Source organism: Flavonifractor porci (assembly GCF_037572415.1).
Classification (GTDB): domain Bacteria; phylum Bacillota; class Clostridia; order Oscillospirales; family Oscillospiraceae; genus Flavonifractor; species Flavonifractor porci.
The window spans coordinates 1-47,171 of the sequence record NZ_JBBHLB010000023.1; the positions used below are offsets into that span (position 1 = coordinate 1).

General features: G+C 61.0%; 48 protein-coding genes. 17 read left to right on the forward strand and 31 right to left on the reverse strand.

The genetic code is table 11. The features are described 5' to 3' along the window. Positions 1-235, forward strand: a 235-nt coding sequence (locus WHJ28_RS15110; protein WP_340042895.1) for a hypothetical protein, incomplete at its 5' end; no start/stop codon positions are given. On the opposite strand, the gene WHJ28_RS15115 is transcribed toward WHJ28_RS15110, so the two are convergent. The 10 genes from WHJ28_RS15115 to abc-f form a co-directional block, all read right to left on the reverse strand. Continuing rightward, positions 222-629, reverse strand: a complete 408-nt coding sequence (locus tag WHJ28_RS15115; RefSeq protein WP_340042896.1) for a GNAT family N-acetyltransferase — start codon at positions 627-629, stop codon at positions 222-224. The two genes, WHJ28_RS15110 and WHJ28_RS15115, sit on opposite strands and share 14 nt — an antisense overlap. Before the next feature lie 5 nt (positions 630-634). Continuing rightward, positions 635-3,322, reverse strand: coding sequence for an FtsK/SpoIIIE family DNA translocase (locus tag WHJ28_RS15120; RefSeq protein WP_340042897.1), 2,688 nt, complete (start codon positions 3,320-3,322; stop codon positions 635-637). A 57-nt stretch (positions 3,323-3,379) separates the two neighbouring features. Beyond that, positions 3,380-4,225 (reverse strand): undecaprenyl-diphosphate phosphatase, encoded by an 846-nt coding sequence (locus tag WHJ28_RS15125; protein ID WP_340042898.1) that lies wholly within the window; start codon positions 4,223-4,225, stop codon positions 3,380-3,382. A 262-nt stretch (positions 4,226-4,487) separates the two neighbouring features. Continuing rightward, a complete protein-coding gene (locus WHJ28_RS15130; RefSeq protein ID WP_340042899.1) occupies positions 4,488-5,897 on the reverse strand; it encodes an aminopeptidase in 1,410 nt (469 codons plus the stop codon). Between the two features lie 289 nt (positions 5,898-6,186). Next, positions 6,187-6,780 (reverse strand): dephospho-CoA kinase, encoded by a 594-nt coding sequence (coaE, locus tag WHJ28_RS15135; RefSeq protein ID WP_340042900.1) that lies wholly within the window; start codon positions 6,778-6,780, stop codon positions 6,187-6,189. A gap of 68 nt (positions 6,781-6,848) precedes the next feature. Beyond that, positions 6,849-7,886 (reverse strand): L-threonylcarbamoyladenylate synthase, encoded by a 1,038-nt coding sequence (locus WHJ28_RS15140; protein WP_340042901.1) that lies wholly within the window; start codon positions 7,884-7,886, stop codon positions 6,849-6,851. 147 nt (positions 7,887-8,033) lie between these two features. Then, positions 8,034-8,291, reverse strand: a complete 258-nt coding sequence (locus tag WHJ28_RS15145) for a hypothetical protein (RefSeq protein WP_340042902.1) — start codon at positions 8,289-8,291, stop codon at positions 8,034-8,036. Positions 8,292-8,331: 40 nt separating this feature from the next. Continuing rightward, a complete protein-coding gene (gene prfA / locus WHJ28_RS15150) occupies positions 8,332-9,396 on the reverse strand; it encodes a peptide chain release factor 1 (protein ID WP_340042903.1) in 1,065 nt (354 codons plus the stop codon). Positions 9,397-9,408: 12 nt separating this feature from the next. Then, the gene (locus tag WHJ28_RS15155) at positions 9,409-10,044 is read right to left on the reverse strand and encodes a YdcF family protein (RefSeq protein WP_340042904.1); all 636 of its coding nucleotides are present in this window, start codon (positions 10,042-10,044) and stop codon (positions 9,409-9,411) included. Beyond that, positions 10,041-11,942: a ribosomal protection-like ABC-F family protein gene (gene abc-f / locus WHJ28_RS15160; RefSeq protein WP_340042905.1), complete on the reverse strand. Its 1,902-nt coding sequence runs from the start codon at positions 11,940-11,942 to the stop codon at positions 10,041-10,043. Before abc-f ends, WHJ28_RS15155 begins: the two co-directional genes overlap by 4 nt. Before the next feature lie 88 nt (positions 11,943-12,030). Here abc-f and mtnA point away from each other — a divergent pair, with 88 nt between their 5' ends. Beyond that, complete coding sequence (mtnA, locus tag WHJ28_RS15165) at positions 12,031-13,020, forward strand: S-methyl-5-thioribose-1-phosphate isomerase (RefSeq protein WP_340042906.1); 990 nt, start codon at positions 12,031-12,033, stop codon at positions 13,018-13,020. Between the two features lie 58 nt (positions 13,021-13,078). Here mtnA and WHJ28_RS15170 read toward each other — a convergent pair whose 3' ends face one another. Beyond that, positions 13,079-14,470, reverse strand: a complete 1,392-nt coding sequence (locus WHJ28_RS15170; protein ID WP_340042907.1) for a UDP-N-acetylmuramoyl-tripeptide--D-alanyl-D-alanine ligase — start codon at positions 14,468-14,470, stop codon at positions 13,079-13,081. Positions 14,471-14,510: 40 nt separating this feature from the next. After that, complete coding sequence (locus tag WHJ28_RS15175; protein ID WP_340042908.1) at positions 14,511-15,560, reverse strand: D-alanine--D-alanine ligase; 1,050 nt, start codon at positions 15,558-15,560, stop codon at positions 14,511-14,513. A gap of 424 nt (positions 15,561-15,984) precedes the next feature. Between WHJ28_RS15175 and WHJ28_RS15180 the strand changes: the two genes are divergently transcribed. Then, the gene (locus tag WHJ28_RS15180; RefSeq protein ID WP_340042909.1) at positions 15,985-16,380 is read left to right on the forward strand and encodes a hypothetical protein; all 396 of its coding nucleotides are present in this window, start codon (positions 15,985-15,987) and stop codon (positions 16,378-16,380) included. Between the two features lie 43 nt (positions 16,381-16,423). Here WHJ28_RS15180 and WHJ28_RS15185 read toward each other — a convergent pair whose 3' ends face one another. After that, a complete protein-coding gene (locus WHJ28_RS15185; RefSeq protein WP_340042910.1) occupies positions 16,424-17,686 on the reverse strand; it encodes an Ig-like domain-containing protein in 1,263 nt (420 codons plus the stop codon). A gap of 210 nt (positions 17,687-17,896) precedes the next feature. On the opposite strand from WHJ28_RS15185, the gene ylxM reads away from it, so the two are divergent. The 9 genes from ylxM (at position 17,897) to WHJ28_RS15230 (ending at position 24,459) form a co-directional block, all read left to right on the forward strand. Beyond that, positions 17,897-18,265: a YlxM family DNA-binding protein gene (gene ylxM, locus WHJ28_RS15190; RefSeq protein WP_340042911.1), complete on the forward strand. Its 369-nt coding sequence runs from the start codon at positions 17,897-17,899 to the stop codon at positions 18,263-18,265. Between the two features lie 4 nt (positions 18,266-18,269). Beyond that, positions 18,270-19,628, forward strand: coding sequence for a signal recognition particle protein (gene ffh / locus WHJ28_RS15195; RefSeq protein WP_340042912.1), 1,359 nt, complete (start codon positions 18,270-18,272; stop codon positions 19,626-19,628). 68 nt (positions 19,629-19,696) lie between these two features. After that, the gene (gene rpsP, locus WHJ28_RS15200; protein WP_007489428.1) at positions 19,697-19,936 is read left to right on the forward strand and encodes a 30S ribosomal protein S16; all 240 of its coding nucleotides are present in this window, start codon (positions 19,697-19,699) and stop codon (positions 19,934-19,936) included. Positions 19,937-19,954: 18 nt separating this feature from the next. Then, positions 19,955-20,185 (forward strand): KH domain-containing protein, encoded by a 231-nt coding sequence (locus WHJ28_RS15205; RefSeq protein WP_087271545.1) that lies wholly within the window; start codon positions 19,955-19,957, stop codon positions 20,183-20,185. Positions 20,186-20,284: 99 nt separating this feature from the next. Continuing rightward, complete coding sequence (gene rimM, locus WHJ28_RS15210) at positions 20,285-20,785, forward strand: ribosome maturation factor RimM (RefSeq protein WP_340042914.1); 501 nt, start codon at positions 20,285-20,287, stop codon at positions 20,783-20,785. Beyond that, entirely contained in the window at positions 20,778-21,527 is a 750-nt protein-coding gene (gene trmD / locus WHJ28_RS15215) for a tRNA (guanosine(37)-N1)-methyltransferase TrmD (protein WP_340042915.1), read from the forward strand. The genes rimM and trmD overlap by 8 nt, the downstream gene beginning before the upstream one ends. A gap of 21 nt (positions 21,528-21,548) precedes the next feature. Beyond that, a complete protein-coding gene (locus WHJ28_RS15220) occupies positions 21,549-22,907 on the forward strand; it encodes an alpha-amylase family glycosyl hydrolase (protein ID WP_340042916.1) in 1,359 nt (452 codons plus the stop codon). A gap of 125 nt (positions 22,908-23,032) precedes the next feature. Next, the gene (locus tag WHJ28_RS15225; protein ID WP_340042917.1) at positions 23,033-23,869 is read left to right on the forward strand and encodes a DegV family protein; all 837 of its coding nucleotides are present in this window, start codon (positions 23,033-23,035) and stop codon (positions 23,867-23,869) included. 95 nt (positions 23,870-23,964) lie between these two features. Beyond that, on the forward strand, positions 23,965-24,459 hold the full coding sequence (locus WHJ28_RS15230) for a GNAT family N-acetyltransferase (protein WP_340042918.1): 495 nt from the start codon (positions 23,965-23,967) through the stop codon (positions 24,457-24,459). Between the two features lie 444 nt (positions 24,460-24,903). Here WHJ28_RS15230 and rbr read toward each other — a convergent pair whose 3' ends face one another. The 11 genes from rbr to WHJ28_RS15285 all read right to left on the reverse strand — a co-directional run bounded on the left by rbr (position 24,904) and on the right by WHJ28_RS15285 (position 35,576). After that, entirely contained in the window at positions 24,904-25,437 is a 534-nt protein-coding gene (gene rbr / locus WHJ28_RS15235) for a rubrerythrin (protein WP_087187094.1), read from the reverse strand. A 50-nt stretch (positions 25,438-25,487) separates the two neighbouring features. Beyond that, positions 25,488-25,874 carry a desulfoferrodoxin family protein gene (locus WHJ28_RS15240; protein WP_340042919.1) on the reverse strand — a complete coding sequence of 129 codons (387 nt, stop codon included), beginning with the start codon at positions 25,872-25,874 and terminating at the stop codon, positions 25,488-25,490. Between the two features lie 73 nt (positions 25,875-25,947). Then, positions 25,948-26,331, reverse strand: coding sequence for a Fur family transcriptional regulator (locus WHJ28_RS15245; RefSeq protein WP_340042920.1), 384 nt, complete (start codon positions 26,329-26,331; stop codon positions 25,948-25,950). A gap of 174 nt (positions 26,332-26,505) precedes the next feature. Beyond that, positions 26,506-28,053, reverse strand: coding sequence for a stalk domain-containing protein (locus WHJ28_RS15250; RefSeq protein ID WP_340042921.1), 1,548 nt, complete (start codon positions 28,051-28,053; stop codon positions 26,506-26,508). A 138-nt stretch (positions 28,054-28,191) separates the two neighbouring features. Next, on the reverse strand, positions 28,192-30,156 hold the full coding sequence (locus WHJ28_RS15255) for a YgiQ family radical SAM protein (RefSeq protein ID WP_340042922.1): 1,965 nt from the start codon (positions 30,154-30,156) through the stop codon (positions 28,192-28,194). A gap of 12 nt (positions 30,157-30,168) precedes the next feature. Further along, positions 30,169-31,329: a GNAT family N-acetyltransferase gene (locus WHJ28_RS15260; RefSeq protein ID WP_340042923.1), complete on the reverse strand. Its 1,161-nt coding sequence runs from the start codon at positions 31,327-31,329 to the stop codon at positions 30,169-30,171. Positions 31,330-31,360: 31 nt separating this feature from the next. Next, positions 31,361-32,278, reverse strand: a complete 918-nt coding sequence (locus WHJ28_RS15265) for a dihydroorotate dehydrogenase (RefSeq protein WP_340042924.1) — start codon at positions 32,276-32,278, stop codon at positions 31,361-31,363. Further along, a complete protein-coding gene (locus WHJ28_RS15270) occupies positions 32,271-33,050 on the reverse strand; it encodes a dihydroorotate dehydrogenase electron transfer subunit (protein WP_340042925.1) in 780 nt (259 codons plus the stop codon). Before WHJ28_RS15270 ends, WHJ28_RS15265 begins: the two co-directional genes overlap by 8 nt. 18 nt (positions 33,051-33,068) lie before the next feature. Then, positions 33,069-33,323: a hypothetical protein gene (locus WHJ28_RS15275; protein WP_340042926.1), complete on the reverse strand. Its 255-nt coding sequence runs from the start codon at positions 33,321-33,323 to the stop codon at positions 33,069-33,071. A gap of 12 nt (positions 33,324-33,335) precedes the next feature. Beyond that, a complete protein-coding gene (pyrF, locus tag WHJ28_RS15280; RefSeq protein ID WP_340042927.1) occupies positions 33,336-34,262 on the reverse strand; it encodes an orotidine-5'-phosphate decarboxylase in 927 nt (308 codons plus the stop codon). A gap of 30 nt (positions 34,263-34,292) precedes the next feature. After that, complete coding sequence (locus tag WHJ28_RS15285) at positions 34,293-35,576, reverse strand: dihydroorotase (RefSeq protein WP_340042928.1); 1,284 nt, start codon at positions 35,574-35,576, stop codon at positions 34,293-34,295. Between the two features lie 211 nt (positions 35,577-35,787). Between WHJ28_RS15285 and WHJ28_RS15290 the strand changes: the two genes are divergently transcribed. Continuing rightward, positions 35,788-35,964, forward strand: coding sequence for a hypothetical protein (locus WHJ28_RS15290; RefSeq protein ID WP_164475006.1), 177 nt, complete (start codon positions 35,788-35,790; stop codon positions 35,962-35,964). Between the two features lie 52 nt (positions 35,965-36,016). On the opposite strand, the gene WHJ28_RS15295 is transcribed toward WHJ28_RS15290, so the two are convergent. The 7 genes from WHJ28_RS15295 to WHJ28_RS15325 form a co-directional block, all read right to left on the reverse strand. After that, positions 36,017-36,595 (reverse strand): cytidylate kinase-like family protein, encoded by a 579-nt coding sequence (locus WHJ28_RS15295; protein ID WP_340042929.1) that lies wholly within the window; start codon positions 36,593-36,595, stop codon positions 36,017-36,019. A 17-nt stretch (positions 36,596-36,612) separates the two neighbouring features. Next, the gene (locus WHJ28_RS15300; protein WP_340042930.1) at positions 36,613-38,016 is read right to left on the reverse strand and encodes an MATE family efflux transporter; all 1,404 of its coding nucleotides are present in this window, start codon (positions 38,014-38,016) and stop codon (positions 36,613-36,615) included. A gap of 118 nt (positions 38,017-38,134) precedes the next feature. After that, positions 38,135-38,575, reverse strand: a complete 441-nt coding sequence (locus WHJ28_RS15305; protein WP_340042931.1) for a MarR family winged helix-turn-helix transcriptional regulator — start codon at positions 38,573-38,575, stop codon at positions 38,135-38,137. Positions 38,576-38,646: 71 nt separating this feature from the next. Then, the gene (gene sigE, locus WHJ28_RS15310) at positions 38,647-39,369 is read right to left on the reverse strand and encodes an RNA polymerase sporulation sigma factor SigE (protein ID WP_087187107.1); all 723 of its coding nucleotides are present in this window, start codon (positions 39,367-39,369) and stop codon (positions 38,647-38,649) included. Between the two features lie 12 nt (positions 39,370-39,381). Beyond that, a complete protein-coding gene (locus WHJ28_RS15315; protein ID WP_340042932.1) occupies positions 39,382-40,230 on the reverse strand; it encodes a sigma-E processing peptidase SpoIIGA in 849 nt (282 codons plus the stop codon). A 398-nt stretch (positions 40,231-40,628) separates the two neighbouring features. Beyond that, the gene (hisC, locus tag WHJ28_RS15320; protein ID WP_340042933.1) at positions 40,629-41,687 is read right to left on the reverse strand and encodes a histidinol-phosphate transaminase; all 1,059 of its coding nucleotides are present in this window, start codon (positions 41,685-41,687) and stop codon (positions 40,629-40,631) included. Beyond that, positions 41,684-41,878, reverse strand: coding sequence for a DUF951 domain-containing protein (locus tag WHJ28_RS15325; RefSeq protein ID WP_087266101.1), 195 nt, complete (start codon positions 41,876-41,878; stop codon positions 41,684-41,686). Before WHJ28_RS15325 ends, hisC begins: the two co-directional genes overlap by 4 nt. A gap of 135 nt (positions 41,879-42,013) precedes the next feature. On the opposite strand from WHJ28_RS15325, the gene WHJ28_RS15330 reads away from it, so the two are divergent. From WHJ28_RS15330 to WHJ28_RS15345, 4 genes are all read left to right on the forward strand, one after another. Next, positions 42,014-42,958: a S1 RNA-binding domain-containing protein gene (locus WHJ28_RS15330; protein WP_340042934.1), complete on the forward strand. Its 945-nt coding sequence runs from the start codon at positions 42,014-42,016 to the stop codon at positions 42,956-42,958. Positions 42,959-43,105: 147 nt separating this feature from the next. Continuing rightward, positions 43,106-43,804: a response regulator transcription factor gene (locus WHJ28_RS15335; protein WP_087187113.1), complete on the forward strand. Its 699-nt coding sequence runs from the start codon at positions 43,106-43,108 to the stop codon at positions 43,802-43,804. Continuing rightward, on the forward strand, positions 43,779-45,824 hold the full coding sequence (locus tag WHJ28_RS15340; RefSeq protein WP_340042935.1) for a sensor histidine kinase: 2,046 nt from the start codon (positions 43,779-43,781) through the stop codon (positions 45,822-45,824). Before WHJ28_RS15335 ends, WHJ28_RS15340 begins: the two co-directional genes overlap by 26 nt. Then, positions 45,821-46,981 carry a transglutaminase domain-containing protein gene (locus WHJ28_RS15345; protein WP_340042936.1) on the forward strand — a complete coding sequence of 387 codons (1,161 nt, stop codon included), beginning with the start codon at positions 45,821-45,823 and terminating at the stop codon, positions 46,979-46,981. Before WHJ28_RS15340 ends, WHJ28_RS15345 begins: the two co-directional genes overlap by 4 nt. Positions 46,982-47,171 lie beyond the last annotated feature (190 nt).

Consider the following 47,171-nt stretch of genomic DNA (forward strand, 5'->3'; position numbering starts at 1 on the left):
CGCCCGCAGGCGGCAAAACAGAGTCAGAATCTGTTTTTTCCAAGGACATGAGCCTTGGAAAAAACACTTCTCAGCCCGCAAGCGTGCGCGCTTTGCGCGTGCGACGCAGCGGGCTGCATCCCTTCTCAAAAATGCTTGCATTTTTGAGAAGCGTGTCGAGCTTTCTCGACACGCTGAAGCGGAGCGCAGTCAAACGACTGCGCTCCGCTTGTTTTATTTCATTACAGCTCTTTGACATAGAAATAGTGGCCGTAGCTTCCGGTCCCCTGCTCCACCGCGCCGAAGCGGCGGTAGCCCATCTTTTCATAGAAGTCAGGGGCCTGAAAACCGAAGGTATTCAGCTCCAGCCGTTTCGCGCCCTGCCGGGCGGCGTTCTCCTCCAGCTGTTCCAGAATACAGGCACCCAGACCTGCTCCCCGGTGCTCCTCAGACACCCACAGTACATCCAGCATGGCCAGCTCTCCCATTCGGAATGCGTCGCAGCCGCCGATGATCTGTCCGTCCTGATTGGTGACCACCAGGGACAGATCCGCCGTATCCGGCACAAATGTTCGGTTGTAGGCCCGCAGTCCGGCGTGGATGGCCTCGCCAGTCCCCTCGTCCCCGGGACGGATCACAAACGGTTCCATTCTCATCACTCCATATCAAAGGGGGGCATATCCCGGCTCTGGGGAATGGCGTCCCCCTCGAACTCCAGCTCGTCGGGCACCGGCTCCGGTGCGCCGCCAGCCATATTCTGCTTGAACTGCATCTCCTGCCACTGTTCCTTGGTGATGAGCACCTGGCGGGGCTTGGAGCCCTCAAAGGGTCCAACGACGCCCTTCTCCTCCATCTGGTCCACCAGACGGGCGGCCCGGGAGTAGCCCAGCTTGAGCCGCCGCTGGAGCATGGACACAGAAGCCATGCCGGTCTCCACCACCACTTCGATGGCGGCGGGCAGCAGCTCGTCGTAGTCGTCTCCCACATCCTCGGGTGCGGAGCCGCCCACGCCCTTGGAGCCCTTCTCCTTCTCGGCGGCGTGCTTTTCGATGTCGTGCATGATCTCCTGATCGTACTCGGCCCCGCCGCTGTTCTGCTTGATGAAGCCCACCACGGCGGCCACCTCCTCATCGGAAATGAGGCAGCCCTGGACACGCTGGGGCTTGCCGGAACCCAGGGGGAAGTACAGCATATCGCCCCGGCCCACCAGCTTTTCCGCGCCGGTGGTGTCCAGAATGATGCGGGATTCCAGGGAGGAGGCCACGGCGAAGGCGATACGGCTGGGGATGTTGGCCTTCATCAGACCGGTGATTACGTCGGCGGAGGGACGCTGGGTGGCGATAATCAGGTGCATACCAGCGGCACGGCCCATCTGGGCCACCCGGCAGATGGATTCCTCCACCTCCTTGGCGGCCACCAGCATCAGGTCGGCCAGCTCGTCGATGACCACCACGATCTGGGGCATCTTCTCCATGTCGTCGGTCTTGGAGGCATGGGCGTTGTAGGAGGCCAGATCCCGGACGCCGATCTCGGAAAAAGCTCGGTACCGCTTCATCATCTCCACCACCGCCCACTGGAGGGCGCCTGCCGCCTTCTTGGGGTCGGTGACCACCGGGATGAGCAGATGGGGGATGCCGTTGTAGATGCCCAGCTCCACCATCTTGGGATCCACCATGATGAGGCGGACCTCCTCAGGCGTGGCCTTATACAGCAGAGAGATGATGAGGGAGTTGGTACACACCGACTTACCGGAGCCGGTGGTACCGGCAATCAGCAGGTGGGGCAGCTTGGCAATATTGCCCACAATATTGTTGCCGCCAATGTCCTTGCCCACGGCGAAGGACACCTTGGAGGGGTTGTCCCTGAATTCCCGGGAGTCGATGACGTCATGGATGTACACCGGGGACACCAGGCGGTTGGGCACCTCAATACCCACCATGGAAATCTTGTTGGGGATGGGCGCGATCCGCACGCCGGTAGCGCCCAGGGCCAGAGCGATATCGTCGGCCAGATTGGTCAGCTTGTTGAGCCGCACGCCCTGGTCCAGCTCCAGTTCATATCGGGTCACCGAGGGGCCCCGTGTCACATTGGAGATGTTGGCGTCGATGCCGAAGGAGCGGATGGTATCGGACAGCCGGGCCTGATTGGCCCGCAGTTCTCCCGCCACATCGGAGCTGGATACCCCCTCCCCTTCCGTCAGCAGAGAAACGGGGGGATACTGGTAAGCCATAGGCTCCTCCTCCAGGCTGCGGGCGATGTCCTGGGCCACCTCGGCGGCAGCCTGGGCAGCCTCCTCCTTCTGGCGGGCCTTGGCAGAGGTGGGAGGCACGGCAGGTTCCCGCACGATCTCGGGCACAGGCATCGGCTGAGGCACAGGCTGAGGCTCCGGAGCGGGTTCGGGCTCTGGCTGGACCACAGGCTGGGACTGGACGACCTCATGCCGGATCTCCGCCGGGGCGGCAAAGGGCAGGGCCTCCTCCTCCGGTACCTCTGTCTCCTCGGTCTGGGACTGGGTGGTGCCGGTCAGCACCTGGTCGGGGGTGGGCACCGAAGGCTTGCGGTTAAAGAAGCGCTCCTTCTTCTCGATGGGCTTGGGCTCCCGGCGCTTACCCACCAGAGGTCCGTCATCCACCGGGATATCGATCTGAGGCTGCTGCTTGCGGCCTTCCCGGACAGGTTCCGGCTCCGTCTCTGCCTTCTTGCGGCGAGGCCGGGGCTCGGGGATCTCCTCCTCCTCGTACTCCGGACGGCTGCGGAGCCTGTCCACCACATCGGTGGGAGAAATATGGAAGCACACCATGACCAGGATCACAGTCAGCAGTACAAAGATGATGCCGGCTCCGATCTTACTGAATACAGCGGTAAGACCCAGGGCGGCCACACCGCTGATCACACCGCCGCTGGCCAGGGCCTCGCCCTGCTTCCAGAGCAGTTCAGGCAGCTTCATATCCCAGGCATAGGCGCCCTTGGCCAGAAGCAGGTGGAAGAACCCGCCGGCCAACACCGGCAGCAACAGGGCACACCACACCCGCAGCCGCACCGGGCGGCCCCGGTGGAAGGCAAGGATTCCGCTGGCCACCAACAGCATGGGAGGTAGCAGCAGATAGCCGTAGCCGATCAGGCCCTTCACCAATCCACAGAAAAAGTCGATGAAGATGGCCTGGATGTGGAAGTAGCCCAGCGCGGCAAAGATGGCCAGCAGCAGGCACACCACAGCCCCCACCTCCCGCCGGACCGGGCGGGGGGCGGGCTTTTTCCGGCTGGTTGTGGTGCGGGAAGAGGAGGACCGGCTGGAAGAGGCGGTCCGCTTCCCTCCGGCACTTTTCTTCTTTGCGGTGGCCATGGTATCATCAAGTCCTTTCAGGGTCGGGTTTCCCGCCCACAGGCGGGCGGTGCTCAATTACATCATTACGGTTTTTACAATACCGGCGATCAGGCTGCCGAGGCCAACCGCCCAGCAATAATAGGCGAACTTACCGAACTTGCCCTTGTCGGACAGGCTCTTGACCAGTCGGATGGCAAAGTAGCCCACCACGGCGGCCACAGCCACGCCCACCAGATACATGGGCAGCTCAGTCATGTTAAAGCCGCTGCTCACCGCGTCCTTCAGTTCCAGGATGTTGGCGCCCACGATGGCGGGCAGGGACATGAGGAAGGAAAAGCGGACGGCAAAGGAGCGGTCGAAGCCCCGCATCATGCCCACGGAGATGGTGGTACCGGAGCGGGACAGGCCGGGGATCACCGCCAGCGCCTGGCCGCAGCCTACGATCAGGGCGTCCACCACGGTGGCATTTTTGGCGGTCTTGCGGCCATGAGCCAGCCGGTCGGAGAAGAACAGGATGCAGCCGGTGACCAGCAGCGCGATGGATACCATAATAGAGCTGGCAAACAGGGCGTTCACCGCGTCCTGAAGCAGTACCATGACAAACAGGGGCAGGGTGGCAATGATGATGAGCATCACCATCCGCCGGGCCGGAGGCGGCGGAGTGCCGGTATCCTTCCCCGCCAGGGCGGCGATACCCAGGAAGAACTCCCGGATCATCTCCACCACATCCCGCCAATAGACGATCAGCACCGAGATCAGGGTGCCGAAGTGGAGCATCACCGTAAACATCATGTACTTTTCTTCCACGTTCTCCATACCGAAGAACTGCTGGAACAGGGCCAGGTGGCCGGAGCTGGAGATGGGCAGAAACTCCGCCACACCCTGAATGATCCCCATGAGGATGGCCATCAAATAGCTCAAAACGACTTCCTCCATTCACGATTTTTGGGGAACGAAACCTGTTTGAAAGCAAGGTCATCCCCGATACAGCACCCCTACACAATTCAAGCTGCGTCAGGGCGGTTAGTTTTTATCATATCATATCCGGCGGGATTTTTCCATCCTTTTTCCTGACCCTTAAAAAATCTCTGCTCATAACAAGCCGCCTGCAAACCATTCATTTGATGCAAAAAGAGAGTCCGGCGGATCACCCGGACTCTCTTTTGCTGAAGTCAGATCAAAATCACTGAGCCTCGTAGACCGCCTTCATGCCCTTGTAGGTCATATAGCAGTCCAGCTTGGACACGGTCTCGAAGGGGGCGTGCATGGACAGAACAGGCACGCCGGCGTCGATGGTATCGATGTCACGCTCAGCCATATAGCAGGCCACGGTGCCGCCGCCGCCGGCGTCCACCTTGCCCAGCTCGGCCATCTGCCACACCACACCGTTCTGGTCCAGCACACGGCGGACATAGGCCACCAGCTCGGCGGAGGCATCGGAGGCCCCCGCCTTGCCACGGGCGCCGGTGTACTTGCACAGGCCCATGCCGTAGTTGACCCGGGCGCTGTTGCGCTTCTCGTACACGTCGGCAAAGTTGGGGTCGAAGGCGGCGGTCACGTCGGCAGACAGGCAGAAGGACTTCTCATAGCAGGCCTTCAAAGTCACCCGCTGAGCGTCGCACAGATCGCTCATGAAGGTATCGAAGGCGGCGGACTGCATACCGGACACGCCCTCGGAGCCAATCTCCTCTTTGTCTGCCAGCATGCACACGGCAGTGCGGGCGGGGGTGCCCAGGGTGAACAGAGCGGCCAGGGCGGCAAAGCCGCACACCCGGTCGTCATGGCCGTAGGCGCCGATGAGGGAGCGGTCAAAGCCGATGTCCATAGCCCTGAAAGCGGGCACGGCGGACAGCTCCGCGGAGATGAAGTCCTCCTCCGTAATGCCGTACTTCTGGTTGAGCAGGTCCATAATGGCCAGCTTCACCCGATCAGCGCCCTCGTCGCCGGCAAAGGGACGGCTGCCAATGAGCAGGTTCAGGCTCTCGCCGGGGATGGCCTCGCCCAGCGGCTTCTTGGACTGCTCCACACCCAGGTGGGGCAGCAGGTCGTCAATGGTGAAGCGGGGCTCGCCCTCAGAGGAGCCGATGGACACCTTCACAGCGGAGCCGTCCTTCAGGGCGATGACGCCGTGGAGTTCCAGAGGAATGGTGACCCACTGATACTTGCGAATGCCTCCGTAGTAGTGGGTCTTGAAGAAGGCCAGCTCAGCGTCCTCATAGAGGGGGTTGGGCTTCAGGTCCAGACGTGGGGAGTCGATGTGAGCGGCGCCGATGTTGACGCCCTCGCTGAGGGGCTTGCTGCCGATAACGGCCAGCATCACCGCCTTGCCCCGGTTCACCCGGTACAGCTTGTCGCCGGGATTAAGGGCCATGCCGCGGACAAAGGGCTTGAAGCCGTGATACTCGGCCAGGCGGACGGTCTCGTCCACGCACTCCCGCTCGGTCTTGCCGGCGTCCAGAAACTTCTTGTAATCCTCACAATATGCGTTCAGATCCGCCTCCTCCGCGGGATTCAGGCGGTCATAGCCGTTCTTGGGCTGATAGAGCAGGGCTTCCCGCCGCAGCTCACCGGGGGTTTTCTGTTTCTCTTCCATGTGAGAGTCCTCCTTTATGATAATATCTGCTGAATAAACCGAAAATCGGTTTATTCACGCGGCGGTAGCCGCGCAATTCCACAAAAACGGCTCAAAGGAGCCGCTTTTATGGAATTCAGCCATTGTTACAATGGGTATTTCCACTGGCGCGTTGAAACGCGCCAGTGGAAGGTGCAAGGCTTTTTGGACGAAATCGTCCCAAAACCTTGCACTTGAACAAAGCCATTTGACCTTGAAAGCCTTGGTTTTCAAGGCTTGTGGCTTTGTTCAGTACACATTATGATAAACGTTATGGGATCAGCGTCTGAAACAGAGCCAGTGCCTTTTGGGCGAATTCCTCCGCCGTGCCCTGATTCTCCAGAATGTGGGTACAGTGGGTACGGAAAAAGCCGTCCCTCTGCTGGGCGTCCACCCGCTTGCGGGCGTAGTCCTCCGAAATGCCCTCCCGGGCCATGATGCGGCGGATACGGACCTCCCTGGGGGCCAGAATGCCCACCACCGCATCGCAGGTCTCCCCTACGCCGCTTTCGATGAGGGCGATGGCGTCGATGGCTGCCGCCGGTCGCCCCTCGGCCTCTGCCTGAGCGGCCTGCCGATCGATCTCTTCGATGATAAATCGATGGGTAATGGCATTCAGTTCGGACAAAGCCGTGGGATCGGCGAAGACCACACTGCCCAGCGCCTTCCGGTCCACCTGTCCCGTCTTATCCAGGATGGAAGAACCGAAACGGGCTGTCAGGGCTTCCCGCATGGGTTCGCTGTGGGCCAGCAGGTCATGGTAAACCTGATCGGCGTCAATGATATGGGCCCCCAGGCCGATCAATACGTTGAGGGCGGTGGTCTTGCCCGCCCCGGTGGGGCCGGTGATGCCGATGCGTTTCATGTCCTTCGCCTCCAGCAGTTAGTATACCACACTGCGGCCGCCGTGTGTGAGCGATTTGTAAATTGTCTTCAGGCCGACGGCGGCGGCCCATCCTCCACCCGGATAATGTGGAATCCGGCCGCCTTGTTGAGCCGGTTGGCCACCGCCAGACCGATGCCAGTGGCATCGGGGCACTGAGCCCAGATATGAGTGACGCTGGTACCGTCAAACCACCGCAGGGCGTCAAACACCCGCCGGGCCTGCTCGGGCACGTCGGTGCTGGGGCCCAGCTGCTCCAGGGGGTGGTCCTCAAACAGGTGGGTATACTCATCAAAGCAGATCACCCCGTCGCCGGGGTCCATATGGGTCTGGATGTACCGGGCCGCCGTCTCGGGCGCACCCTGGACCACGGTGACCGGGGCCTTGGGGGCGTAGTGGCGATACTTCATACCGGGAGCCTTGGGCTGCTCCCCGGCACCCATGAGCCGGGTCACCGCCGGGTCCACCGTCACCTCACCCAGCACGCTTTCCAGCTGTTCCAGGGTAATGCCGCCGGGCCGCAGCAGCCGGGGCGGCTGTTCCGTCAGATCGATGATGGTGGACTCCACCCCCACGGAGCAGGGACCGCCATCCACAATGCCGTCGATCTTGCCGTCCATATCCTCCAGCATATCCGCCATATTGGTGGGGCTGGGCCGGCCGGAGGTATTGCCCGACGGGGCAGCCACCGGCACATCCGCGGCGGCGATGATGGCCCGGCACACCGAATGGGCCGGGCAGCGCATCCCCACCGTGTCCAGTCCGGCGGTGACGGCGGCGGGCACAATGGACTTGTGCTTTAAAATCATGGTCAGGGGTCCCGGCCAGAATTTGTCGGCAAGGGCGTAGGCACTCTCCGGAATGTCCTCACAGTACCGCTCCAGCCAGTCGGCGGAGGGGATGTGGAGGATCAGGGGGTTATCCTGGGGGCGGCCCTTGGCCTCAAAGATGCGGCCCACCGCCTCGCTGTTCAGCCCGTTGGCTCCCAGGCCGTACACCGTCTCGGTGGGGATGCCCAGCAGGCCGCCCCGGCGGAGGATGTCCGCCGCCTCCCCGATCTGCTTATCATTCAAACGCAGGGTATGCATCCTTCCTCACCGCTTTCTCAAAACCGATGACGACGGCGGCGACGGCGGTCCCTCTGTACCACCGTCAGGATACCTGCCGCCATCAGGGCGGCGCCGGACAGGATGTGCAGGATACCAATGGCCTTTTTCATACCCAAGTCTCCTTTGTTATTCGTAGATGCCCACCGGCGTGCCCGCCAGTTCGATGGTGGTATCGGGAGCGAACTTGGCCTTTTGCAGATAGCCCTTCACGGTGAGGATACCGTATTTTGGATTCACCTTCTCGTCCTCCAGCTCCAGCTCCAGATAGTTGGCTCCAGAGCCGGTGAGCCAGCCGTCGTCCTCCAGCAGGCCCGCCAGATCGTCCCGTACCAGATCCAGGGTCAGCCCCTCGGGCAGAGTATTAAAATGAATGATCAGTTCCATGGTTAATGCTCCTTTTCTAGGATTCCGGGATACCTCCCGTTTATTCCTCCTGGCTGTGTCTCAGCTTTTCCGCTTGATCTGCGGTGATCAGCCCGTCGATGATCTCGTCCAGATCGCCGTTCATCACATTTTCCAGCTTGTACAGGGTCAGGCCGATGCGGTGATCGGTGAGCCGGCCCTGGGGGAAGTTGTAGGTACGGATACGCTCGTTGCGCATACCGGTGCCCACCTGGCTGCGGCGCTCGTCAGTGAGGGCCTGTTCCTGCTCCCGTACCTTCTCTTCATACAGCCGGGAGCGCAGGATCTGCATGGCCTTGTCCCGGTTCTGGAACTGGCTGCGCTCCTGCTGGCACTCCACCACCGTACCGGTGGGCTTGTGGATGAGCCGCACGGCGGAGGAGGTTTTGTTGACGTGCTGTCCGCCGGCGCCGGAGGAGCGGAACACCTGCATCTCAATGTCGGCGGGGTTGAGCTCAAAGTCCACCTCGTCCACCTCGGGCAGCACCGCCACCGTAGCGGTGGAGGTGTGGATGCGCCCGCCCGACTCGGTCTCGGGCACCCGCTGGACCCGGTGGACCCCGCTTTCAAATTTCAGGCGGGAGTAGGCCCCGTCTCCCTCAATCGTAAAGCAGATCTCCTTGACACCTCCCAGCTCGGTCTCGCTGAGGGAGTCCACCTCCACCTTCCAGCGGCGGGCGTCGGCGTACATGGAGTACATCCGGTACAGAGAGTGGGCGAACAGGGCCGCCTCCTCCCCGCCCACACCGGCCCGGATCTCCACGATGACGTTCTTGTCGTCGTTGGGGTCCCGGGGCAGCAGCAAGATACGGATCTCATCCTCCAGCTTGGCAATGTCCTCCTTGGCCTGCTGGTACTCCTCCTGGGCCAGCTCCTTCATGTCGGGGTCGCCCATCAACTCCTCCGCGTCCTTCAGGTCCTGCTGGCGGCGGGTATAGGCCCGCCAGGCGGACACCACCGGCTCCAGCTCCCGCTGCTCCTTGTTGAGCCTGGCCACCAGGGCCGGGTCGTTGTAGGTCTCCCCCGCCCCCAGCTGGGCCTCGATGCTGGCAAAACGCAGATCCAGGGCGCTTAATTTTTGCTGCATATCCAAATCATATCACCTGTCAAAGAAATAGGACTTGACCAGAGCCAGCGGCTCCCGGATGTACATCTTCAGCCGGGAAGGAATGTGGGAGCTGGGGGCGGCCAGGGTGGACAGGGTGTAGTCCCCCTCCCATGCTCTGTCCCACAGCATCCGCACCCGGGTCAGGTGGAAGCCGTTGGATACCACCAGCATCTCGCTGGTGTCCATCCCCTCCTGCTCCAGCAGCGCCTGGGTGAAGCGGATGTTTTCCCAGGTGTTGTGGGACTGGTCCTCCAGCAGGATCTGATCTCCATCCACCCCGTGGTCGGTCAGATAATCGTACATACACTGGGCCTCGCTCTGGTGCTCGTCGGGGCCCTGTCCGCCGGAGGCCACGATGGTCAGGTCCGGGTGTTCCTCCAGGTAGTCCAGGGCTTTATCCAGCCGGTCCTGGAGCAGGATGGACGGTCCCCAGGACTCTACCTTGCAGCCCAGGATCACCATGACCTTGGGTTCGCCGGTCATACTGTCGTGGGCGCCAGACAGCACCACGCCCAGCAGCACCGCGAAGCTCAGCAGAGCGGCCAGCACCGCCGTCAGCAGAGCCAGCAGCCACACCGGCTTTCTGCGCCCTCCGTAGGGACGGTAATACTGTTTTTTACGTCTCATCCTCTGGCCTCTTCCAACTCCGCAGCCAGGGTCTCCCACTTGGTGTACAGGGCGGCGATCTCATCCTCCAGCGCCTTCTGCTCCTCGTAGACTTTCTGGAGCTCCAGGTAGTTGGAGGCCACCTCCTCAGCTTTCAGGGACAGCTCATACTGCCGCTCCTCCGCCTTGGCCACCGCCCGCTCCGCCGCGACCACCTGCTTCTCCAGCTCCTTGGTGCCGCCGGGGCGCTTGGGCTTCTCCTTTTTAGGCTTCTCCGGCTCCGCCTTCACCGGGGCCGCAGCCTGGGCCTTGGCCCGCTCCCGGGCGGCCCGGAACTCCTCAAAGGTGCCCCGGAAGTCGGTGATGTGCCCGTCCTCCAGCATCCAAATGCGGGTGGCAAACTGCTTGATGAAGTAGCGGTCATGGGATACGAAGAGCAGGTTGCCCTCGTAGTCGGCCACCGCCTCCTCGATCCACTCCCGGCTGGCGATGTCCAGGTGGTTGGTGGGCTCGTCCAGGATGAGCAGATTGATCTGCTCATCCATCAGCATACACAGCCGCAGTCGGCTCTGCTCGCCGCCAGACAGGGCGGACACCGGCTTGAACACGTCCTCTCCCCGGAAATTGAAGGCGGCCAGCCGGTTACGGGCGGTCTGCGTGGAGCAGTCCTGATCGTAGATCATGGTGTCCACCAGGTTGCGCTCCGGGTGGGAGAAACGGATGATCTGGGGCAGGTAACCTACCTTTACAGTCGGTCCCATCTTCAGCTTTCCGGAGTCGGGCTCCTCCTCCTTCAGCAAAATCTTCAGCAGGGTGGATTTGCCGGTGCCGTTGTCTCCCAGCAGGGCGATGCGCTCGCCCCCCACCACCTCCAGATTGACGTGGTCGAAGAGGGTGCGCCCGTCAAAGGACTTCTTCAGTTCCTTGATGGTGAGCACCTCGTCCCCCCGGAACTCCCGCTCCCCGAACTTGATGTCCAGGCGGCGCTCCTTGGTGGGCTTGTCGGTGGTGCGCAGGCGCTCGATCCGCTTCTCCATGGACTGGGCCCGCTTGAAGGTCTTGTCGTTGCCCGAGTAAGCCCAGATCCGCAGCTGCTGGGAAGCCTTCTCCAGCTGCTCGATCTTGGCCTGTTCCTTCTCGTACTGCTTCAGCTTCTCCTGATAGCGGTGCTCTTTCTCCACCACATAGAAGGAGTAGTTGCCCTCGTAAAACTCCGCCTTGCCGTCCTGGATCTCGATGACCCGCTTGACCACCCGGTCCAGGAACCAGCGGTCATGGGAGATGGCAAGGACAGTACCTTTATAGCGGTCCAGATACTCCTCCAGCCACTCGGTAGCCCGCAGATCCAGGTGGTTGGTGGGCTCGTCCAGCAGGAGGATGTCAGTGTCCTCCAGAATAAGCCGGGCCAGATTGACCCGGGTCTTTTCGCCGCCGGACAGGGAGGAAAAAAGCTGATTTCTCATATCCTGGGAAATTTCCAGGCCGTTGCATACCTTATTCAGGGGGGTAATGGTATCATAGCCGCCCCCCGCCTCAAAGGCGGCAGTGAGGGCATCATACCGCCGCAGCAGAGCCGGGTCGCTGTCCTGGCCCATACGGACGGTAAGCTCCTCCATCTCCCGCTCCATGTCGTGAAGCCGCTGGAAAGCGGTCTGGAGCACGTCCTCCACCGTGTACTCCGGCGGATAGACGGGGATCTGGGAGATGAGCCCCACTCCCTTGCCGGGGGCGATGTGGACCTCGCCGTCGTCCCAGTCCAGCTCGCCGGTGAGGATTTTGAACACCGTGGTCTTGCCTGCGCCGTTTTTGCCCAGCAGGCCCACTCGCTCCCCCTGGTCGATCTGGAAGGTGAGGCCATCCAATATTTTTTTGCCTACCTCGAACTCTTTGGACAGGTTCGAGACGGAGATATCGATCATTGCTTGCCTCCAAATGGTGTGTGTGATACAATCGTTAGGAACAAAACGCCCCGGTTTTCCAGGGCCGCATCACAAGGAGGAGTTCTCTATGGACGCGATCCGTTGGGAAGGAAATACCCTTTACTTACTTGACCAGACAAAGCTTCCGGTGGAAGAGACCTGGCTCCCCTACACCGATTACCGTCCGGTGGCTGATGCCATCCGCACCATGGTGGTGCGGGGTGCGCCCGCCATCGGCGTCACCGCCGCCTACGCCTACTGTCTGGCCGCTCTGGCCGGGGAGGACCTGACCGAGGCCAAGTCCGTTCTGTCCGCCAGCCGCCCTACGGCGGTCAATCTCTTCTGGGCCCTGGACCGGATGGCCCGCAAGGCGAAAGCCTGCGGCGGAGACCCGGAAACTCTCATTGCCGAGGCCGTGGCTGTCCATCAGGAGGACGTGGCTATGTGTAAGGTCATAGGCCTTTACGGCGCCTCTGTGGTGCCCGACCACGCCCACATCCTCACCCACTGCAACGCCGGAGCCCTGGCCACCGGCGGCTACGGTACCGCTCTGGGAGTCATTCGGGCCGCCCATGAACAGGGTAAAGTGGATATGGTTTACGCCGATGAGACCCGTCCCCTGCTTCAGGGCGCCCGGCTCACCGCTTACGAACTGGTCACCGACCACATTCCCGCCACCCTCATTGCCGACAACATGGCTGCCAGCCTGATGGCCAAGGGCAAGATCGATATGGTGGTGGTGGGCTGCGACCGGATGGCGGCCAACGGAGACTTCGCCAACAAGATCGGCACCTACTCGGTGGCGGTGAACGCCCACCATCATGGGGTGCCCTTCTATGTGGCCCTCCCCTGCTCCACCATTGATCTCACCATTCCCGATGGCTCCGGTATCCCCATCGAGGAGCGGGACAAGAACGAGGTACGTACCCTGTACGGGGTCCAGACCGCGCCGGCCACGGTGGAGGTGTACAACCCAGCCTTTGACGTGACCCCTCACAGCCTGGTCACCGGCATCATCACCGAGAAGGGCGTCATCTATCCGCCCTTCAAGGAGAATCTGCAGAAGCTGTTCGGATAACAGCGGGCGCGCACTGCGCGCCCCTACGGACCGCCGGGCATTTGCCCGGCGGTCTTTTTTATCCCTCGTTGGTGATGGTGAGCAGGTACTCCACCAGCTCCTCCAGGGCCATGCCACGGGAGGCCTTCACCAGAATGGTGGCGTGGGGGCGCACTACGCTGTCCAGCACCGGCTTGGCCTGCTCCTTATCGGTGCAGTGCCAGCACACCGGCACGCCCGCCGCTTTGGCGGCATCATAGATATGCTGGGACAGCTCGCCCACCGCCACCAGACAGTGGATGCCCGCCTTGGCCAGGTACTCGCCGATCCCGGCGTGGAGGGCGGGAGCCAGGGGGCCCAGCTCAAACATATCGCCCAGCACCGCAACCTTGTACTCCCCCTTGGCGTTGGCCAGCACCTCCACCGCCGCCCGCATGGACTGGGGATTGGCGTTGTAGGTATCGTTGAGGATGGTGATATCATCCCCACGGGTGAGGATGTTCATCCGCATCTTGGTGGGGGCGAAGTGGAGCACCCCGTCTGCGATCTCCTGAGCGGTCAGGCCGAAGTGCTGGCCTACCGCCGCCGCCATCAGGGTGGGATAGATCATATGGTCTCCCAGAGCCGGGATCTCCACCGGAAAATCGCCGTCAGGCGTTTCCACCTTACAGCTGATCCGGCTCTTGCCGTCGCTGGCCAGATCCACCGCCCGGTAGTCCAGGCACTGGGCGGAGCCCACCCGGATAAAGGGGTGGTCCAGCTTGCCGGGCAGGGTGTTCAGCAGCGGGTCGTCACCGTTGATGACGGCGGGCGCGTGGGGCTTGGCGTGGTGGAAAATCTCGCTCTTGGCCTCCAGGATCTTCTCCCGGGAGCCGAAATGCTCGATGTGGGAGTCGCCGATGTTGGTCATGAGGATCATGTCGGGCTCCACAATGGCGGAGAGATAGTCGATCTCCCCTGCGTGGTTCATACCCAGCTCCAGCACGGCGATCTGGTGCTCCGGCTTGAGCCGCAGCAGGGTCATGGGCACCCCGATGTCGTTGTTCAGGTTGCCCTCGGTCTTGAGGACGCTGTACTTCTCCCCCAGCACCGCCGCCACCATGTCCTTGGTGGTGGTCTTGCCCACCGAGCCGGTAATGGCTACCACAGGGATGGCAAATTTCTGCTTGTAATACTTGGCCAGATCCCGGAGGGCCCGGTGGGTGGACTTCACCTTAATGTAGAACTTGCCGGGCAGATAGCTGTCCCGCTCCCGCTGGGTGAAACACCCGGCAGCGCCCCCCTCCAGGGCGGCGTTGATGTAGGCATGACCGTCAAAGCGCTCTCCCACCAGGGGGATGAACAGAGAACCGGGATGGATGGTACGGCTGTCGGTCTCCACCCGGCTCACCGCCCGGTTCAGATCTCCGAACTCACCCAGCAGGCTGCCGCCCACCGCTTCCATGATCTCTCGTATGGTCATCGGCTCCATGTTGTTGTCTCCTTCAATCTCTCTCGTTCCGGATGCCGGTTTACCGGCCCTGTCTTCTGGCCTCCAGGGAGGCCTCCACAATGCGCTGGCACAGGCTGTTGTAATCGATGCCCACCGCGGCGGCCTCCTGGGGCAGCAGGCTGGTGGGGGTCATGCCGGGCAGGGTGTTGATCTCCAGGAACCAGGGCTGGCCGTCGCTGGTGACAATGAAGTCGGCCCGGGAATAGACGGACAGGCCCAGGGTCTCATACACCCGCAGGGCGGCGGCGCGGAGCTTCTCCTCCCACTCCGCCGGGATCTCCGAGGGGCACACCTCCAGAGCCGCGCCGGGCTGATACTTGTTGGCGTAGTCGTAGAAGCCCTCCTTGGGGATGATCTCGATGGAGGGCAGGGCCTTGCCGTCCAGGATGCCCACCTGGATCTCACGGCCCTTCACATACTCCTCCAGCACGGTGCGCCCTCCCAGGGTCAGGCCGTCGGTGAGGGCTTTGCGCAGCTCGTCGGCGGTATAGGCGATGGACACGCCGATGGAGGACCCGCTGGCCACCGGCTTCACCACCAGAGGCAGCCGGGCAGAGCTGACCAGGCCGTCAATATCCTCCGCCTTATACTCCACGGTCTTCCAGCCGGGGGTATTCACCACGTCGGCCACCATCCGCTTGGTCAGGTCCTTGTCCATGGCGATGGCGCTGGACAGGTAACCCGCCCCGGTGTAGGGGATGCCCATCAGGTCAAAGGCGGCCTGGACCTTGCCGTCCTCGCCGCAGGTGCCGTGGAGGGCAAGGAACACCAGATCGGCCATCTGGCACAGCTCCAGCACACCGGGGCCAAACACGCTCTTGCTGTCGCCGGGACGGCTGGCCTTGATCTGCTCCAGGTCAGGGGCCTCCCGGCTGATCTTTTTAAAGGATTCGGGCACCGGCGCATCAAAGAAAGACTCGTCTGCCCGGCCCTCCTCCAGGCCGAAAAACATATCGATGAGTCCCGCCCGATGGCCCAGAGCCCGCAGGGCCTCGGTCACCATGGTGCCGGTGGAAAGGGACACGTTCCGCTCCGGGGAGAGTCCCCCGGCCAAAACTACGATCTTCATAATACACCTCAGTTGCCAGTTTGATACAATATGATACGCGCTAATGGTATATTATAGCACGCTTTACCGCTATACTCAACTCCCTTTCCACCTTCTGTGCATGAAATCTTTCTTTTTCTCTGTTCCTTGACATTCCTCCGCCATTCTGCTACATTGAACCTGAAACTTCCTTGGCGCCGCCGCCCTGTGCGCCCTGGGGCTCACCGAGGTAAAGACCCCCGCCCCCTTCTCTCCCCGGCTGACCCTGGATATCCTGCGCCAGACGCTGACCAATGGACGGCTGCTCCTCTTTCTCCTGTCGGCGGCCCTTCTCTCCGAGGCCCACCAGACCATCACCACCTTTTTAAATCAGCTGCAATATGCCCGCGCCAGCCTTCCCGATTGGGCCATTGGTGTCCTCTATATCGCCGCCACGGTGCTGGGCATGGCGGGAATCTGGTCCGCCCGGCTCACCCGCCGGACGGGCATCGTGGGAACGGCGGTGCTGCTCTACGGCGGTGGGGTGCTGGCCTGTGCTGCCCTTGCCCTGACCGCTGCCCCTCTCCCCTCCATCTGGGCCATTCTCACCCTGCGGCTGTGCAATACCTTGTGCCAGCCCTTCCTGATGGAGCTGCAAAACAAGCAGGTGACCACACCCCACCGGGCCACCGCCCTCAGCGTCCACGCCATGTTCATAGATGGGGTGGGGGTTGGTACCAACCTGGCGTTCGGTGCTCTGGCGGAAATCAATCTGGCCAGGTCCTTCTGGCTGGGCGGCGGAATCTGCCTTACTGGGTTACTTCTTTTTATCATATGGTATAAACTGCGTCCCCGTGCATAAAGGGAAACGGCCGCCGATGGCGGCCGTTTTTCTCATATTTCCCTTAAAACCACCCGGTGTCCCGGCTGTCCAGCAGATCCAGGGCGGCGCACAGCAGCTGTGCCGCCTCTCCACGGGTCAGCGTTTCCGTGAGGCCGGCCTCTGCCGGCAGTACCCCGCAGGTGGACAGGTTGGCCGCCGACTGGGCCGCCCAGGCGGGAGCGTCGGCGGCAAAGGTCTGGGCGTCCACGTCGGTGACGGAGAGCACCCGATCCAGCAGCACCGCCGCCTCGGCGGTAGTGATAGAGTCATCGGCCCGGAACACCACCCGGCCCTCCTGGTCGGTGGTCCCCTGGACCAGACCGCACTTCAGGGCGGAGGACACATAGGGCTTGGCCCAGGTGGGAATGCTCTCATCGTCGGCGAAGCCGGTGCGGGACACCCCCTCCAGAGACTCCACCCCGGCGGCATTCATGGCCATGGCTACAAACTCGCTGCGGGTGACAGCGGCGTCAGGCTGGAAGAAGTATTCCCCTCCCATGCACTCACCCACAAAGACACCCTTCTCCGCCAGGCGGATGGCCGCCTTGTGGGCCGGGTGGCCGCTGAGGTCGGCGTAGGTCACTTTGGTGTCCGGCTTTTCGATCTTTACCTTAACGGTAGCCGGGTCGGAGGCATTGCCCACTGTGTCCATGGCAATATAGGTGAAGGAGTCCTTGCCGGTCTTGTTTTCATAGGGGGTATAGACGAACTGGCCGTCCTCCCCCATGGTCACCGCGCCCCGGGCGGGCTTCTTCACCAGCCGGTAGGTCAGCAGGTCGCCCTCCGGGTCCACGGCGGAAAAGCGGTCGGTGACCGCCACATTTTTATAGGTGGACAGCTCCAGGTTCTCCGCCACCGGGGCGCCGTTGGCCTCGGTCAGCAGATGGACCTCCACCCCGGTCTCCTGTCCCGGCTCACCGCCGGCAAAGAGGGGCTGGAAGGTAAAGCTGGCCTCCAGGGCGATGGGGGCAACCGAGGGGGTGAAGCGCAGGCCGTCCACGGCAGTCATGGCGATCACGTCCCCCTCCCCCACCATCTGGCCCCCCACGGTGAGCACACCTTCCTGGGGCAGCTGGGTGATCACAATGGCGTCCAGAGCGCCCTCCCCCTCCACCACAAAGTCTGAGGACTGGAAGGCAATGGTCTCGGTGGTCATGCCGTTCTTCACCACGTCCAGCACCGTGGGGCTGGTCTCCTCCTGGTCCAGAAAGAGCGCCGAGGCAGGCAGGGCCGCCGTGAGCAGGGCGGCCGTCAGTGCCGCGGCCATCAGGATACGGGTTTTCACTGGTGTAACCTCCTTTTCTTCGATACATCTAGTCTTTACCGGCAAGGGAAAAATATGCGTCTGTCCCCGGCCCGGCCCGGGGCGAAAAAAAGAAAAGAATTCCCCCGTTCCCCCTTGACAAACGGAGGAAAATCGTGTATCATCACCTCTGTTGTAAAGCTTTGAAACTTTACTTCCTTTACAGAACGACTTCCTGAAGGAGGGTGTACCATGAAGAACCAGGCCTACCGCATGGCTCTGCTCTATGATTTCTATGGAGATATGCTCACCGACCGACAGAAGGAATTCTACGACCTCTACTACAATGAGGACCTCTCCCTGGCCGAGATCGCCGAGAACTACGGCATCACCCGCCAGGGCGTCCGGGACGTGATCGTCCGGGCCGAGGCCATCCTCACCGAGCTGGAGGACAAGACCGGCATCATCAAGCGCTTCCACAAGATGCACCAGCAGTTCCTGGAGGTGGAAGCGGCGGTGAACGCCATTGCCCAGCGCAACGACCAGCGCTGGCAGGACGACGAGGTTGAGATCCAGTGCAACCGCATCCGCGGCGTGCTGGATCAGCTGAAACAGGAGTGACCCCATGGCATTTGAAGGACTGACCGAAAAGCTGTCCGCCGCCTTTAAGCGGCTGCGGGGCAAGGGCCGTCTCACCGAGGCCGACGTAAAGGAGGCCATGAAGGAGATCCGGATGGCCCTGCTGGAGGCCGACGTAAACTTCAAGGTGGTCAAACAGTTTGTGGCCTCTGTCACCGAGCGGGCCGTGGGCTCCGATGTACTGGAGAGCCTGACCCCCGCCCAGATGATCGTCAAGATCGTCAATGAAGAACTGACCAATCTGATGGGCGGCGAGAGCACCAAGCTGACCATCTCCCCCAAGCCCCCCACGGTGGTGATGCTGTGCGGCCTCAACGGCGCCGGCAAGACCACCAACGGCGCCAAACTGGCGGGCTTTCTGAAAAAGCAGGGCAAGCGGCCCCTTCTGGTGGCCTGTGACACTTTCCGCCCCGCCGCCATCACTCAGTTGGAGGTTGTGGGTTCTCAGGTTGACGTGCCCGTGTTCCAGATGGGGCAGATCGATCCCATCGACATCGCCAAGGCGGGCATTGAGCACGCCAAGAAGCACGGCAACGACATCGTATTTATCGATACCGCCGGCCGTCTCCACGTGGACGAGGAGCTGATGGAACAGCTCAAGGACATGAAGGCGGCCATTGACCCCACCGAGATCCTGCTCATCGTGGACGCCATGATCGGTCAGGACGCGGTAAACGCCGCCAAGGCTTTTGACGAAGCCCTGGATATCACCGGCGTCATGCTTACCAAGCTGGACGGCGACGCCCGAGGCGGCGCGGCCCTCTCCATCAAGGCGGTTACCGGCAAGCCCATCAAGTTCGTGGGCCAGGGCGAGAAGCTGGACCAGGTGGACATCTTCTACCCCGACCGGATGGCCTCCCGTATCCTGGGCATGGGCGACGTGCTCTCCCTCATCGAGAAGGCCCAGCAGACCTTCGACGCCAAGAAGGCCGCCGAGCTGGAGCAGAAGCTGCGGAAAAACCGCTTTACTCTGGCTGATTTTTATGACCAGCTGGTGCAAATCAAGAGCATGGGCTCCCTGTCCGACATCGCCGGGATGCTCCCCGGCGTCAACGCCAAGGCCCTGGAAGGCGCCAACGTGGACGAGAAGTCCCTGGCCCGTACCGAGGCCATCATCCTGTCCATGACCCCTGCTGAGCGGGAGGACCCCTCCCTGCTGAACAACAGCCGGAAAAAGCGCATCGCCGCCGGTTCCGGCACCCAGGTGGTGGACATCAACCGTCTGCTCAAGCAGTTCGATATGATGCAGCAGATGAGCAAACAGTTCTCCGGCAAGCAGATGAAGCGTCTGGGCAAGCTGGGGAAACTGGGTAAGCTGGGCAAAATGCCCGGTCTGCCCTTCTAAACGGTGGTAAACGCGCCACGCCGCGTTTCCATAGATATGCTTTACGATTACATGGAGGTGAAGATACAATGGTTAAGATCAGACTGCGTCGTATGGGCGCCAAGAAGGCTCCCTTCTACCGCATCGTGGTGGCTGACTCCCGCTATCCCCGTGATGGCCGTTTCATCGAGGAGATCGGCACTTACAATCCTCTGACCCAGCCCGCCGAGATCAAGGTGGACGCCGAGCGCGCCCAGGCTTGGATCAAGACCGGCGCTCAGCCCACTGAGACCGTGAAGGCTCTGCTGAAAAAAGCTGGCGCCATCTGATAGGAGGGCACAGCTGGCATGAAGGAACTGCTCACCTATATCGCCCGCAATCTGGTGGACCACCCCGACGCCGTGGAGGTCACCGAGCACGCAGGTGAGAGCGAGACCGTCCTGGAGCTTCGGGTGGCCCCCGAGGACATGGGCAAGGTGATCGGCCGCCAGGGCCGCATTGCCAAGGAGATCCGCACATTGATGCGCTCCGTGGCCCAGCGCCAGGGCACCAAGGTTTCCGTCGATATCGTCGACTAACTCCGGGGGCCTCCCCCCGGATATGAAAAAGCCGACCGACCCTGTGGTCGGTCGGCTTTTTCATATCTTGCAGATTTTGTACTATTCGGGGTGATACCGATGAAAAATCAATTTTTAGAAGCAGGTCAGATCGTCAACACCCACGGCATCCAGGGCGAGGTCAAGATCGTACCCTGGTGTGATTCTCCGGAATTTCTCTGCCAGTTTGATGTCTTGTATGTGGACGGCAAGCCGGTACGAGTCCGCTCCGCCCGCATCCACAAAGGTAATGTGCTTGCCTTCCTGGAGGGTGTCAACGACGTAAATGCCGCCATGTCCATGAAGGGCAAGACGGTGTTCATCGACCGCACCGGCGTGGAGCTGCCCGACGGCCGCCACTTTATTGCCGACCTGATGGGGCTGGATGTCATCGACGCCGCCACCGGCGAGAAGATCGGCGTGGTGGCCGACGTGCTCACCCCCCCTGCCCACGAGGTCTATGTGGTCAAGGGCGAGCACGAGTATATGATCCCGGCCGTAGACGAGTTCCTGGCGGAGACCAACGTGGAGGGCGGCTATATCAAGGTCCGCCTTATTGAAGGGATGCGTACCGATGTATAGCATTGATATCATGACCCTGTTCGATCTGACCGTGGGCGACATGATGAATGAGTCCATCCTGGGCCGGGCCCAGGAGCGGGACATCATCCGCATTGAGGCCCACCAGATCCGGGACTACACCCTCAACAAGCAGAAGCAAGTGGACGACTACCCCTACGGCGGCGGCCGGGGAGCAGTAATGCAGGCCGATCCCCTCTACCAGTGCTGGAAGCACATCGTGGACACCCACGGCCCCGGCCACACCATCTATATGTCCCCCTGCGGGAAGACCTTTACCGAGTCCGACGCCCGCCGTCTCCGGGATGACTACGACCACCTGATCCTGGTGTGCGGCCACTACGAGGGCATCGACCAGCGCTTCATTGAAGAGTGCGTGGACGAGGAGATCTCCATCGGGGATTTCGTGCTCACCGGCGGCGAGCTGGCCGCCATGGTGGTGGCCGACGCGGTGGCCCGGCTGGTGCCCGGTGTCTTGGCCGATCCCGAGTGCTTTGAAAACGAGAGCCACTGGAACGGGATGCTGGAGTATCCTCAGTACTCCCGACCCGAGGAGTGGCACGGCCGGAAGGTCCCCCCTATTCTCCGCTCTGGCGATCACAAGAAGATCGCCCAGTGGCGGCGGAAGCAATCCATCCTCCGTACCCGCCAGCGGCGGCCCGACCTGTACGAGAAGCTGGACCTGTCCTCCAAAGAGGACCAGAAGCTGCTGCGCGAGCTGGAGGAAGAAGAAACACAATCTTAATTAAGACTGGAGGAGTCAACCATGAGTCATTGGGTCAATCAGTCCGTGTTCTACCACATCTACCCCCTCGGCTTCTGCGGTGCGCCGGAGTATAACCCCGGCGGCGCCCCGGTGCCCCGGCTGGACAAGCTGAAAGACTGGATTCCCCACCTGAAGGAACTGGGCGTCAACGCCCTCTACCTGGGTCCGGTGTTCCAGTCGGTGAAACACGGCTACGACACCACCGACTACTTCCAGATCGACTGCCGCCTGGGAGATAACGACTCCTTTGCCGCCCTGTGCGATCAGCTTCATGAAAACGGCATCCGTGTGGTGCTGGACGGGGTGTTCAACCATGTGGGCCGTGGCTTCTGGGCCTTCCGGGACGTGCAGGAGCACGGCCAGGGCTCTCCCTACTGCGGCTGGTTCCACGACCTGAACTTCGGCGGCCCCTCCCCTATGGGCGACCCCTTCTGGTATACCGCCTGGCAGGGCCACTATGAACTGGTAAAGCTTAACCTCCGCAACCCTGACGTGGTGCGCCACCTGCTGGACGCGGTGGGGATGTGGATGGACAAATTCCACATCGACGGGCTGCGTCTGGACGCCGCCGACTGCGTGGACTTTGACTTCTTCCGTACCCTCAAAGGCTTTGTTAAGGGCAAGGACCCGGATTTCTGGCTCATGGGTGAGATCATCCACGGGGACTACGCCCGCTGGGCCAACCCGGAGATGCTGGACAGCGTCACCAACTACGAGTGCTGGAAGGGACTGTGGTCCTCTCACAACGACAAGAACTACTTTGAGATCGCCCACTCCCTCCATCGCCAGTGCGGCCCCGGCGGCATCTACCGCAACATCACCCTCTATAACTTCGCCGATAACCACGACGTGGACCGGCTGGCCTCCAAGCTGAGAGACACCGCCCACATCAACAACCTGTATACCCTGCTGTACACCATGCCCGGCGTCCCCTCCCTCTACTACGGCAGCGAATGGGCGATCCAGGGCCAGCGAACCGAAGATTCTGACACTCCCTTGCGCCCCTGCCTGGACCTGAAGGAGATGATGGCCCAGGATCAAAGTCTGTGCGGCCACCTGGCCAAACTGGCCGCCATCCGCTCCGCCTTCCCTGCTCTCCAGGAGGGGCAATATGAGAACGTGGTCATCAAGAACCAGCAGCTGGTGTTCCGCCGCTTCACCGACAGCCAGCGGGTCTATGTGGTCCTCAACCTGGAACCCCAGGAGGTCCACGTGGAGTTCCCCCATCAGGAGCCTGTACTCCAGGATGTGCTCAATGACAACGCCATCTTCAACAACGACGGCGGCCGCACCTGGCTGCCGGTATCTCCCTGCGGAGCCCGTATCCTGGTGGGCGCCCCCGACCGTTTTCCCTGGTAATCCAATCCGGTTTTCTGCTCGTTTCAGAATATTTGCACTTTCTCCCTTTACTTTTCCCGCCAATGATGATACAATAGCGGCGACGGCTAATATCATCTCCATAATTATATTTGAGGGTTTTTGTTATGAGTTTTAAGATCATTGTTGACAGCTGCTGCGACCTTACCCCTGCCCAGCTGCGGGAGGACTGTTTTATCAAGGTCCCCCTTACCATTCGGGTGGGGGATGAGACCATCGTGGATGACGAATCCTTCGATCAAAAAGCCCTTCTGCAAAAGATGCGGGACTGTCCCACTGCTCCCCAGTCCGCCTGTCCCTCCCCCATTCAGTATATGGATGCCTTTGACTGCGGCGCTGACGACATCTATGTGGTCACCTTGTCCGCCCTGCTGTCCGGCTCCCACAACGCCGCGGCTCAGGCCCGCAATCTGTGGCTGGAGGATCACCCCGGGGCCAATATTCATATCTTCAACTCCTGCTCCGCTTCCGCCGGCGAGGTGCTGGTGGCTTTGAAGCTTCAGGAGCTGGCCCAGGCCGGGCTGGACTTTACCACCGTGGTGAGCAAGACCTCCCAGTATATTGAGGAAATGAACACCCTCTTCGTACTGGAGACCCTGGATAATCTGCGGAAGAACGGGCGGCTCACCCGCACCCAGGCTCTGGTGACCAGCACCCTGCACATCAAGCTGCTGATGGGGGCCACCCCCCAGGGCGAGATCTGTAAGAAGGGCCAGGCCCTGTCCATCAAGCAGGCCCTGAGCAAAATGGCTGCCATGATGGCGACCGACCCCAATCACGCCGGCCGACGGCTGTGCATTGTCCACTGCAACTGCCTGGACCGGGCCTTCCACCTGAAGGAGCTGGTACAGAAGCAGTGCAAATTCTCTGAAGTTCTCATCGGAGACACCGGCGGCATCTCCACAGTGTACGCCAACGACGGCGGTGTCATTGCCGCCTACTGAACCAGGCTTCCAACTGCCCGGGCCATGCGTCTGGGCGGTTGCTTTTTTCTCTCAAATGTGCTAACATAGTCCAAATTCTTTTGGGAGGTGTTATTATGAACTACACCATTCGTCCCACGGAACCCCGGGACGCCGCTGGCACCGCGGCCCTGCGCCGGATGCCCGGGGTCTTTGAGACTACCCTGGGACTTCCCTCCTGCCGCACCACGGACAGCGATACCTTTGTAGCCCATCTGGGTCCCAACGACCACCACTTTGTGGCAGTGCTGGAGGACGGTACCGTGATCGGTGCGGCAGGCCTCCATTTGGAGAGCAATCCCCGGATGCGCCACGTAGGCAGTGTGGGACTGATGGTCCATGCCGACTACCAGAACATGGGGGTGGGTTCCGCCCTTTTAAAGACGCTGCTGGATCTGGCGGATAACTGGCTCATGCTGGTGCGGGTGGAGCTCACTGTCTTTGCCGATAATGAACGGGCCATCCACCTGTATGAGAAGCTGGGCTTTGAAAAGGAAGGGCTCAAGCGCATGACCACCGTGCGGGACGGCAAGTATGCCGACGAATACATGATGGCCCGGCTGCGTCCCTGACACAGCCTGCGGGTTTACGCATATTTCTCTCCGTAGGGGCGCCCTTTATGGTCGCCCGCCTCAGGATTTCTATTCCTGTCGTAGAGGCCGACACCCCAGGGTGGCTTCTCTTGCCCCATTGGGGCAATTCACCTTCTGCCCTCATCGGCCCGCACATCCGCGCAAAAACGCACCCCGGAAGGAATCTTCCGGGGTGCGTTTTTGCGTATAAATCAATAGTTGACGGCGCGGATCTCGAAGTAGGCCTGGGGATGAGCGCACACGGGGCACACCTGGCGGGCCGCCCCACCCGGCCCAGGCCGGGCGGGGACCCCGTTCATTGCAAAAGCCCGGGTGGAATGAATCCACCCGGGCGCAAGGTTTTTACGCGGTAAAAACGCTTGTACGGCGCAAGCGCCGCCCCATCTTCGATGGGACCCCAAAGAGGCCCCCCACGAAGTCAAGTCAATAGTTGACGGCGCGGATCTCGAAGTAGGCCTGAGGATGGGCGCACACGGGGCACACCTGGGGAGCCTCTTTGCCGAAGTGGATGTGGCCGCAGTTACGGCACTTCCACATATACTCATCGCCCCGCTTGAACACGACGCCCTCTTCCAGGTTCTTCAGGAGGGTCAGGTAGCGCTCCTCGTGCTCCTTCTCAATCTTCAGGACGCCCTCAAACAGGAAGGCCAGCTTCTCAAAGCCCTCCTCACGAGCGGTCTCGGCCATTTCCTTATACATCTCAGTCCACTCTTCATGCTCACCAGCGGCGGCGGACTTCAGGTTGGCCATGGTGTCTCCGATGCCGCCCAGTTCCTTGAACCACAGCTTGGCGTGCTCCTTCTCGTTGCCGGCGGTCTCCTCAAAGATGGCCGCGATCTGCTCGTAACCCTCTTTCTTGGCCTTACTGGCAAAGTAGGTATACTTATTGCGGGCCATGCTCTCTCCCGCAAATGCCTTCCACAGATTGGCTTCGGTCTTGCTGCCCTTCAGTTCCATCGTGTCATACCATCCTTTCTAAAATCTAATTACTTTATACGAGCTGTTGATTAGCCTTCGCCCTTCCAGAAGCCGTGGAGATTGCAGATCTCATAGGCCTCCACCTTATCGCTCCGGCAGAAGGTCTTCAGCTCAGGCGCGTCGCCGGGCTTGGGGAACTTCATGGTCACGGTGTCACCGTCCACCACAGCGATCAGAGAGATATAGTGTTCCGGCAACATGGGATGCTCCACACTACCCACCTTGACGGTCACGGAGTTCCCGCTGCCATGAGCAGTCTTCTCCACCACAGGGACGTGCTTCTCCTGAGCCGCGTCGGTGGTATTGGGCACGATCTCTTCCATTTTCTGCCCGCAGCACATGACGGGCACGCCCTTGTCCACAACTTTGAAAATCACATTGCCGCAGTGCGCGCAGCGATACAGCTTGAACTCCATGTTGTTACATCCTTTCTAATCACAGTATTGGCACTTCCGTGCAAAATAAACTTACCACATTACCAGAAAAAACTCAATGTTTTGGTTTGCAATTTACACAAACCCCATGAAAAACCAACTCATGGGACCGAATATCATGGCCGCTGGCCAGCAGCGCCTTCTCGTCCAGCCCCTTGTCGTAGGGCAGATCCAGGTCAAAGACTCCGCCGCAGACCTCACACCGAAAATGTGAATGAGGCTCCACATTGGCGTCGTACCGCTCTACCGGAAAAGCCATCCGCACAGCAGCACCTTCGTCCACCAGCAAATTCAGGTTGCGGTATACCGTGCCCAAACTCAAATTGGGATTGGTTGGTTTGAGCCATTGATACACCATTTCAGCGGTGGGATGCTGGTCTGTGTGCATCAGAGCTTCATAGATCAGCTCTCGCTGACGTGAGTATCGCTTTCCGTTCATATGTCACCACTCTTTCTGTTGTAAACAGTAACTATTACTGTTATTGATATAATAGCAGACTCACCCAGTTCTTGCAAGTCCTTTTTTTCATTTTCTCAAATTTTTTTCATCTCCTCTTCCCCGCAAACAAAACGAGCCTGCCGCGCAGGCGGCAGACTCGTTCTTTCCCGCGATTTATTCGGACACAAAGACCTGAAGCGTAGACGTCAGATTACGTCCGGGGGTAGCCAGGGTCTGTCCCTTGTAGTACATAGCAGCGGAACCGCCGCCGTCCAGGTTAATGGCATCCACACAGCCCAGGGAAAGCATCAGATCCCGCATCTGCTCGATGCTGGCAGCCTTCACGTTGACCAGCAGCAGCTTACCATCCTTGGTGGTACCCACAGCGGTACGGGGCGTAACAGCGGTGGTGAAGCGTGCTTCCTTAAAGCCGTTGTCCAGACCGGTGAACTTCGCGCCGTCCTTCACCAGCCGGGGGGAACCGGACACCATCGTCTGCACACCGGTCAGGTCGAAGCCCTCCTCATCATCCCGCTGGAGGTAGGGCCGCAGAGCTACGGTGCGGCCCGCCTCAAACTGATTGAAGAAGTCGTAGTTGGTGACGGTGTCGCTGGAGTAGAGCACATAGCCGTTGGCGGGGATGGCTACCGTCTGACCGGCGGACACCATCTGGAAGCTGGTGGTCACATTGTTGACCACGGTCAAAGCGGAACCGGGATAGGTGACCTGGAAAGAGGTCCCCCGGGCAGGGGTATAGAGTACCGCCTGGCCGCTGAACTGCTTCAGCATATTGACCTCGTAGGCGTCCCACCAGCGGTAGGCGCCGCCGTCTACCGTCTCAACGCGGACAAAGACGGGGGGCCGGCCGTAGCGCATCTCGTTGGTATCGGTGATGCCCAGAGAGGACAGACCGGAGCTGGCATACATAAACTGGCCGTTCACCATCAGGTGGCCGATGGAGTCCTTGATAGCCTTTTCACTCTCAAAGAAGTTGGCATTGATCACCGCTGCCGCCCCGGAATTGGCAGCAATGGACTGGAAGCTGTTGGTGGTGTTAAGCTTGCCCCCCACCAGCGCCGACTTGACGCTCACCCGGGGGTCCTTCATATTGACGGTGATCACGTTGGCATTGACGGTGCCGGAGGCCAGCGTGTAACTCTTGGAGGTGAGGGTCACCGGGTCCTCTTTGGGGGTGGTCTTTTTCACCAGCTTCTGGACCTGGGGCAGGCTGGTGAGATCGTTCTTGTCCACCTCGCCGTTGGCGACCACCACGATCTGATTCTTGCCCTCCCATTCCACAGTCAGGCCCAGATTTTCGCTGACGAAGCGCACCGGCACGAAGGTGCGGTTGTTCTTGGCACGCATGGGCACATCCATGGTCACCTCTTTCCCGTTGACCAGGGCGGTGGTGGAGTCCAGCTCCAACTCCACCGAGGTGCCGTTCAGGGAGCAGCGCACACCATTGGTCTCCTGCACCCACTCCACGGTGCCGCCGAAGGCCTCGATCATCCGGCGGATGGGCAGCATGGTGCGGCCATTCTCCGCCATCAGCACCACGGCGCTGCTGGTCTCGTCGATCTGAGTCACAGTTTCGCCGATCACGCACCAGGGGCTATTGTACCGCATGGTGATGACCAGATCGGGCTGTGCAGCGGAGGCGGCGGGGATCAGGCCCAGCATCAGCACCAGCGCGGCCAGCAGAGACAATACGCGTCTTTTCACAGGCATACATCCTCTCTTTTCTCCCCAGCGGGAGTATTTAAGCTCAGTATACCAATTCTGAAAGGAAGCTTCAATGCTCTTGCCGCATAGTATTTCAGGCAAAAAGAAACCGGCAGAGCGCGCTCTGCCGGCTGTTTGTTATCCCTTTCCCTTGCGGGGACGGGCATTCTTTTTGGGTTTGGCCACCGCCCAGCCCGCTTTACGGGTTGGTTTAGCCTGGGGCTTGGCGCCTTTCTGGGCCGCCGGTTTGCTCCCCTTGCCGGCTCTGCCTCGGTTAGATGTCTGTTTGCTCTCCTGAGGCTTGCCGTATTTCTCCGGCCGCAGCAGACAGTCTTTTCCGAAACCGATCAGGTCCTCCCGGTGGGCCCGATGGAGGGCCTCCCGTACCAGGATCCGTTTCTCAGGTCGCTTCCACTGCATCAGGGCCCGCTGCATAGCCTTCTCATGGGGATCCTTGGGCACATACACCGGCTTCATGGTCCGGGGATCAATGCCGGTATAGTACATACAGGTGGACAGGGTGCCCGGGGTGGGATAGAAGTCCTGGACCTGTTCGGGCTGACGGCCGGTGCGGTTGAGCCATTGGGCCAGCTCCACCGCATCATTCAGCGTACAGCCGGGGTGGGAGGACATGAGGTAGGGCACCAGGTACTGCTCCTTGCCGTACTTCTGGTTCAGGGACTCGTACTTCCGCTTGAATCTCTCGTATACCTCGATATGGGGCTTGCCCATGTAGTCCAGTACCGAATTGACGCAGTGCTCCGGGGCCACCTTCAGCTGGCCCGACACATGGTACTTCACCAGTTCGGCGAAGAACTCCCCGCTCTTATCCTTCTGCATAAAGTCGAAGCGGATGCCCGAGCGGATGAACACCTTTTTCACCCCCGGCACCGCCCGGATCTTCCGCAGCAGCATCAGGTAGTCGGTGTGGTCGGCGTCCAGGTTGGGACAGGCCTCTGGGGCCAGACAGGCCTTACCCCGGCACAGTCCGGCCTTCATCTGCTTCTTGCAGGCGGGACGCCGGAAGTTGGCGGTGGGCCCGCCCACGTCGTGGATGTAGCCCTTGAAGCCGGGGTGATGAGTCAGCCCTTCCACCTCTCTCAGCACACTCTCGTGGCTGCGGGAGGTGATGATCCGCCCCTGATGGAAGGCCAAAGAGCAGAAATTACAGGCGCCGAAGCATCCCCGGTTGTGAGCCACCGAGAAGCGCACCTCCTCAATGGCCGGCACGCCTCCCATATCATCGTACATGGGGTGGGGCTCCCGGACATAGGGCAGCTCGGCCACAAAGTCCAGCTCCGCCGTAGTAAGCGGCATGGCGGGGGGATTGACGATGAGCAACCGGTCCCCATGGCGCTGGAGGATGGCCTTCCCCCGCACCGGATCGTGCTCCTCATACTGGATCATATTGGCCACGGCATACTGCCGCTTATCGGTAGAAACCTGCTCATAGGAGGGGCACTCCACCTTGGGATAGGCGCAGGCGGAGGGATCTTTTGCAATAAAGGCAGTTCCCTTTACATCAGTGATCTCCCCCACCGGGGTACCGGAGGCCAAACGGGAGGCGATCTCCCGGGTGGCGGTCTCACCCATGCCGTACACCAGCAGATCAGCCTGGCTGTCAAAGAGCACCGAGCGGCGCACCTTGTCCTCCCAGTAGTCGTAATGGGCAAAGCGGCGGAGGGATGCTTCCAGCCCGCCGATGATCAGCGGGATGTCTCCAAAGGCCTCACGCACCTTATTGGCATACACGATGGAGGCCCGGTCGGGACGCAGTCCCGCCTGATTGCCCGGGGAATAGGCGTCGTCATGCCGGCGCTTCCGGGCGGCGGTATAGTGGGCCACCATGGAGTCCAGATTGCCGGCAGACAGCATCACCCCCAGCCTGGGCCGCCCCAGCACTGTAAAGGCCTCCGCCTTGCGCCAGTCCGGCTGGGCCAGGATGGCCACACGGTAGCCCTCGGCCTCCAGCACCCGGGAGATGATGGCGCAGCCAAAGGTGGGATGGTCCACATAGGCGTCGCCGGTGATAATGAGAAAGTCGTACCCGTCCCATCCACGCTCTTTCATATCCGCCATCGAGACGGGTAAAAATCCATTCATATCGTTCCTCAGTTAGTCCTTGGTCTCATAACCAATGTATTTTTCCAGCAGATCCAGCTTCACACTGCCCTGCTCCTCCCCCGCCTTTTTAAAGCCGTACTTCTTGTAAAAGCGCTGAGCCACGGCGTTCTCCGGAGCACAGCGCAGCCGCAGTCGGGTGCGGCCCAGGGGGCGGAATACCGACACCGCCTGGCCGATGAGCTGGACCCCCAGGCCCCGCTTCCGGTGCTGGGGATTCATGTACACAAAGGGGATGTAGCCGATGCCATCGTCGGCAAAGCGCTCCAGATCCAGCTGGAGCACGCCGGCCACCTCATCCCGCTGCATGGCAACTGTCAAGGCTTTTTCCTTGTCTTGTTCCCAACAGCGGCGGGCGTCCTTGCAGAAGCCGGCGCCGTCAAATGAGACCTCGCTGCCGTGGATATCAATCCAGGCGTCGTGTCTGGCCGCCAGATAGAGTTTCTCTTCCCGTTCCAGGTCCAGCGAACGGAACCACATATTGGCGTCGGCAATGCTGCCCTCCCGGGACTTCCACCACTTCTGGCTGGCCAGGGTAGAGATCTCCTCCGGCAGGTGGGAGTTGTCGTTCTCATAGACAATGGAGATCTGGTCACCCTCTACCTCCAGGCAGGTGACGCCGGTATTATCGCTGTGACCCAGGCCATCCATCTCGCCGGGACCCAGGCCCCGGATGGCGCCCTGGAGACAGCGAATGGCAGAGCCATGGGAGAACAGAGCCACCGTCTGGCCGGGATGCCTGGCGGCGATATCCAGCACCGCGCCCTTCATCCGGGCCTGGACCTGGGCGAAGGTCTCGCCCCCCTCCACCTGGAACTCGGGGGAGGCATGGTTGAAGCGAATCAGCCGCATGGCATCGTGCCGCTCCAGCGCTCCCCAGGGCTTGTCCTCCCACTCCCCTACGCCGATCTCCCGCAGGGCGGGGGTGGTGTGGAGTTCCAGTCCATGGCTGGGGTAGATGGCCTTGGCGGTAGTCATGGTACGAAACAAATCGCTGGAATACACCGCGTCGATATGCACGTTGGCGAACCGGCCCCGCAGGGCGGCAATCTGCCGGTAGCCGTTGTCGGTGATGAGGCTGTTGTACCAGCCGTGGACCCGGCGATACAGGTTGCCCTCCGCCTCCGCGTGGCGGATGATGTATATCTTGGTCATAAAACGAAACCTCTTTGGCTCAGGATAACACTTACCAGGGGCGCACGCCGCCCGTCAGGTCGGAAACCTTGTCAAGGCCCTGGGCAGAAGCGATTGCCGCCAGGCCATCCCGCACCTTGATGGGGGCGTAGGGATCGGCGAAGCAGGCGGTGCCCACCGCCACGGCAGAGGCGCCCGCCAGCATCAGCTGGGCCGCATCCTCTCCCTTGGCCACGCCGCCCATGCCCAGGATGGGCAGATCCACGGCGCAGGCCACCTCCCACACCATCCGCACCGCCACGGGCAGCACGGCGGGGCCGGACAGGCCGCCGGTGTTCATCTTCAGAATGGGACGGCGGGTGTTCAGATCGATGCGCATACCCCGCAGGGTGTTGATGAGGGACAGGGCGTCGGCGCCGGCGTCAGCCACCGCACGGGCAATCTCGGTGATGTCGGTGACGTTGGGAGACAGCTTCACCATCACGGGGACGGTGGAATGGCTCTTGGCCATTTTGGTGACTTCGGCGGCCAGCTCGGGCTTGGTGCCGTAGGCCAGACCGCCCGCCTTTACGTTGGGGCAGGAGATGTTGACCTCGATCATGTCCACCCCCGCCGCCGACAGCTTCTCACACATGATGCCGTACTCCTCGGGGGTATTGCCCGAGATGTTGGCGATGATGGCCAGATCATGCTTCTTCAGCTCGGGCAGCTCGTGCTCGATAAAGGCGTCCACGCCGGGGTTCTGCAGGCCCACGGAGTTGAGGATACCCATGGGGGTCTCGGCGATCCGGGGGGGCGGATTGCCCTCTCTTCTGTGAAGGGTAAGGCCCTTACAGCAAATACCGCCCAGCTCATTCAGGTTATAGAACTGGCCGTACTCCCTTCCAAAGCCGAAGGTACCGGAGGCCACCACCACCGGATTTTTCATCTTGACGCCCGCCAGATCGACGGACAGATCCACGTTAGACATTCCAGTCCACCTCCTTGGCGTCGAATACCGGACCATCCTTGCAGACGTGCTTCATGGTGCCGTCGGCCATCTGGACGGCGCAGCCCAGGCAGGCGCCCACGCCGCAGGCCATCCGCTCCTCCAGGGAGACCTGGCAGGGCACACCGTACTCGGCCGCTACCTTGGCCACGTTCTTCAGCATGGGCTTGGGGCCGCAGGCCAGAACAGCTGTAAAGTTTTTATCCTTTTCAAGGATATCCTTCAGCTGGGCGTCCACAAAGCCGTGGCGGCCCAGGGAACCGTCGTCACTGCAGAGGTAAACCGCCTCGCAGTAGTCCCGGTAATCCTCCACCAGCATGGCCCGGTCGGCAGACCGGAAGCCCAGCACGGCGGTGGAGTTCCTGGCGGTAAAGGCGGCCTGACCCAGCAGCGGGGGCACGCCGATGCCGCCGCCCACCAGCAGCAGCCGGTCATTGGGGGTAACGGTGAAGCCGTTGCCCAAGGGGCCAAGCACATTCACCTTGTCCCCCACCTGGCGCTGAGCCAGCCACTTGGTACCCTCACCCCGCACCTCAAAGACCACGCGGGCAGTATCGTGGGGCTCGTCCTCCTGGACCATGCAAACCGAGATGGGCCGGCGGAGAAGCAGGCCCTCTCCGCAGGCGATATGGAGGAACTGACCGGCCATCAGGCCCTCCTTTTTCACCATGTCCCCCACTTCCAGGGTAAAGGACCAGGCGAAGTCGTTCAGCTTGGATACATCTACAATGGTACAGATCTGTTCAATGGGCATACTATCCCTCATTTCCACTTATTTGGCAGACTCGTCCCCGCGGACGGTCTCAGTCATGGTCTTCAGATCCATGATGCTGCCGCACACCGGACAGATCCGGTTGCGGCGCATGGTGCCGCAGGTGGGGCAGCGGAAGGGCTCCGCTGCCACCAGTCCCGCCGCGATCTGCTGCTGAAGGATCTCCTGCCAGTTCCATTCCCGGTGCTGGCCGATCTTCCATTTACTGACCTCGTCCTCACGGACACCTTGTTTCTCTTTCTCTTGCTCTGACATAGGCCGCTCCGGTTACGCGATGGTAGTAAAGCGGGCAATGTCGTCCCGCATGGCAATCGCGGCGCTGCGGGCGGCCTCCTGGTAGTCCATGCCGTCCTTTCCGGTCTTCTGCCAGGCGCAGATGATGCCGCGGGAGGAGTTGACGATGGCGCCATGGCCATCCTTCTGGAAGGCATACTGCACATCCTCGGCAGTGCCGCCCTGGGCGCCGTAGCCGGGCACCAGCAGGAAGGTGTGGGGCATCCGGGCGCGCAGCTTCTGCAGCTCTTCCGGATAGGTGGCGCCTGCCACCGCACCGGCCATAGTGTAGCCGTACTTGCCCTCGGTGCCCGCGCCCCACTTCTCAATGAGGTCGGCCATCAGGCCGTACACGGTGTCGCCCTCACCGGCGGACACGTTCTGCAGCTCGCCGGAGCCGGGATTGGAGGTCTTGGCCAGGATGAAGGCGCACTTATCCAGCTCCTTACAGGTCTTGAGGAAGGGGTTGACGCTGTCGGCCCCCATGTAGCCGTTGAGGGTGACGCAGTCGGCGTCGAAGGCGCTGAGGGTCTGCTCCCCTACCTTGGTCTTACCCAGCCAGCCGTCGGAATAGGCCTCGGCGGTGGAGCCGATGTCGCCCCGCTTGATGTCGGCGATAACATACAGCCCCTGCTCCTTGGCGTAGCGGATGGTGCGCTCCAGCACCTCCATGCCCCGCCAGCCCAGGCGCTCATAGTAAGCGGACTGAGGCTTGACGGCGGGCACGATGTCCTTCAGTGCGTCCATCAGGCCGCAGTTGAAGCGGTAAATGGCCTCGGCGGCACCCTCCAGGGTCTCGCCGTACTTGTCATAGCACTCCTTGCGGATGTGGGCGGGCACATACTCCGGCTTGGGGTCCAGACCCGCCACGGTGGGGTTTTTCTTGGCAATGATGGCTTCCTGCAGACGATCGAAGGACATAGTTCATTCTCCTTTATCTCTTAAAATCTCTTATTTCTCATCCTGATAAATGATCTTTCCGCCCACGATGGTGTATTTGATCTTTCCCTTCAGCTCCTTACCGGCGAAGGGGGTGTTGCGGCCCTTGGAGGCAAACTGCTCCGGGTCCACCGTCCACACCTCGTCCGGGTCAAAGATAACCACGTCGGCGTCAGCGCCGATGGCCAGCCGGCCCTTGGTGGGCAGACGGAGGATGCAGGCGGGATTGATGGTCATTTTCCGCAGAATATCGGACAGGGGCAGCTCCCCGGTGTGGTACAGATAGGTCAGGGTGACGCCCAGGGCGGTCTCCAGACCCACCATGCCGCTGGGGGCCTCGGTGAGGGGCCGGGCCTTCTCCTCGGCGGAGTGGGGAGCGTGGTCGGTAGCGATGGCGTCGATGGTGCCGTCCTTCAGGCCCTCGATGATGGCCTCCACATCGGACCAGGTCCGCAGAGGCGGGTTGACACGGGCCATGGTGCCCTGGGCCAAAATCTCATCCTCGGTGAGGGAGAAATACTGGGGGCAGGTCTCACAGGTGATCTGCACGCCCTTGCGCTTATACCGCCGGACGATGGCCACCGATTTTGCGGTGGAGATGTGGCAGATGTGGACCGCCGCGCCGGTCTCTTCGGCCAGCATGGCGTCCCGGGCCACCATCAGCTCCTCGGCGATGGCGGGCCGTCCGTCCAGACGCAGCTGGCGGGATACCCGCCCCTCGTTGACGGCATAGTTCTTCACCATGTCCGCGTCCTCACAGTGTGACAGGATGGTGAGATCCTGCCGGTGGGCCATGATGAGACCGTCCCGCATCAGATTGGCGTTCTGGACGGGCACACCGTCGTCGGACAGGGCCACTGCTCCCGCCCCCTTCAGGGCCTCAAAATCAGTGAGTTCCTGGCCTCTCTGCCCCTTGGATACCGAGCCGATGGGCCAGACATGGACCCCGCAGGCCTCCGCCGCCTTTCTGCGGACAAAGTCCACCTGCTCGGGGCAGTCCACCGTGGGCCTGGTGTTGGGCATACAGGCGATGGAGGTAAAGCCGCCCCGGGCGGCGGCCGCCGCGCCGGTCTCGATGGTCTCCTTGTACTCAAATCCGGGCTCCCGCAGGTGGACGTGCATATCCACCAGTCCGGCGCACACGGTAAGTCCCGCCGCGTCGATGACCTGAGCGCCCGGCTCATTGATGTTGCTGCCGATGACAGTCACCTTTCCGTCTTCCATCAGGATATCCATGACACCGCCGATGCCCCCCACAGGGTCCACCAGGCGTCCCTGACGAATCAACAGTTTCACTGGATCACTCCTTTCCGTTTCGCGGGCCGGCTTTCGAGCCCAAACCCGCATTTGCACAGCAAAAAAGGGTACAGGTCCTTCCCCCGTCCCCTCCTGCAAGCCACTGTGTTCTTCGTCCTTCATTATAACTTGAATCGCATATTTTAGCAATGGATTTTTCAGCATTCCGGGCAATAATAAATGCGGACATCCAAGGAAGGGAGCTGAGCAAATGACCAATCACACCTTTTTAGGCGGCATGGGCCTTGGCATTCTGGCCGGGGCCGCTATGGGCATGGCGGTGGCCGCCAAGGGGATGCAGAATCCCAAAATGCGCCGCATGGCCAAAAAGGCCACCCGGAAGATGGACCAGATGAAGGACGATCTGGCCGATACCATGGGCTTTTAAGCCAGAAGCAGCAAAAAAGACCGCCGTTGGCGGTCTTTTTTGCTGCAATTACTCAGTAGAGCTGCCGGATCAGCTCCGCGCAGCGGTCAATGCCCAGGGTTCCGCTGTTGAGGGTAAGGTCATAGTTCTGGGCGTGGCCCCATTTCATATCGGTATAGAACCGGTGGTAAGCCGCCCGGCGCTTATCCTTCTCCTTCAGCCGTTGCTCCGGGGATGCCTCCCGCTCACCGTATACCTCCACGATCCGTTTGGCCCGGAAGGCCATATCCGCGTGGATAAATACCCGCAGGCAGTCGGCCTTATCCCGAAGGATATAGTCAGCACACCGGCCCACAATGACGCAGGATTCCTTCTCCGCCAGTTCAGTAATGATCCTGCACTGGATCTTCCAGATATAGTCCTCGTTAGTGGGGGCCGCAGTACCGTGGGCAAAAGCGGAGGCCAGTATCCCACCAGGGGCATACTCCCCCGCCTCCTTGATATAGTCTTTGTGAAGCCCGCTCTCCGCCGCAATTTTCTCAATCAACTCGCTGTCATAGCAAGCAATACCCAGAGTTTCCGCCACCTTTTTGCCAATGGTACGGCCACCGCTGCCAAATTCGCGGCTGATGGTGATAATCCTGTTTTTCATACTCCATTCTCTCCTTTTCAAGCGATGTCAGGCGCTTTGGACTGTAACCGATGCTCCCGTTTCAGGTGGTCATGCTCATGGATCAGCAGGCCAAGAGAGAGCAGGAAGGCCAGACCGTCGGCCACGGGGCCAGTCCACAGCACGCCGTCCACCCCCAACGCCAGGGGCAGGAGCAGAGCCGCAGGGATAAAGAAGATGATCTGCCGGGCCAGAGAGAGGATAGCGGACTGCACAGGCTTGCCAACTGCCTGGAGATAGACCGCCGCCACCGTCTGGAAACCAGTGAGGGGACAGAGCATCAGGAAGATGCGGAAGGCCTTCACGGCAAACTCATTGTAAAGTCCTTCCTCCGAGCCGAACAGAATAACCACGCTCATGGGGGCGAACTGGAAGATCAGGAAGGCCACGATAGACACCACCTCAGAGGCAATGAGAGAGATCTCCAGGGCCTTTTTCACCCGCTTGAAGTTCTTGGCTCCGTAGTTGAAGCCGATGATGGGCTGAGTGCCGGTGGCAATGCCCAGCAGGATGGAGATCATGATCTGGTTGACCTTCATCACGATGCCGGTGGCGGTCAGCGGGATCTCAGAGCCATAAATGGAGGCAGCACCGTAAACCGCCAGCAGGTTATTGGTCAGCGCCATAACAATGGTGATGGCAAACTGGGTGATAAAGCTGCTCAGGCCGAAGGTCAGGATATTGCCGCAGGTCCGGCCGTTCAGGCGGAAGGAGGCGGCATCAGGATGGACGGTCTTGAACCGGGGCAGATAGACCGCCGACACCACAAAGGAGGCCACCTGTCCGATCACCGTAGCGATGGCGGCACCCTGTACCCCCATATGAAAAACAAAGATAAAGACCGGGTCCAGAATCACGTTGAGGACCGCACCGATGATCATGGAAAACATGGCATATTGGGGGCTTCCGTCTGCCCGGATCATGGAATTGATGGCGGCGGAGATCATCATGAAGGGCAAACCGATACCGATGATAAAGCCATAATCGATGGCATAATCACGCAGCGCATCCGTTGCGCCGAACAGGGTCAGAATCGGGTTGATAAACACCAGAAAAACCACCGCCAGAACAATACTGACAATAGTCACCAGAGCAACCGCATTGCCCACGCCCTTTTTGGCCACGTCCACCTTGCCCTCGCCCAGTTTCAGGCTCAGAAAGGCCGCGCCGCCGTTGCCGATCATCATCGCCAGGGCCAGGGCCACGATGGTGATGGGAAACACCACATTAGTGGCGCCGTTGCCCAGGTAGCCCACGCCCCAGCCGATAAAGATCTGGTCCACGATGTTGTACAGGGAATTGACCAGCAGGGCAATGACGCTGGGAACGGCAAATTTCAGGATCAACCGGCCAACGGGCTCCGTGGCAAAGGGACTCTCGCGCTCTGGTACTTCTTTTTCCATCTTGATTTACACTCCTTTTAGGTAACTAGTTACTTATTTAGCGATAAAAAAGCAGGCAGCGCGCTTGAGTTATCTCCTCAGCACACTGCCTGGGAATTTACTTTTTTTACAGAAAGGGTCACTCCAAATCGATATTGCTCAAGATCAGATCAATGGCCTCCTCCAGCATTTCCTTTTGCCGGAACGTAAAATCCCGGCATAGCTCCTCCAGTACCTCCCTGTCCTGCTCCAGAATGGTCTCATGGATTCCCGCAGAGCGCTCGGTACAGGTAATTTTCTTATATCGCCGGTCCTTCTCACTGGGCACACACCGGACCAATCCCTTGCTCTCCAGCCGCTGGAGCATCTTGGTCATGGCCGGATGGGTCACGTGCTCAATGTGTTCCAGATCGTTTTGGTGGATCTCCTCTTTCCCGGCCACCTCCAGGCGGCTCACAGATCCCAGCACCCGCAGCTGGGCCCAGGTCAAACCCATATCAGCGGCCTTCTCATCCATCCGCCTGCGAAATTCCCGGCTGATGACTGCGATCTTCAGGCCAAAGGGCATCCTTCCCGTCATACTTCCACCTCATCCAAATAAGTAACTAGTTACATAGTATACTTCTTCCCGCGGTTTGTCAAGGCGGTCGGTCACATCAGTCGTAAAATCTCCCGCTTGAGCCGGGCGATAATCCGCTTTTCCAGCCGGGAGATGTAGGACTGGGAGATGCCCAGGCTGTCGGCCACCTCCTTCTGTGTGCGCTCCGGCTTGCCGTCCAGTCCGAAGCGAAGGGTGATGATATGCCGCTCCCGCTCCTCCAGCCGCTCCAGAGCGTCCGAGAGCAGCTTGCGGTCCACATCCTCCTCGATGGGCTTCATCACCAGATCGCTGTCGGTGCCCAAAATGTCGGAGAGCAGCAGCTCATTGCCGTCCCAGTCGGTATTTAACGGCTCGTCAAAGGACACTTCGCTTTTCAGGTTGGTGGTCTTGCGCAGGTGCATCAAAATCTCATTTTCGATACACCTGGAGGCATAGGTGGCCAGCTTGATATTTTTGGCGGGCTGGTAGGTGTTGATGGCCTTGATGAGCCCGATGGTACCGATGGAGATGAGGTCCTCAATGCCTACCCCGGTATTTTCAAACCGGCGGGCGATATACACCACCAGCCGCAGGTTGCGCTCGATGAGCTGGGATTTTACCCCCTCGTCCCCCTCGTCCAGGCGGCGGATGAGCTCCGCCTCCTCATCCCGGGACAGTGGGGGCGGCAGGGTATCGCTCCCCCCGATGTACATAATTTTGCCCGGCAGCCTCAGCCCCAGCCGCGCCAGCAGCTTTTGTATGCGCCCATACCAGCGCGTCTTCCAGCTCTTCATAGCCATCCTCCTTTATGCTCCGATGAGGGCGCAATAGCCGCCCCCGTCGGTGAGCCCGGTGGGCGACAGCGCTACCAGCAGGGGACCGTAGTCCTCCCCGCCCACCTTTACCTTATCACTGCGCAGGGCCAGCAGCAGCCCGCACTCCACCCCCACGGCCTGATAGGGCAGCAGCCGGCACCGCAGGCCTGCGTTGCTCAGCCGCTCCAGAGCGGCGGAAGGGTCGCGGAGCTCTGCCTGACAGGGGGCGGTCCCCGGTGGAAACAGGGTCTTTACCTTCTCCCCCTCCGCCACCAATACCGGCCTGCCGGTGGCCGGATCGGTGAGGGTGTTGCCCGTATCCACCAATGCGGTGAGCACCGCCCGCCGTCCCCCCAGCTCCACCACCGCCGGGGCCAGCTCCCGCCGGGAGCTGTGGCGGGCGGCACGCTGAAAGAGCAGGGTAATGAGCCCATAGCACCCTGCCGCCGACAGCAGCACCAGCTTCAGGTCAAGAGGAGATGCCAACACCCCATTGGCCATGGTAAGGCTGCGGCTGCCCAGCATCTGAAGGGCAAAGATGCCCCCGCCGAAGGCGGCGGACACCACAAAGAACACCAAGCACACCCGCAGCAGCCGCCGGCTGCCGCCGTAGCCGATCAGTACCGTCAGCACCCCCACCCCCACCTTGCACAGGGGATGGACCAGAAAGCCCAGCCCCGGCAGGAACACCGCCCCGGCGTAAGCCGCCCCCAGGGCGGCCCCCAGGGCCAAATGCCCCCGGCGGAGTATCTCCCCCGACAGCCGTCCGGCGGAGAGCAGCAGCAGATAGTCCACCACAAAATTCAGCAAAAACACCTCGTCCAGATAGACCACTGTCATGCCGCTCCCCCCTTCCGGCGTGCAAACATTATTATAATGCGTACCGAACAAGGCCAAATGCCTTGAAAACACCGACTCTCAAGATCAGTTGGCTTTGTTCAAGTGCAAGGTTTTTGGAGGATCTCGTCCAAAAACCTTGCACCTTCTGTTGGTGTGTTGAGACGCACCAACAGAAATACGCATTGTAACAATGGCTGAATTTCATAGAAACAGCCAATTCGAGCTGTTTTTATGAAATTGCGCGGCTCCCTCCGCGCGAATAAACCGCATCGCGGTTTATTCAGCAGGCATTATTATACCTGCCTGTCTCCATAAAAAAGGTCAGATTCCGGTCAGGGCAAAAAAATGCCCCGGCGCAAACCATCGTTCGCGTCGAGGCGTTTTTACAAAAATGGTTCTTATCCCACCAGCTCCGCCATGGCGGCGCACAGAGCCTGCATCTCCTGGTCAGTTCCTATGGTGATCCGCAGGTAATCCCGAATGCGGGGCTTGTCCCACCAGCGGACCAGGATGCCCTGCTGACGCAGGCCGTCCAGCAGCTCCTTGGCGGGCACATCGGGATGGGAGACAAAGAGGAAATTGGCGGCGGAGTCGGTGACAAGAAAGCCCAGCTTCTTCAGGTGGGCGGCAGTACACTCCCGGGTGTTCTGGATCTTCATGGAGGTGGCCCGCAGATAATCCCGATCCCGCAGGGCTCCCTCGGCTCCCGCCAGGGCCAGACGATCCAGGGTATAGGAGTTAAAGGAATTCTTCACGCAGTTGAGGGCGGCGATCAGCTCCGCGTTGCCCATGGCAAAGCCCACCCGCAGCCCGGCCAGGGAGCGGGATTTAGACATGGTCTGCACCACCACCAGGTTGGGATAGCGGTCAATGAGCTCCACAGCGGAGTGGGCTCCGAAGTCCACATAGGCCTCGTCCACCACCACCACAGCGTCCGGGTTGGCCTCCAGCACCGCCCGGATGCCGCACAGGGACAGCTCCCGTCCGGTGGGGGCGTTGGGATTGGCAATGACTACGCCGCCGTTGGGCTCCAGGAAGGGCTCCAGCGGCAGAGCGAAATGCTCGTCCAGCGGCACTTCCCGGTAGGTCAGGCCGTACAGATCGGCATAGACGGGATAAAAGCTGTATGTAATGTCCGCAAAAAGGATGGGCCGGTCCGGATCAAAGAAGGCCTGGAAGCACATAGCCAGCACTTCGTCGGAGCCGTTGCCCACAAAGACCTGGGAGGGCTTCAGGCCGTAGGTGGCCCCCAGCAGCTCCCGCAGGGTGGTGCAATCCGGGTCGGGATAGAGCCGCAGGGTATCACAGGCCGCTTCCCGGATGGCCGCCAGGGCCATGGGAGAGGGCGGATAGGGGTTCTCATTGGTGTTCAGCTTAATGAATTTCCGGTCCCGGGGCTGCTCCCCCGGCACATAGGGGGTCAGTGCCCTGGCCCGCGCGCTCCAATACTGGTTCATGTCTCGTCCTCCCCCGGCCGAATGATCTTTTTAATGCTTTTTTCCGCTTTGCTCCGGGGGATCATCAGCTCATGGCCGCATCCCGCACACCGCAGACGGAAATCCATCCCTACCCGCAGCACCTGCCACCGTCGGCTGCCGCAGGGATGCTCCTTCTTCAGCTCCAGCACGTCGCCCACATGGATGTCCATGGGTCCTCCCCCTTTTTGCTTCACTTTATCCGTGTAAAGAATATTATAAATTCCCGGTCCCCCTCTGTCAATTCAAGGTTCCCCATTGCATATCATTGTCTGGTAAGAAAAAAATCACCCCAACGCAGAAAGGATTTGGTCAGATTGACGAACCGTTTTCCACCCGAGGGGCGGCTGCTCCACACCCCGGAAAATCAGGCTGCCTGCGTCGACGCCCAAGGGCTCAGGCAGGCCATGGAGTCGGAGGCGGTGCTGGAGGGGACCGCCCTGCTGTGTACGCCGGAGCACGATCTCGTCGTGGCCGTAGGCCCCTATCGGGGGCTCATCCCCCGAACAGAGGCCGCCCTGGGCATTGCCGAGGGGGTCACCCGGGACATTGCCATCCTCTCCAGAGTTGGCAAGCCGGTTTGCTTTACAGTCACTTCCATGGAGGAATCCGACGGGGAGCCCCGCCCCCTGCTCTCCCGGCGGCGGGCCCAGCAGAAGGCACTGTCCTACCTGCTGGAGCACTGGAAGTCCGGTCAGGTCATTTCCGCCCGGGTCACCCATCTGGAACCCTTCGGCGCCTTTGTGGACATAGGCTGCGGGATACCCTCCCTCATCGGGGTGGAAAACATCTCGGTGTCCCGCATCCCCCACCCCGCCGTCCGCTTCCGGGTGGGGCAGGACATTTTGGCGGCGGTGCTGGACCTGGACCCGGCCCTGGGCCGGATCTACCTGACCCACAAGGAGCTGCTGGGTACCTGGGCGGAGAACGCCGCCCCCTTCCAGCCGGGCATGACGGTGCCTGGGGTGGTGCGCGGGGTCAAGGACTATGGCGTGTTCGTGGAGTTGACCCCCAACCTGTCCGGGCTGGCGGAGCAGGACTGCCGCCTCACCGAGGGCGCCCGGGTGTCGGTGTACATCAAGGCCATTCTGCCCGAGCGGATGAAGATCAAGCTGCTGGCCATTGAGCCCCTGCCTCCTTTGGGAGATCTCCAGCCCCTCCACTATTTCATTCGGGAGGGGCGGCTGGACCACTGGAAATATGCGCCCCCCGGCTGTGTGAAGGTGGGTGCGGAGACCATCTTTGCCGACTGAGCAAGCCCCCGGACAGCTTTTGCTGTCCGGGGGTTTCTGTTATTGCCCATCCCTCATTGGGTATGATAAAATCGTAAGAAACACGAAAGGTTTCCTCCCCGACTTTGAAAGAAACCTCTGCTATGCTGTACCCATGGAGGGATCAATATGAATGAAGCCATTCTTGTGGTGGACGACGACGCCGAGATCGTCCGCGCCATCGCGATTTTGCTGGAAAAAGAGGGCTACCGGGTGCTGAAGGCCTATAATGGCCTCCAGGCCCTGGATCTGGCTATGGACCCGTCTCTGCGGCTCATCCTGATGGACGTGATGATGCCCAAGCTGGACGGGTTGTCCGCCGTGCTCAAGATCCGGGAGCAGCGCAACCTGCCCATTCTCATCCTCAGCGCCAAGGGAGAGGACACTGACAAGATCCTGGGCCTGTCCATGGGGGCGGACGATTATATTGCCAAGCCCTTCCACCCCCAAGAGCTGGTGGCCCGGGTACGCAGCCACCTGCGGCGGTACACCCAGCTGGGGGATGTGAACGCTCCCAGCCAGAAGGCGGAGCTGGTCACCGGGCGGCTGTGCTACCTGCCCGACCAAAAGACACTGCTGGCCGACGGCGCGCCGGTGCGGCTCACCGCCACCGAGCTGAAGATCGTGGACCTGCTGATGCGCAACCTGGGCCGGGTGTTCCCCGCCGAAGAGATCTATCGCCGGGTGTGGAATGAGGAGCCCTATTCTGCGGAAAACACAGTGATGGTGCATATCCGCCGCATTCGGGAAAAAATTGAGCTCAATCCCAAAGAGCCGGAGTATTTAAAGGTGGTGTGGGGCATTGGATACAAAATTGAGAAGCATTAAGCCCGCTCTGGCCTTTCTGGCCCTGGTCTGCGGCATCAATCTGCTCATACTGGCTCTTGCCGCCGGCTATTCAGCGGTCCACACTCTGGGCTGGCACGGCATCAGCGACGCTTTCCAGTCCGACTATCAGAATACCGCCGACTTTCGGCGCACCATCTCACAGTGGTTTTACAGCTTTGCCGACCCGTCCTGGCAGGAGCAGTACCAGCTGAGCGACAAAAATCTGCTCTACAAGGTGACCCAGGACGGCAAGACGGTGGCCACCAACGCCGATGACCTCTCCCCCGACGCTTTGCCGGAGGGATACAACTTCCTGCTCCATTTCGACGGGAAGACCGTCACCATTCAGAAGGACGGGCAGACGGTGGATTTATACGGGGACGGCTACTATCGGGGGGAAGATCAGTGGAACCTGCCCGGCTACCGCAATATGCCGGTCCCACAGTCCTACGCCGGACTCACCATCACCATGGCTGCCGCCAAGGAACCGGTGGCCTATATTGCGGACACCGCCGCTTTGACCGGTGATATCATAACCGACAGCGGCCTCTACTCCACCATGGATTATGCTTCCCGCCTGCAGCTGCCCCTGATCCTGTTCGTGGTGGTCCCGCTGGCGGTTGGAACGGTGCTGCTGCTCTGGTCCATTCTGTGGCACAAACACAAGGTACGGGCAGACCAGGCCATCGCATGGTTTACCGGGAAGATCTGGCTGGAGGTCAAGCTGGTGCTGCTCATTCCCTTCTTTCTGATGTGCATCGCCGCCTTTTTCTGCCTGGTGAGCCTGTATGTGACCCGGTACTACAACGTCTTGCTCTATCTGTCGGTGCCGGTGGCCCTGTGGTGGGCCTACCTCTACCTCAACGACCTGCGGTACAACTTCGGCCGCATCAGCGCCAACAGCCTGTGCGCCCTCCTGGCCCGGCTGTACCGGGGCGGAGAGTTGTCCTGGCCCGCCGGGAAGCGGATGATGCGTCGCTCTGCCCTCCAGTTCCTGGCGGCGGTGCCCTTTATCCTGGGCTGCATCGTGGTCTTTTTTCTTCTGTTCGGCCCCACCATGTCCCGCCTGCCTATTTTCTTTCTTCTGATGCTGCTGGCCCTGGCGGGGCTCTTCCTCATTGCCGCCCAGCTGTGGCTCATGAGCCAGAACCGCCGTACTGCCGCCGACGTGGACACCCTGCTCACCCGTATCCAGGCCGCCGGGACTGGTCAGACCACTGCCGCGCCCCTGCCTCAGGACTCTGACCTGCGGGCCGCGGTGGAGGGGCTGGACCAGATGGAGGTACGGTTGAAGGACGCCCTGTCCGAGCAGATGAAGAGCGAAAAGCTAAAGCTGGAGCTCATCACCAATGTGTCCCACGATCTCAAGACCCCCCTCACCTCCATGGTGAGCTACACCGAGCTGCTGCGGCAGGAGGAGGACCTGCCCGACCATGTCCGGGACTATATTCTGGTGCTCTATCAAAAGACTCTGCGGCTCCAGGCCATGGTGCAGGACGTGTTTGACGTAAGCAAGGCGGCCACCGGCAATCTGCCGGTCACCATACGGCCGCTGGACTTCGCCAAGCTGCTCCGCCAGACTCTGGCCGACCTGGACGAGGATATTCAGGCCTCCGGCCTTGTGCTCCGCTCCACCCTGCCCGACGAGCCGGTGTGGATCATGGCTGACGGGGACCGGCTGTACCGGGTATTCCAGAACCTCATCAGCAACGCCCTAAAATATGCGCTGGACGGCTCCCGGGTCTACCTCACCCTCTCCGTGGAGGGAGACAGGGCCGCCGCTGTCATTCAGAACACCTCCCGGGAGGAGCTGCCCTACGGTGTGGACTTCACCGAGCGCTTTGTTCGAGGGGACCAGAGCCGCACCGACGGCGGCAGCGGCCTGGGCCTGTCCATTGCCCGTACCTTTACCGAGGCCTGCGGCGGTTCCTTTGCCATCCGCACTCAGGCCGATCTGTTCACCTCGTCGGTAACCTTCCCCCTGACCCAAACCAGACCCCAACCGGAGGTGGCCCCATGAAACGAGTGACCTTGCTTCTGCTGTCCCTTCTGCTGCTGGCAGGCTGCGCCCCCAAGGAACCCACCACAGACGCCTCCGCCATCGATCTGGGAGGTGTGGTAGCGGAGTCCCAGCCGGAGGAATTCTCCAATGGCCTGACGCCCCTCTCCGGCGAACTGGACCCAGAGGGGCTGGAGGCCTATCTGACGGCGGCCTACGGCCTGGACCGGGAGGACTGGGTGGATGCCGTAGCCGCCTATTCCGAAGGGCTCCAGGCCTATGAACTGGCGGTGATCCAGCTGGCTGACGGCGTGGACGCCGGGGCTGCGCAGGAGCTGCTGCTGGCCTATCTGGAGGGCCGCCAGGCCGACTTTACCGGCTACGCCCCCGACCAGGCCGCCCTGGTGGAGGATGCCCTGCTGCTCCGGCAGGGCCGCTGGCTTCTGCTGGCCATCTGCCCCGATCCCGAGGCCGCCAAGGACGCCTTCCTGAACTGTTTTGACGGCGGGACCGCCCAGACGGTGGCCCGTCCCTATACGGTGGAGCGGGACAGCCGGGGCTATGTGGTCTTTGATCCCCCCAACGAGGAGGAGATGCCCCTCTACGACACCGCACCGGTGGTGGAGGCCTACCGCACCGGGGACACCTCCGCCCTGTCGGAGGAGGACGCCGCCATTCTGGAGGTATGCCGGCAGGTGCTGGAAAAGGAGATCGACAACGATATGTCCCCTGCGGAGCAGGAACTGGCGGTCCACGACTGGATCATTGACCACGCCGCCTATGACGAGACCCATTCCTCCCCCAACCGCAGCCATCCTTATGGCCTGCTGGTGGAGGGGCAGGCCATCTGCATGGGGTACGCCAACACCTTCCAGCTGTTTATGGACCTGCTGGATATCCCCTGCGTCACGGCGATCGGGGCCTCCAGCAACTCCCGGGAGGACCACGCCTGGAACCTGGTACATCTGGATGGGGACTGGTACGCCGTGGACACCACCTGGGACGACCCGCTGGGCGGCTTTGTGGATGTACCCGCCGCCAACGAGTCGGCCCACCATACCTATTTTAATGTGACCAGCGATTTTCTCCGGCAGACCGATCACCAATGGGACTACGACGCCGTCCAGGAGGCGGAGGGCACTGACTGGACCTGGCGGCGCCTCCACCGGAACCGCTGAGCCTACCCGTACATGAACCGAGGGGCTGTTGCAAAAGACTTGCAACAGCCCCTCTTCGGATGTTACCAAGGAATGAACACATCCACCAGCGAAGCTGGTGGTTGTCACTATGCGGGCATAGCCCTTTGTTCCTCGCGGACGCGTGCAACGCGTAATACGATCTGCCAACTGCGTGAGGACTGCTACTTGC

Coding starts and splice junctions, on each gene's coding strand:
- WHJ28_RS15115 (WP_340042896.1), bottom strand. CDS start 629: ATGGAACCGTTTGTGATCCGTCCCGGGGACGAGGGGACTGGCGAGGCC.
- WHJ28_RS15120 (WP_340042897.1), bottom strand. CDS start 3,322: ATGGCCACCGCAAAGAAGAAAAGTGCCGGAGGGAAGCGGACCGCCTCT.
- WHJ28_RS15130 (WP_340042899.1), bottom strand. CDS start 5,897: ATGGAAGAGAAACAGAAAACCCCCGGTGAGCTGCGGCGGGAAGCCCTG.
- coaE (WP_340042900.1), bottom strand. CDS start 6,780: ATGAAACGCATCGGCATCACCGGCCCCACCGGGGCGGGCAAGACCACC.
- WHJ28_RS15140 (WP_340042901.1), bottom strand. CDS start 7,886: ATGCATACCCTGCGTTTGAATGATAAGCAGATCGGGGAGGCGGCGGAC.
- WHJ28_RS15145 (WP_340042902.1), bottom strand. CDS start 8,291: ATGGAACTGATCATTCATTTTAATACTCTGCCCGAGGGGCTGACCCTG.
- prfA (WP_340042903.1), bottom strand. CDS start 9,396: ATGCAGCAAAAATTAAGCGCCCTGGATCTGCGTTTTGCCAGCATCGAG.
- WHJ28_RS15155 (WP_340042904.1), bottom strand. CDS start 10,044: ATGAGACGTAAAAAACAGTATTACCGTCCCTACGGAGGGCGCAGAAAG.
- abc-f (WP_340042905.1), bottom strand. CDS start 11,942: ATGATCGATATCTCCGTCTCGAACCTGTCCAAAGAGTTCGAGGTAGGC.
- mtnA (WP_340042906.1), top strand. CDS start 12,031: ATGGACGCGATCCGTTGGGAAGGAAATACCCTTTACTTACTTGACCAG.
- WHJ28_RS15170 (WP_340042907.1), bottom strand. CDS start 14,470: ATGGAGCCGATGACCATACGAGAGATCATGGAAGCGGTGGGCGGCAGC.
- WHJ28_RS15175 (WP_340042908.1), bottom strand. CDS start 15,560: ATGAAGATCGTAGTTTTGGCCGGGGGACTCTCCCCGGAGCGGAACGTG.
- WHJ28_RS15180 (WP_340042909.1), top strand. CDS start 15,985: ATGGCGGGAATCTGGTCCGCCCGGCTCACCCGCCGGACGGGCATCGTG.
- ylxM (WP_340042911.1), top strand. CDS start 17,897: ATGAAGAACCAGGCCTACCGCATGGCTCTGCTCTATGATTTCTATGGA.
- ffh (WP_340042912.1), top strand. CDS start 18,270: ATGGCATTTGAAGGACTGACCGAAAAGCTGTCCGCCGCCTTTAAGCGG.
- rpsP (WP_007489428.1), top strand. CDS start 19,697: ATGGTTAAGATCAGACTGCGTCGTATGGGCGCCAAGAAGGCTCCCTTC.
- WHJ28_RS15205 (WP_087271545.1), top strand. CDS start 19,955: ATGAAGGAACTGCTCACCTATATCGCCCGCAATCTGGTGGACCACCCC.
- rimM (WP_340042914.1), top strand. CDS start 20,285: ATGAAAAATCAATTTTTAGAAGCAGGTCAGATCGTCAACACCCACGGC.
- trmD (WP_340042915.1), top strand. CDS start 20,778: ATGTATAGCATTGATATCATGACCCTGTTCGATCTGACCGTGGGCGAC.
- WHJ28_RS15220 (WP_340042916.1), top strand. CDS start 21,549: ATGAGTCATTGGGTCAATCAGTCCGTGTTCTACCACATCTACCCCCTC.
- WHJ28_RS15225 (WP_340042917.1), top strand. CDS start 23,033: ATGAGTTTTAAGATCATTGTTGACAGCTGCTGCGACCTTACCCCTGCC.
- WHJ28_RS15230 (WP_340042918.1), top strand. CDS start 23,965: ATGAACTACACCATTCGTCCCACGGAACCCCGGGACGCCGCTGGCACC.
- rbr (WP_087187094.1), bottom strand. CDS start 25,437: ATGGAACTGAAGGGCAGCAAGACCGAAGCCAATCTGTGGAAGGCATTT.
- WHJ28_RS15240 (WP_340042919.1), bottom strand. CDS start 25,874: ATGGAGTTCAAGCTGTATCGCTGCGCGCACTGCGGCAATGTGATTTTC.
- WHJ28_RS15245 (WP_340042920.1), bottom strand. CDS start 26,331: ATGAACGGAAAGCGATACTCACGTCAGCGAGAGCTGATCTATGAAGCT.
- WHJ28_RS15255 (WP_340042922.1), bottom strand. CDS start 30,156: ATGAATGGATTTTTACCCGTCTCGATGGCGGATATGAAAGAGCGTGGA.
- WHJ28_RS15260 (WP_340042923.1), bottom strand. CDS start 31,329: ATGACCAAGATATACATCATCCGCCACGCGGAGGCGGAGGGCAACCTG.
- WHJ28_RS15265 (WP_340042924.1), bottom strand. CDS start 32,278: ATGTCTAACGTGGATCTGTCCGTCGATCTGGCGGGCGTCAAGATGAAA.
- WHJ28_RS15270 (WP_340042925.1), bottom strand. CDS start 33,050: ATGCCCATTGAACAGATCTGTACCATTGTAGATGTATCCAAGCTGAAC.
- WHJ28_RS15275 (WP_340042926.1), bottom strand. CDS start 33,323: ATGTCAGAGCAAGAGAAAGAGAAACAAGGTGTCCGTGAGGACGAGGTC.
- pyrF (WP_340042927.1), bottom strand. CDS start 34,262: ATGTCCTTCGATCGTCTGCAGGAAGCCATCATTGCCAAGAAAAACCCC.
- WHJ28_RS15290 (WP_164475006.1), top strand. CDS start 35,788: ATGACCAATCACACCTTTTTAGGCGGCATGGGCCTTGGCATTCTGGCC.
- WHJ28_RS15295 (WP_340042929.1), bottom strand. CDS start 36,595: ATGAAAAACAGGATTATCACCATCAGCCGCGAATTTGGCAGCGGTGGC.
- WHJ28_RS15300 (WP_340042930.1), bottom strand. CDS start 38,016: ATGGAAAAAGAAGTACCAGAGCGCGAGAGTCCCTTTGCCACGGAGCCC.
- WHJ28_RS15305 (WP_340042931.1), bottom strand. CDS start 38,575: ATGACGGGAAGGATGCCCTTTGGCCTGAAGATCGCAGTCATCAGCCGG.
- sigE (WP_087187107.1), bottom strand. CDS start 39,369: ATGAAGAGCTGGAAGACGCGCTGGTATGGGCGCATACAAAAGCTGCTG.
- WHJ28_RS15315 (WP_340042932.1), bottom strand. CDS start 40,230: ATGACAGTGGTCTATCTGGACGAGGTGTTTTTGCTGAATTTTGTGGTG.
- hisC (WP_340042933.1), bottom strand. CDS start 41,687: ATGAACCAGTATTGGAGCGCGCGGGCCAGGGCACTGACCCCCTATGTG.
- WHJ28_RS15325 (WP_087266101.1), bottom strand. CDS start 41,878: ATGGACATCCATGTGGGCGACGTGCTGGAGCTGAAGAAGGAGCATCCC.
- WHJ28_RS15335 (WP_087187113.1), top strand. CDS start 43,106: ATGAATGAAGCCATTCTTGTGGTGGACGACGACGCCGAGATCGTCCGC.
- WHJ28_RS15345 (WP_340042936.1), top strand. CDS start 45,821: ATGAAACGAGTGACCTTGCTTCTGCTGTCCCTTCTGCTGCTGGCAGGC.